The following is a 56356-nucleotide window of genomic DNA, read 5'->3' on the forward strand; positions in this document are numbered from 1 at the left end:
CCCCCCGACACGGGCGGGAAGGACGCCATCCGCTTCTCGCGGATCCTGATTGCGCGGTGCGCGGCTTTCGACGGCCGCTCCTCCGCGCCTCTGCCGGGTCCTTCCCGCCGCGTCCAGCACATCACCCGGACCGCATGGCGCGCCAGGGCCGACCGGCCCCACTCGGGGGGAGAGCGGACGCCGTCGTACCACCAGGGGGTCTCGTTCCGCCCCTGACCTCTTCGCCCCGGCCGCGGCCGGACGGCCTCGCGGACCGGGGACCTTGCGCGTGCTCGTCCGGCCCGTTCGGCTCATGTGGCCGCGCCGGCGGTGCAGTTGGCTGGTGGCAGGAGAAGGATCCGACCAGGGAGGGCGAGCACCGTGGGTACGAGTCTCACACCGGAGTTCTGGGAGCGGTTTGCGGTACTGCTCGTGCTGGCCGTGGGCCTGACGTGTGTCCTTGCCGCGGCTCTCGACCGCGTCGCCGCCCGGCTGCTGAGGCGTCCGGCCCGCCGGTCGCCGTCGCGGTCGCCATACCGGTCGCAGCGCAGCGACCACTGCATGTCGATGCACTCCTGACGCATCCGGCGCACGACGTTCTCGAGGGCCGGGGATCCGCTCCCCGGCCCGTCGTACCGGACCGCGGCACCGGTACCTGGGCCGGTCGGCTCCCCGACCGGGACCTCTGGCCCCTCCTGCGGCACGCGCGCGGCTCGAAAACTGACGTTGCATCCCCGAAGGAGGACCGCACATGCCCGCCATCATCGTTGGTCTCGACGGCTCGCCGGAAAGCCTTGCCGCTGCGGAATGGGCCGCTCGCGAAGCGATCCAACGAGAGGAACTCCTGTGTCTCCTGCACGTCGGAGACCCGCTGGGTTCCCTTTACATCCCCTACATGGGCGTTCCGGCACCGGGTGCGGTCCAAGCGCTGCGCGACTGGTCCGCCCATCTGCTGCGCGAGGCGCAGTCCCGGCTCACCGAGCGCCACCCCGGTCTGCGGATCACCACGCGGCAGACCGAGGCGGAGGCCGTCCCGGCCCTGCTGGCCGCCGCTGAGGACACCGAACTGCTGGTCCTCGGCTCGCGGGCACTCGGCACGGTGACCGGTTTCCTGCTCGGCTCCGTCGCCCTCGCGGTCGTGGCGCGCACCGACCGGCCGGTCGTCCTCGTACGGGCCGGTGAGCACGCCGAGGACGAGCATCTCCCGGACGCCGCGGGCGCCGCGTCGGGCACCACTCCGTATCGTGAGGTGGTGCTGGGGCTGGATGTGGAGGAACCGGGCGACGCCGTCGTCGAGTTCGCCTTCGAGACCGCCCGCCGGCGCGTGACCGGCCTGAGGGTCGTCCACGGCTGGAATCCGGCGACGGCCTACGGCTACGGCGCCTTTGTCGACTCCGGTCTCACCGCCGACATGGCCGAGGAGACACGGCACGGCCTGAACGATGTCCTGCGCCCGTGGAAGGAGAAGTTCCCCGAGGTGGAGGTGCGCGCGCAGGCCGTCATCGGCAGCGCGGGCCGCCACCTGGTGCACGCTTCGCGGGACGCGTCGCTGGTAGTCGTCGGGCGCAAGAGGCGCCACGCGCTGGTCGGCAGCCATATCGGCCCGGTGGCGCACGCGGTGCTGCACCATGCGACCGCGCCGGTGGCGGTGGTGCCGCACGACTGATCCGGGCCGGGAGGCGGAGGCGTCCGCGCAGTTCCGGGACGTTGCTCGGAGTGCCACGGTCCTGGTCCCCGGGGGGAGAAGGCGGGGACCAGGATCATCCAGGTGCGGCGCGGCTGACAGGGCCCGCCGGGCCGCATCAGGTGTGCGCGGCCGGTGTTCCGTCGGTCGCCGCACACCGCTGCCCTGCACGGCGGTCCTCGCAGTCCCCGGGGGTCGGCTCGGGCAGTGGGGAGTCGAGGCCGGGGAGGCGGAGCGGCAGTCTTCGGACTTCGGACCCGGGGAGGACACCGTCCTACGGCCGGCGGGCGACACAGGACCAGGCGTGGATCGCTTTCCGCGCTACCGGACACCGCTGCCGCCGGCCAGGTGGCAGCGGACGTCCACGATTCCCTCGACGGCCCTCGCCAGGCGTTCGGCCACCGATACGAGCTCCGCGCTGTCCACCCATCCCGTGAGTGTCACGACCCCTTCGGACACCTCGACTCGGATGTGGTCCGCGGACAGGGGGAACAGGCGGTCGACGACCTCGTGACGCACCTCCTCGGTGAGCTCCTCGTCGTCACGCAGAAACACCTTGAGCAGATCCGAGCGGCTGACAACGCCCTCGAGCTTCCCTTCGCCGTCGATGACGGGTAGCCGCTTGACATTACGCCTGGCCATGATGCGCGCCGCCTCGGCCAGCGTAGTGGTGCCGTGGACGGTGACCGCCGGACTGCTCATCGCCTCCTCGGCGGTCAGCGCACCGGCCCTTGCCAGGTCGGACAGACGCTGCCGCTGGGTGAACCGGTCGGGAACGCCTTCCCGGAATTCCTCCTTGGGCAACAGGTCGGCCTCCGAGACGACGCCGATCACCCGTCCTTCACCCTCCAGTACCGGCAGCGCGCTGACCTCCCACCGCTCCATGAGCCGGACGATGTCCTTGAACGGCGCATCGCGGCCTACGGCGACGACGGCGCGTGTCATCACGTCACTCACCACGTGCGGGCTGATCTGCATGACTTCCTCCTCAGAGCAATCGGTCGAGGACAGTGGGCGGGCGGGGGGGTTTGGGACTTCACATGGCGCGGCGACGGCCCGCCCTGCCGTCGCGTCGCGCGTCCGACGGCAGGGCGGGTCGGAGGGCTCCGGTTCCGATCGCGGCCAGAGATGCCGCCCGTGACAGCCGGGGAGCGGCGGCGATCACTTCCGGAACTCCCGGTGGTCGTCGTTCTTGCCGAAGTAGTGCCGTTCCTCGATGAACTCCCGCTCGCCGGGGCGCAGGACCGTTCCCGGTGTCGACAGGAAGGCGATGAGCCCCAGCACGCCGACGGCCATCAGCGCGAAGCCGACGACGGAGGAGCTGTAGCCGAACACCAGACAGGCGCCCAGTACGGCGGCCGCGATCAGAAGGATGGGGATCATGACCGATGTCCTTTCTCCCCGCTGTGAACGTGCGAGGTGACCGGCGCGGCGGAGCACTGGCTCAGAGCTTGCGCAGCCAGTCGTCGGCGACGCCGTGCACGGCCAGACCGGCCGGTTGCTGGTGCTTGTCGTCGAGACGGTAGGAGAGGTGGTCGACGACATCCACGACGCCGTCGAGCCGCCGCGTCATACCGACGGCGATGGGGATCTCGCTGCGTCGTTCCAGCTGCCCGGTGAGGGTGACCACACCGTCCCGGACGGTCGCCTCGACGGCGTGCGGGGCCAGCCAAAGCGTGTTGACGAAGACCTCCTGCTGCACGTCCCGCCGGATCTCGTCGTCGGAGCGCAGGAAGACCCGGAGGAGGTTGCCGCGCGTGACGATGCCCACGAGCGAGCCCTTCTCGTCCACCACAGGCAGTCGCTCGACACGGTGTTCCGTCATGAGCCGGGCCGCCTCCGTGACCGTGGCGTCGGCGCGCGTGGTGACAGCGGGGGCCGACATCATCTCGCCGGCGGTCCTGGCCCGGCTCCCTGCGGCGGCGTGCCCTGCACGGCCGCCGAGCAGACGCCACAAGCGCGTCCGGATTCCGGTGGACCCCGGCTGCCGAGCCTGGCGCAGCACGAGGTCGGACTCGGAGATCACACCGATGACCTTCTGGTTCCCGTCGATGACCGGGAGCCCGCTGATGCGGTGCTCCTCGAGCAGACGCACCACTTCCTTGAACGGCGTGTCGCACCGTGCGGTGACGACATCGCCGACCATGAGAGCGCCTGTCCTCGTGGGCTTCATGGTTGAGCCTCGCTTTCGTGGGTGGCCGTGGTCACGCACCCCGTTGAGGGGCCTCGCCCTCAGCTTCCAGCGATGGCCGCGCGGTCCGCATGGGCCGATCGACCCCACCCGGGGCCCATCCGCCTCTCGTGCAGGCGGCCGACCGGTGCGACGGTGGAATGGACCCCTGTGCGATATGAAAGGCGGTGGGAACCATGACACTTCCCCTGGTCACGGGCATCGACGGATCCGAGGCGAGGCGCACGGCGGTCGACTGGGCGGTGGACGAGGAAGCCCGGCACGGTCGTGCGCTGCGACTGGTGCACGCCTCACGCTGGGAGAGGTACGAGCGGGCCGCGTCCCACGGCCACGACCGCCCGGCCGGGCGCGTCCTCGCGGAGAACCTCGTCGCCACCGCGGCCGAGCGCACCGGACGGCGGCGCCCGGAGGTGAAGATCACCACCGACGTCGTCCCGGACGACGCGGCGGACGCGCTTCTGCACGCACGTGACGATGCTTTCGCCCTGGTCACGGGAGCGCGCGGCCGTGGGTGAGCTGAAGGGCATGCTTCTCGGCTCCGTCGGCCTGGCCGTGGCGGCCCGCGCGCACTGCCCGGTGATCGTGGTCCGGGGTGGCCAGGAATGCCGGGCCGGCGCGCGCAAGCGGATCCTGCCGGGCGCGGGCGAGCCCGCGACCGGCGCCGAGGCCGTGCGCTTCACCTTCCGCGAGGCCGAGGCACGCGGCTGCCCTCCGGACGTCGTACGGGCTTGGCGATGCCCGGCTCACGAGAGCGCCGACGACCCCGCACTCGCGAACGAACCGGTCCGCAGGCATGAGGAGCGCGCCTCCGCCCTCCTCGATGCGCTGCTGCGGGAGGCTGCGGCGGACCATCCCGGTGTCCGGGTACGCGCGGTCACGGTCGAGGGACCGGCCCACAGCGTCCTCGTGCGACGCTCGGAAGCCGCCGACCTGGTGATCGTCGGGGCCGGGTGCAGACACGGCCGTCTCGGGCTCCAGCTCGGCCGGGTGAACCACACCCTGCTCCACCACGCGCGCTGCCCGGTGGCGGTCGTACCGCAGGCGGTGTGAACGTGGTACATGCCGGCCCCGAGGGGGAGTGATGACCGCTGCCCGGTCCCGTGAGGTGCTCGCGCCCGAACTGCCGGGCGTCGAGGCGGTCGTGTGCGACGCCGACGGAGTGATCACCGACTCGGCGAAGGTGCACGCGGCGGCGTGGAAGGCGGCCTTCGACGCCTTTCCGACCGGCTATCCGCCCGAGGACCCTGCACAGCGGCGGCCCTTCGACTCCGGCGACGACCACCTGCGGTGCGTCGACGGCAGGTTCCGCCTCGACGCCGCCGCCTTCCTGGCCGCACGCGGCCTCGCACCGGGGACGGAGACCGTGCGTGCGGCGGCGGAGGACAAGGAGCGACGGGTCACCGAGCGGATCCGCGACGGCGTCGACGCCTTTCCGGGGACCGTGCGGCTGGTCCGCGCGCTGCGGGCGGCGAGGGTGCCCGTCGCCGCCGCCTCCGCGTCCAGGTACGCCCGCGAGCTGCTCACGGCGGCGGGCGTGCCGGACCTCTTGGTCCTCGACGGCGGCGAGGCGGCCCGCCCGGCCGCCGGGAAGCCGCGGCCCGGCCTGTTCCTCGTAGCGGCACGTCGGCTCGACGTCGCGCCCGCGCGCGCCGCCGTCGTCGAGGACGCCCTGGCCGGCGTCGAAGCGGGCCGCGGCGGTGGCTTCGCCCTCGACGTCGGCGAGGACCACACCGCCGATCCGGCGACGCGCGACAGGCCCCTGCGGCACAGGGCAGAGACCGTCGTAGACGATCTCGGAGAGCTGCTCGGCGCGGGAGCACGGCGGTGACCGGCTGGACGTGGGAGTACCACGGCTACGACCCGTCGCAGGCGAGCCTGCGGGAGTCGTTGTGCACGCTCGGCAACGGCTGCTTCGCGACCCGCGGAGCGCTGCCGGAGTGCACCGCGGACGGCGTGCACTACCCCGGCACCTACGTGGCGGGCTGCTACGACCGGCTCACCACGGAGGTGGCGGGGCGCCGCGTCGAGAACGAGGACATGGTCAACCTCCCGAACTGGCTGCCCCTGCGGTTCCGCCTCGCCGGTCAGCGTTGGCTCACTCCTGACACGGCCGAGGTGCTGGAGCACCGGCAGGTGCTGCATCTGGCCTCGGGCCTGCTGGAGCGCCGCACGCGGTTCGGGCTCGGCGAGGGAAGGTCGCTGGCGGTGCGGCAGCAGCACCTCGTGCACATGGCCGACCCCCATCTGGCCGCCCTGCGAACCGAGTTCACAGCCGAGGGATTCACCGGCGACCTCGACGTGGAGGCGGCGCTGGACGGCGGCGTCACCAATTCCGGGGTCGCCCGCTATCGGGACCTGGACGGCCGGCACCTCACCCGGCTGCACACCGGGTCCGTCGAGCCCGACACGGTGTGGCTGCGCTGCCGTACCCGCACGTCCGACGTCCGTGTCGGCATGGCGGCCCGGCTGACGGCCGACGTGCCGGTCACCGACCGGCACGAGGAATCACGCGTCGGCCAGCGGGTCCGCCTGAGTCTGAAACCCGGCCGGACCGTCACCGTCGACAAGACCGTCGCCCTGCACACCTCCCGCGACCCCGCGATCAGCGACCCGCTGGACGCTGCGATCGACCGCGTCGGCGCCGCGCCCCCCTTCGACGAACTCCTCGAAGGGCACCTGACGGCCTGGGACCAGCTGTGGCGGCGCGCCGAACTGGACGTCCCCGGTGAGGCCGGCGACATTCTGCGGCTGCACCTCTTCCATGTGCTGCAGACCCTCTCCCCGCACACGGCGGACCTGGACGCCGGCGTACCGGCCCGCGGGCTGCACGGCGAGGCGTACCGCGGCCATGTCTTCTGGGACGAGCTGTTCGTGCTGCCGTACCTGGACCTGCACTTCCCGGAGGTCTCCCGCGCGCTGCTCCGCTACCGGCATCGCCGCCTCGACCGCGCGTGCGCCGCGGCCCGTGCGATCGGCCGCCGCGGCGCGCTGTACCCCTGGCAGAGCGGCAGCGACGGACGCGAGGAGACCCAGCAACTGCACCTCAACCCGCGGTCGGGGCGCTGGCTGCCGGACCACTCACGGCTCCAGCGGCACGTCGGATCGGCGGTCGCGTACAACGTGTGGCGGTACTGCGAGGCCAGCGGCGACGCCGAGTTCCTGCACACCAAGGGCGCCGAGATGCTCCTGCAGATCGCCCGCTTCTGGGCGGACTCGGCCACCTGGGACGAGCAGCTCGGGCGACACCGCATCCGGGGCGTGATGGGCCCCGACGAGTACCACGACGCCTATCCCGACGCACGGCAGCCCGGTCTCGACGACAACGCGTACACCAACGTCACCGCCGCCTGGGTGCTCGCACGCGCCCTGGAGGTCCTGCGGATCCTGCCCGAACCGCGGCGGCGCGAACTCGCCGAGCGCACCGGCCTGGACGACGGCGAGCTCGAACAGTGGGAGGACGTCTCCCGCACGCTCCACGTGCCCTTCCACGACGGCGTTGTGAGCCAGTTCGAGGGCTACGGCGACCTCGCCGAACTCGACTGGGAGAACTACCGCCGACGGTACGGCGACATCCGGCGCCTGGACCGGATCCTGGAGGCCGAGGGGGACACCGTCAACCGCTACAAGGCGTCCAAACAGGCCGACGTCCTGATGCTCGGCTTCCTCTTCTCGCCCGCCGAACTCCGCGGTCTCTTCGAGCGGTTGGGCCACCGGCTGGAGGACGACACCTGGCACCGGACGGTCGACCACTATCTGCTGCGCACCAGCCACGGCTCGACGCTCAGCGGGCTGGTGCACGGCTGGGTGCTGGCCCGCGCGCGCCGTGCCGAGGCATGGACGTACTGCCAGGAGGCCCTGCGCGGCGACATCGCCGACCTCCAGGGCGGCACCACGGGCGAGGGCGTCCACCTGGGAGCCATGGCCGGCACTCTGGATCTCGTCCAGCGAGGACTGACCGGGCTGGAGACCCGCGAGGGGGCGCTCTGGCTCGACCCGGTGCCGCTGCCGGAGCTGTCGTCCTACGGATTCTCCCTCCGCTACCAGGGGCACTGGGGTGTGCGGCTGCGGCTGGAGCGCGGCGGACTGGAGGTGACGGTGCCGCCGTCCGACCGCTCTCCGATCGACATGCGGCTGCCGGACCGGTCGGTCAGCGTGCAACCGGGCGAGACATGCCACCTGCTCCTTCCGGACTGACACAGGGGGCCACTGGCAGGGGCCGGACGGCCCCCGGAGGGGACCTGGCAGCCTCTGCCCCCGGGCCGGCCACGGAGAGAGGCTGGTACCGGACGACAGACCGAGCGCTGGAGGTGCCGACATGCTTTCGCCCGTTGTCGCAGGAATCGACGGCTCCGCCGAGAGCCTGGCAGCCGCTGCATGGGCGGCCCGCGAGGCCGAGCGGCGGAACCGGCCGCTGCACCTGGTACACGCCTGGGACTGGCACCCTCGCCGCCAAGAAGGCGAGATCGCGGGCGCTGCCCAGCGCCATCTGGCCCGGCGTTCACTGCACCAGGCGGAACAGCGCGCTCGAGCCGAGTGCCCCGGCGTCCCCCTGAGTGACGAGCAGACGGAAGGCCCGGCCACGGCCGCCCTGCTGAAGGCAGCGGACGAGGCCGAGCTGATGGTGCTGGGCTCCCGCGGGCTGAGCGGCTTCACGGGATTCCTCGTGGGTTCCGTGGCGCTCGGCGTGGTCGCGAAGGCAACCCGTCCCGTCGTCCTCGTCCGGGCGGACGAGGAGGCGGCCGACGAGCACCTGCCCGCGGCCGACGGGGGCGGCTCGACGGACTCGGGCTACCGGGACGTCGTGCTCGCCGTCGACCTCGACGAGGCCTGCGACGAGGTCATCGAGTTCGCGTTCGAGACGGCCCGGCTCCGGCACGCACGCCTGCGGGCCGTGCACGCCTGGCACACGGCCCCGCCCGTGGGCCTGGGCCCCGGCGACATCGGACTGGTCAGGGAAACCTGGCAGGGCGAGGAGTGGCTGGGGTTCCTCAAGGCCGTACTCCAGGTGTGGCGCGACAAGTACCCCGACGTGGAGGTCCTCGAGACGGTGGTGGACGACCGGCCCACGACCGCACTCGTGCGGGCCTCGACCGGGGCGGGTCTCCTCGTCGTCGGCCACCGCCTCGCCGAACGCCCGGTCGGCCCGCGCACCGGACCCGTCACCCATGCCGCCATCCACCACGTCGGCTGCCCCGTCGCCGTCGTTCCCCATCTCTAGCTCCCGTCCCCGGACAAGGGGGTGAAGGTCATGACAAGGTCAGTCGTGGCCGGTCCGGACGGCCTGCAAGGTGTCGGCCGCCACTCCCATCCGTGACGTCGCGGTCGCCGTCGACACCGGCCGGCCGTGCGACGACGTCCTCGACTTCGCGTTCCACGCGGCCGAACTCCGCAAGACGCCGCTGCGTGTCGTGCACGCCTGGCACGTGCCGCTCACCAAGGGCCTCCCGGGCGTCGAGGAGCGCACGCAGATCCGGACGGCGACGGAGCGCGAACGCACCGAACTGCTCGCACCCTGGCAGGAGAAGTACCCCGGCGTCGTCATCCGCGAGAACCTGCACGAGGGCCGCGCCGCCCACGTCCTGGTCCACGCGGCGGGCGGGGCCGGACTGCTGGTAGCGGGATCAGCATCGCCATGGTCGGGCCGGCAGGCTGCTCTTCCAGGTACGGCCCGGTGACCGGGAGCCGTGCGGGCGCCGCGCGCCGTCTCCTCGCAGCTGAGGATTTGTCTGCGGCGTTCGACGGCCACGCGTCGGCCGATGGACTCGGGTCCTCCGCCACCTCGGTCCTTGGGTCGGACGGGGCTCTTCAGGGTCCGACCGGCCCCTGTCCGCGCGTGTCGTGCGCGGGCACCGTGGAGCGAGGCAGAACGGCAGCAATGAGCTGCCCGCCGTCACCGGGGAGCAGCAGCTCCCTGGTCGCCGGATACCCGAGGGGAAGGGGGAGCCGTCATGAGCGGCCCTGTGCTGGTGGGAGTGGACGGCTCGACTACGAGTATGGCCGCGGTGGAAGTCGCGGCACGCGAGGCCGACCGTATGGGGGTGGCGCTTCGGCTGGCGCACGCCTGCGCATGGCCGTCCGCCTCGGTGGCGCCTGGTGTGGCTCCGTGGGATCCGGGTGGTATCCGTGGGCACGGCGCTGCGGACCGTGTGCTGGCGGAGGCCGATCGCCGGGCTCGTCGCGTCGTACCGGGCCTGTGTGTCACCCACACCGTTCTCATGGGTGAACCCGCGGCGGTACTGGAGACCGAATCCCGGCGGGCGTCGCTCACCGTCGTCGGCAGTCGGCTCGGGGGTCGGACCGGTGGCGGGCGGCGCGGCTCTGTCGCCACCCGGCTGGTCGGCCACGGAGGTTCTCCGGTGCTGATGGTCCGGGGCGGTGCGGACCCGAACGGTCCCGTGGTGCTCGTCGGCGACGGCGCGCACCTCCGTCGGCACGCTGCCGAGTTCGCCTTCGGTCAGGCAGCGGCCCGCGGGGCGGACGTGCTGGTGCTGGACGGGTTCGCGGCGCGGAGCGGACGGATCCAGGACCGGCTCCACGATCCGCTGGCCGCGTTGCGGGAGCAGTACCCTGACATCACGGTGCTGCGCCCCCGGGTCCGGGGCGGGATGCGCCGGGCGGTCATCGATGCGAGCGGGTTTGCCCAACTCGTCGTGATCGGCGCGCGGTGCCGGGGCGGCTGGAGCGCCGCCCTGCCGCCCACGGTCAGCCGAGCGGCATTGAAGCATGCGGGCTGCCCCGTCGCGGTGATTCCCGAGGAGGGGGAATCCCGGTGACCGGCGGGTGCCGATGAGACGGACAGGACTGGCAACAGCGTTGATTATTGCGGCTGTTCGGGCTGTTCAACGCAGAGTGGCCCGCGGGGAGGCAGGTTGCGGCGCTCCGGTCGGATGCCTCAGTCAATGCGCATTACGGGCAGGAGAGTTGGGCCGGCTGTGTCCGGTACGCATGGCCGGGGCGACAGGAGGAGAGGACTCACGCGATGTCGAGCACCTCTTCTACGGGGCGGCGCGGTGTGTCTGGGCCCGCGGGGCCGTACCCGAGCCGGAGCACCATCTGGACGAACCCCATCGCCGACCGCGGGTCGCGCACGACCCAACGGAGTTCGGGCCATTCCAGGGCCTGTGAGGTGAGTGACGTGGCCAGCCCGTCGAGCGTGGCCTGGAGCAGGACGCGTTCCATCGCCTGACCCGCCATCAGCCAGTCCCTGGGCCTGTCGCTCATGGTGCCCAGGATGGCGAGCTGAGGCGCGTTCTCGAACGCGGCGACCTCCCGGCCGGAGCCCATGTCCCTGCCGGCGAAGTCACGCACGGGCGCCCTGCCGTAGAGCTTGCGCGGGCCGAACGCGTACTCCGGCACTCCGTCGTTCGCCCTGTCCGAGGATTCTGCGCCCACCCGGGTCCAGCGTCGCAGCTCCTCGGACGCCGCGGCGTCCAGCGCGTCACGGCCCTCGGAGTCCTGCACCAGGTCCAGCAGCGTGTGCACATGCCATGCGTCGGGGAATTGCAGCCGCACTCCTTCCAGCAGAGCAGCTGCGCTCAGAGCGTCCTTGATGGCCTGGGGTATCGCCTCGTCGGTGAACGGCCGGCGGCTGGTGTGGCGTCGGCGGATCACGGGATACAGCGGGGCGAGATCCTCCTCGACGCCGTTCTCGATTCCGCTGGACGCCGGGTCGGTCAGCCGGACCCTCGCGAGCAGGCGCGGTTCCGTGGCGTCGGGCAGCAGCTCGGTGGCCGCGGCCCAACCTGTGTGGGCGACGGCGACACGCAGATTGAACACAGCGGCGGCGCAGCCCAGGTGCAGACCGCGGGTGGTGGGGTCGGCGCGTGGCATGGCGCGCTCGAGATCCGAGTACACCTGGAACGTGCTCTCTTCCCGCAAGAACCGGAATCTCCACGGCTGCGCGTTATGCATGGACGGAGCCGCCGTGGCGTCTTCGACCAGGCCTGTCACGGCCGTCGTCTCGAGTACGTGTACGGACACCGGACCTGTCTCCCTTCAGGGCGGACCGGCCTCTGACGGAAGGGTGACTCCCGTCTCCTCGCCTATTCTACGGCGGCGGCCGGTGCGTGCGGTGACGGCCGGCGAAGGGTTTGACTCGGCCGCGTGGCCCTTCGGAGAGGGGTGCCGGACCCATGACGAGGGCCTCTGCCGGAGCGATCGCCACCCGCTCGTACCAAGCTGGAGGGGAGGGGAGCATCGGCAGCGGCCCCATGGCGACGCCGACGCGGGGGACGAATCCCAACGACGGAGGTGGCGGCGGTGACGCTTCCCCTGGTGGTTGGCATCGACGGTTCCGAGGCGAGCCCGGAGGCGGTGGACTGGGCCGCCGATGAATCCCTCCGGCGCCACGTGCGCCTCCATGTCGTGCACGCGGCCCTTTCGGGCCACGAAGAGCCCGCCCTCGTCGCCGTTGCCTCGGAGCGGGCCCGGCGCGGCGCACCGGCCGTCCGGCTGTCCGACGAGGTGGTGCACGAGGAGGCCGCGTCCGCCCTGGTCAGGAAGGGGCGAAATGCCTTCGCTCTCGTCCTCGGGTCACGGGGCCTCGGTGATCCGGCCGGGCTGCTCCGCGTCCTGCGCGACCTCGACCGCGGGCCAGGGCCGGCCGTATGGCTGGACAGCGGCGACCGGGAGCGCTCGCGATCCGGGCGCGGACCCTGCTCGACGCGGCGGGCTCGGCGGACGTGCGATCGCCGCCAGCGGCGGTCTCGACGAGTACGCCGTGGACGAGCTGGTCCGCTCCGGAGCGCCGATCGACTTCTACGCCGTCGGCACCCGCGTGGGGGTGTCGGCCCACGCCCTGTTCCTGGACTCCGCCTACAAGCTGCACGAGTACGAGGGGCTGCCGGTGATGAAGCTCTCCTCGGGAAAGGTGACAGCCCCGGGGCAGAAACAGGTCTTCCGCCGCCCGGGACGGCCCGACGTGATCGCCCTGCGGGACGAGCGTCCTCCGCAGGCGGGCGTGCCGCTCCTGGAGACGGTGATGCGCGCAGGCCGGCGCACCGCGCAGCGTCCCGCCCTGGCGACGAGCGCGGAGCGACTCCTTGTGGATCTGGCCCGGCTCCCGCCGGAGGCCCGCCGGATCCGAGGCCCCCCGCGCCGCAGGCGGTGGCCTCCGAGCAACTGGCCACTCCTGCCGAAAAGATCCGCCACCGAATAGACGAGTCGGTCCTGGCTTCGATCCACAGCCATGCCGAGCCATGAGCCAAGACCCGCGCACCCCAGTACCCCCGGACCCCAGCGATCCGTCTCGACGTGAGGAGCAGAACGATGCCGCATACCGAGGAGTGGAAGGTCCGGCTCTACCTCTTCGAGGAAGAAGACACCACCGAGGCACGCGTGGTGCTGGACACCGGCACCACGGAGCTCACCGGCCACGGAGCCGCCCACCGCAACCCCGCTGACCCGGCCGTACCCGAAATCGGCGACGAGATGGCGGCGGGCCGCGCCCTGTACGACCTCGGTCGGCAGCTCGTGGAAGTGGCAGACCGCGACCTCGAGGGGATGAAGCTGCCAGAGGGCGGGCGCAGAGCCGGCCCCTAGCCCGGTTGGACGGCCCCGACGACGCCGGAGCATGTACGACGCGGATGACGCGGAGCACCCGAGTGGGACGGCGCCTCGACGAGGGCGGGCGGCCGCACGGGGCAAGCGGTGCCTCGGAGTCTCCGCGCCCGAGATCCGCAGGACCCGTCGGATCCCGGTGAGCTGCGGCTCACCATCGAGCCCGGACCTCACGGGAGTCGCCCGGCCCAACAGGCAGGCTTCTGAGGACCGACCGGCCCATGCGTCACGTGGCCACCGGGCGGAGAGTTGAAGTAGGTACGTACCCGACATGATGAGGAGGCGGGAGCCATGTGGCACCGAATGGTGAGCGACCTCATGACCACGTCGGTCGCGCGGGTGAACCGGGACACCGGCTTCAAGGAGATCGCCAAGCTGCTTGCCGAGCGCGATATCACGGCCGTGCCGGTCGTGGACGACGACGAACGTCCCGTGGGCGTGGTCTCCGAAGCGGACCTGTTGCGTAAGGAGGCTGCGCAACTGGATTCGGCGGGCCTGCTGCCGGTCCTGCACGCCGGGCCCGCATCCCGGGCGAAAGCTGAGGCCACGACTGCCGAGGGACTGATGAACAGCCCGGCCGTCACCGCAAGGCCGCAGTGGACGGCGGTGGAGGCTGCCCGGGCCATGGAGCGACACCATGTCAAACGGCTGCTGGTGGTCGACGAAGCCGACCGGCTGGTCGGAGTGATCAGAGCCGACCTGCTCCTCGTCTTCCTGCGCAGCGACAGTGCCATCCGCGAGGAGATCACCGGGGAGGTTCTTCTGCGCACCCTCGGGATCGCCCCCGACGCGGTCGATGTACGGGTTGTCGGTGGACAGGTGTCGCTGAAGGGCACCGTCGAGCGCAGGTCGGTCATGGCGGTCGTCGTGCGCCTGTGTCAGGGAGTGGACGGCGTGGTCGACGTGTCCGCTGCATTGCAGTACCGGGTCGACGACACCCCCACGACCCCGGAGGCCACATCACGCCGCGCCGGGCTGGCCACCTGACCGGCAACAGCGTCGTCGCGAACGTGCTCGGCGCGCTCCTGGACGGGTACACACTGCTCGGGACCGGACACGACGCCTACCGCCCGGTCCGTCTCCGGGCTGGCGGGCCTCTATGCGTGTGTATCACCCGAACCGACTCGGCATCGTTGTCCTCTTCGCCGACGGAATTGAGTGCGCGACACGAACAGCCTTGGATCAGACTCCCATCGAGGCTCTCGCATCAAGGGCTCTCGTCAGTACGGCGGTTGAGGATCAAACGGATGGCCGGAACGAGGTCGTACGCCTCGGCAAGCAGGTCCTCACTCGTCTCGCCATCGTCCCGGGCGGCGTGTGCCTGGGCCTCGCCGAAGATCTGCCGGGCCTGCTCGATGTCCGAGATTCGGCAGGTGGAGAAGTCCTCCAGGACGAACCTCGTGTCTTCCTCACCGAAGATGCGGCCCGCACCATCGGCGACGCGTTCGGGATGGAACTTCCCCGCAAGGAGGACCAGTAACGACCGGCCGGCCGACGCCGCGAGCCCCGCACGCTGCCGTAAAGCGGCTCGCCTGCCGACCGCGTACTCACACATATCCGCGACCGCAACGGACGACACCGATAAGAGAAGCGATGGGCAGCCACTGGTGGACGGACTACGCATTCCAGGCCCTCATGCGGGGACTGTACTTCTGTGCCTGTCGATGTCGGCACCCGACGTTGTCCTACCGCGCCGCGGAGGAGCGCCCGGCCTTTCCGTCCTCGGGTGGGCCCTCGCGCAGATGCGGTCTCCGTTCGGCGGCCTTCCGGTGCCAGGCGCCGTACCGCCTCGCGAGGACCACGGCTGATATGCCGTGCAGGAGGATGCTGAGTGCGACGGTGGCCGCGATCACCCGGCCGAGGAGCTGGACGCCCGGGACATGTTCCTCCACCAGGAGAAGCCCGAAGACGACGGAGGCGAGTCCCCGCGGACCGAACCACCCGATGTAGGCGACCGTGGGAAGGGCCAGGCCGCTTCGGGCCAGGGAGAGCGCGACGGGCAGCATCCGGATCACCGTGAGGCTCAGCACGGCGTAGGTGATGATCCGCCAGTCGAGGTCTTCCAGTGTCGGTCCGAGCAGGACTGCGCCGAAGACCAGGAAGCTCAAGGAGGCGAGGAGTTCGGCGAGATGCTCGGCGAGGTCGGCGGTGCCGTCGGCGGCGGCCGGTGCGTCCGCCGGCGCTTTCGGCGACCGGCTCCCCGGCGCGTCCGCCGGTGCGCTGCGCGGCAGGGAGACACCGAAGGCGAAGCCGGCCACCCAGGCGGCGATGAAGCCGCTCCCCTCGAAGACGACGGCCAGTGTGTACGCGCCCGCGGCCACGGCCAGGACGAAGGTCTGCCGCCAGTCACCATTCATCCAGCCCCTTGCGTTCGACCAGCGCAACAGCCACCCGCCGAGCCCTCCCGCGGCCAGGCCCCATGCGGTGCTGAGCACGAGCGCCCGCCAGAAGACCCCGTCGGCTTCTTCCTCCGAGGCCATGGTTCCGGGCAGAGCGGAGAGGAACAGCACGAAGAAGGGGAGCACCATGCCGTCGTTCAGGCCGGATTCGACATTCAGGCCGCCGCGCACGACTGGCGGGACACGGGGATCGGAGACCGCGGTCTTGCCGAGAGCGGCATCGGTCGGCGCGAGAACGGCGCCGAGCAGTGCCAGCTCCCACACGGTCAGGCCGGGCAGCAGGGGCCACGCCAGGAGCCAGCCCGCGCCGATCGTCAGCGGCAGACCGATCCCCAGCAGACGGCCGGGCAGGAACCCGTCGAGGCGGAGATCACGTCGGCGTACGGACATCGCGTCGGTGAACAGGACCAGAGTCAGGGTGGCCTCGACCAGGGTGAGTACAGGGCCCACGTCGTGCGTCAGGCTGAGCAGGTCGAGTCCGATCGGGCCGATGGCCACCCCGACGGCGGTGAACACCATCGGCGCCGACACGGCGGTCATGGCCAGCCGCCGGGAGAAGAGGGCGTAACCCGCCGTCACGGCGGCCACCGCCGCCCCGGTCCATGCGCTGTCAGTCACCCTGCCCTCGCCGCCGTTTCGTCCGTCTTCGTGGCCGCAGCGATGGAAGCCGTCGTTGCCGGTACGGCTTTCGGCGACCCGCACTTCCGCACCAACGACTTCCGCACCAACGACCGTCGTGGTGCGCCTGGAGCTAGGACTGCGAACTGACCTGCGAACTCGTCCAATGGAGTGCTCTACGCCTCATAACAGGTGCAGAGTCACAGCGCGTCGCCGACGGCTTGGGGACGCCATGGCCGATGGTTCTGTACGCCGGGTCGGCGAGGGAGTCCGCCGCCGTCACAGCTGAGTGGGCCGTCGTCGCCCCTGGGCTCTGCCGCCGACCCGGTCCCCGCCAGAGGCGATGCCCTGTCACGTCGGGCTCGGACCCGCTGGGCGCGCCTCGCAGGAAGCACCGCCAAGGGCGCCGTCGGCGGCAGGGCTACGCCGGGCTGCTGTCTTCCCGCCGTGGCGCGCGTCGCGTGCGGTTACGAGTGGAGGACCTTCTCCTTGGCCCGGCGGAACTCCTCGTCGGAGATGTCGCCGCGGGCCCGGACCTCCGAGAGCTTGGCGAGCTGGTCCGCCTCGCTGGGCGGGCCGGTGGCGCCGACCGTCTCGCGGATGTAGCGGTCCGTCTCCTCCAACTTGGCCCTGGCGTGCTCCTGTTCACGCCTGCCCATGTCCTTGCCCCGGGCGATGAGGTAGACGAAGACGCCCAGGAAGGGAAGGACGATCGTGAAGACCAGCCATCCCGTCTTGCCCCATCCGCTCATGGAGTCGTCGCGGAAGATGTCGACGATGACGCGGAAGAGCAGGAAGATCCAGATGACCCACAGGAAGATCCACATGATCGTCCAGAAGGCTCCCAGGACCGGGTAGTCGTAGGCCAGGTACACATTGCTGCCCATCGCTTCTCCTGTGGTGTCGTCCGTGTCGAGGTTCGCGGCGTGTGCGGGAGGGCGGCCTCAGGGCCGTTGCCGAGTCCGGTCGGGGCTCGTCGCCCCGCCCCGGCCGGTCGTCACTGCTCCTTATCTCCGGGGAGTTCCAGCCCGAAGGCGTCGCCGATGGCGCGGGCGGCGGACACGACCCGGGCGCTGCCCACCACTGGAGCGATCGCCACGAGCGTTCCCTGGATCTTCTCCAGCGACACGCCGGCTTCCGCGGCGGTGCCGATGTTGAGCAGGTACGAGGGAGCGGAGGCATCCATGGCCACCAGAGCGGCGATGCGTGCCAGCAGATACGTCTCCTGATCCAGCCCGGACCGCTCGAACGTGTCGAGCGTCATCTGGACGAGCGTCTCGAACACAGGCGCGTCGGCTTCGGCGAGGGCGGCGACGCCGCTTGCCCCTGTCGCTTGCTCAGCCATCTCAAACTCCTTCTCTGTTCTGGCGGTTTGGGGTGCCTTACGTATTCAGGATTGGCCCGGTGTGCGCCGGACCGCATCACCCGGTGCAGATGACCGGCCGACCGTCGGCGGCCGGGTGATCGTGGCTGTGCCGGAGGCCGCGGCGAGGATGCCGAGAAGGGCCAGCACGAGGACGACGATGGCGAGGACCAGCGCCACGGCCCCGGGGGTGGGGTAGTTCCACAGGGTCAGGGCGAGCGCGCCGCCGACGATGGCGGTGCCGGTCGTCCACTCGCTGTGCGCGCCCAGCCAGCGGCCGGTGGCGCCGGTGCGCAGACCGCGTCGCGCCATGTACTTGCCCGTCGCCCCGGTTCCGCTCGATGCTCCCCGTCTGACCCACCGGGCACCGCGTCCGGGCCCGTACAGATAGGCGGCCAGTGCGGTGATCACCGCGATGACCAGGACCGTGACCGTGCTGTTCTTCAGGAAGCGGAGGAAGATGTCGTAGATGTCGGCCGCGGTGTCCCGGGGCAGAGCGGTCGTGGGGACGGAGTCCAGATAGACCTGACGTATCACGGCGAGACCAATGAGCAGCACGATCATCATGACCCCGACGCCGATGGCCGCGGCCATCAGGGCGACGCGGTGCGCGGGCGCGCTCCAGACGGCGAGCGCCGCCAGGACCAGCACCACGACCGGGAGCCAGACGCCGACCACGTTGAGCAGACGCATGGCGTCCTGGGCCTCGTTCAGTTTGTCGGTTTCGAACAGGGTGATCGTCTTGTCGACGTCGGGGATCTTCGCGGCCTGCGCGAAGCCATCGTCCACCAGCTTCTGCTTGACGTTGTCGATGACGGTGCCGAGGTTCAGGTCGATGCTGCCGTCGCCGGCCTGGACGGCGCTGTCGTCCTCGCCGGTGAGGACCTTGACCACGGCGGCGTGGGCCTGCCGGTTGGCGTCGTCCCACGCGTTGGCGAACTGGTCGCTGGTCACCACCCTGTTCACGATGTCGTGGAGACCGAGTCGAGCGCATTCGTCAGTGGGCCGGTCAGCGCCTCGGCGCCGTGGACCACCTGAGGGCGCGCCCCGTCCTGTTGCAGTGTCTGGGCGACGGCCGCGGTGAATGCGGCGACGTCGACATTGTCGACCGCGCGTTTGGTGAGCCGGTCGGTCAGGGTGTTCTGCACGGAGGGCTCCGTGGCGATCGGGGCGACGGTCTGGACGTACCGGTCGGTGTCGGAGACCTCGGAGTCGACCCAGGCCGCCACCATGGCCAGCGGCGCTAGAAGGAAGGCCAGCAGCATCAGTACGGAGGCCGCCGCATAACGCAGGCGCCGGTGACGTACCCCGGCCGCCTTGCGCAGCCGTTCGTACTCGTCCCGTTCCCCGACGCTCAGAGGGGGGCCGCCGGCGACCGGACGGCCAGGACCTTCGGAAGCGGACGACGAACCACCAGAGGAATCCATGAGGGTGTTCCTTCGGCTTGGAGGGTGACGATGTGCGGAACGAAACAGACCAGCCCCACCGAGTTCGCCAGGTCTGGCGCCTACGTCGACGCTTCCTCGACCTGCTCCAGCTCCCGTGACGCCCAAGACCCCGGCGCCGGGCCGGAACGCCGGTCGCTCGACCATGCCGACGGCTGGTGTCCACGAAGCTGCGCATACTGGCGCGAGCGGTACGGCTTGCCGTCCAGCACAGCTCGTCGCCGCGCAGGAACATGGCGATGTGGCTGCCGCGTTCATATCAAGGCTGTTGCCGCCGAAGATCTCTGGCCCCGCTATGGCGACACACGCCTTATGGCCTGCGCTGTACCAAAGTGCCCACTACTTCGCTGATTCTGCGGCTCCGGCCGCTGAAGCTACTTGGCATCAGTGCAGGTCGTGAACGTGGCCTGGTGCCAACTGGCGAGCCCGGTCACAGCCGATGCCGATGCAGTCGAGGACCTTGTCGAACTGGTTGCGGCAGGCGAGCGGGCGGTGGCGCCCCGGCGGGCGGCGTCGAGCGCCAGGGCGCGCCCGAGACCGATGCGTCCGCCCGTGACGACAGCGACGCTGTCGGTCAGCGCTGACCTGGCCGTGCCCTTCACAGATCCCTTCCGGGATCAGATGGGTTCCGATGGCGCCGATGGTTCGGATGGGGGTCAGATGCCGAAGGCGCGGCGGATGACGAAGTCGAAGGCGCGGTCCGGGAGCAGCCAGCGCAGGAACATCGTGGGGGCGGCGCCGAAGCCGACCCGGTAACGGGTGCGCGGGCGGCGGGCGCCTGCGGCCTTGACGATGGTCTTGCCGATGACCGACGGAGCGGAGGTCATCTTCGCGTCGGGCTGCGAGCTGGCGGCGAGGGCCGTGGCGACGCCTTCGGCCAGGTGGGAGTACGCGCCCTTGCCGGAGGTCTCCTTGAGCGTCTCGGCGGCGATGGCGCCCCATTCGGTGCGGATCGATCCGGGCTCGACGACCACGACGTTGATCCCGAACTGCTTGGTCTCCATGCGCAGGGCGTCGCTGAGCGCCTCGACGGCGTACTTGCTGGCGTGGTACCAGCCGCCCAGCGGCGTGACCAGCTTGCCGCCCATGGAGCTGATGTTGATGATCGTGCCGCTGCGCCGGGCCCGCATGTGGGGCAGCACGAGCTGGGTCAGGTGGGCCAGGCCGAAGACGTTGACCTCGATCTGGGCGCGGGCTTCGGCCAGGGGGACGTCTTCGAGGGACCCGTAGGAGCCGTAGCCGGCGTTGTTGACCAGGACGTCGATGCGGCCCGACTCGTGGATGATGCGGTCGATCGCCTTGCGGATGGAGTCCTCGTCGGTGACGTCGAGGCTGAGGATGCGCACGCCCGCGTCGCGCAGTGCGGTCATCCGCTCGATACGCCGTGCGGCGCCGTAGACGGTGTGACCCGCTTCCCGCAGGCGGAGCGCGGTGTCGGCGCCGATGCCGGACGAGGCACCGGTGACGAGTGCGACCTTGGTGGTGCCGGACATGTCGTTGCCTGTCTTTCGCTTGTTCTCGGTGTCTTGGCGTTCTGGTGTCTTGGGTGTTTTCGGCAGGTGCGGTGCCGTGGGGTTCTGAGGCTGGGATCAGCAGCCCTCGGCCAGAGCGGAGATGGCCGCGTTGTCGCTCCAGGTCTCAAGGCGCGAGGCGTAGACCTGCTCGGAGATCGCGAGGGGCGCACTGCCGAAGAAGACCCGCAGCGGCGGCTCGGCGGCGTCCGTGACCGCGAGGATCGCGGCGCCCACGTGGGCGGGGTCGTACTGCGGCATGTCCGCCGCGGCCGCGGCCATGGCCTCCCGCACCGGCTGGTACTGCGGCTGTCCCTCGGCCCAGACGGCGCTCGCGCCGCCCCAGTCCGTGCCGTAGGCGCCGGGCTCGACGAGGGTCACCTTGACGCCGAGGCCGGCGACCTCCTGGGCGAGTGACTCGCTGAACGCCTCCAGTCCCCACTTGGAGGCGTGGTAGGCGCCCAGCAGCGGGAAGGCGGCCACACCGCCGATCGAGGAGATCTGGATGATGTGCCCGCGGCCCTGCTCGCGCAGGACGGGCAGCACCGCCTGGGTCACGTGGAACGGCCCGAGGACGTTCACCTCCAGCTGCTCGCGGAACTGCTCCGCGCTGACCTCCTCGACCGCGCCGAACAGGCCGTAACCGGCGTTGTTGACGACGACGTCGAGCCCGCCGAACCGCTCCTTCGCCGAGGCGACGGCGGCGAACACCGCCTCGCGGTCGGTCACGTCCAGCGCCAGCGGAAGTACGGCATCCCCGTACGCGTCGACCAGATCGGCCAGCGACTCCGTCTTCCGCGCCGTCGCCGCGACCCGGTCGCCCGACCGAGGGCCGCCTTCGCGAACTCCTTGCCGAAGCCCCGCCCGGCGCCCGTTATGAACCACGTCCTGCTCATGTCGATCGAGTCCTTTAGCCCTGGCCGGGGCGATTCCCGGCCGCCATCACACGATGACAAACATGTCATCGAGTGTCAACTCTGGCTACGAGTGATACGCTGGGACGATGATGGAGAAGACCAAGTCCGGACTGAGGGAGCGCACGCGACAGGCGGTACGGCGCGAGATCACGGAGGCCGCCAACGCGCTGTTCATCGAGCGCGGCTACGAGGCGACGACGATCGACGACATCGCCGAGGCGGTGGGAATGTCGAAACGGAGCGTGTTCCGGTACTTCCCCACCAAGGAGGACCTGGTGGTCGGCAAGGTCGACTACCTGGCCGAGGAAATGCTCCAGGGGCTGCGTGCCCGCCCGGCCGGTGAGCCCGTCTGGCAGTCGCTGCGCGCGATCTTCGATCTGTTGGTGCCGCACGTCGACGACCTCGACAAGGACTCCGTCGCCGCACCGATCCAGCGGGTCATCTTCAATACGCCGAACCTGCTCGGCAGCTACCTGGAGAAGCAGCAGCAGATGCAGGAGGTGGTGGTCGTCGCGCTGAGCGAACGCGCCGAAGCGGCCGGAACCCCCTGCCCGCCCGAGGACCCGACCCTGCGGGCGGTCACCGCGGCCGCCTTCGGCTGCCTCGTCGCCGCGCAGCAGGCCTGGCTCGAAAGCGGCTCCAGCGGCACCTTCGCCGACGCCGTCGACAAGGCCATGGCAGCCGTGGCCCCCCAGGCCCGACCGTAACCCGGCTGATCCTGTGAGCCTGCGCCGGTCGCCAACGCGGTCACCCGGCTGTGCGCCGATCTGGACGGGCTGCCCCTCGCCATCGAGCCGATCGCGTCCCGGCTGCGTACGTCGACGGACACGGCATGGACGCCGCATCGGGGTCGCTCGTGTACGCCGGTTCGCCGCCGCGATGACGGTGGGCCGCTTCTCCGGCGCCTTCTTTCCGAGCCGCTTCGGCCGCACCGCCGTCGTACGAGCGAGCGCCGCCGCCGGGGCGCTCGGCCTGCTCCTCGTGATCGTCTCGGACAGTCCGGTCCCCGCCGGCGCCGCCGTACTGCTGTGGGGGCTGGGCGCCTCGCTCGGCTTCCCCCTCGCGCTTTCGGCCGCGGGTGAACCCGGCCCCGACGAGACGGCCCGGGTCAGTCTCGTCGCCGTGATCGGCTACGTGGCCTTCCTCGTCGGACCGCCCGGACTCGGCTTCCTCGGCGGCCAGGTCGGTCTGCGCCCCGCCATGCCGGTGGTCCTCGCCTGCGTCGCCTGCGCTGCCTTCCTGGCCCCCGCGGTCGAGACCCGCCCCCGCCCCCGCGCCGGCGCCGCGGAGGCCGCCCCCGACACGGCCACCGCCGAGGACGTCGGGCGGGGGTAGGGCCGGAGGCTGGGGGATCGGGGCGGTGCCGCGCTCCGCCGTGGCGGTGTGACGGGACCATGGCCGTCGCCGCGGCGTCAGGCAGGCTGCGGGACGGGCGTCGCCGGAGCGGCCGCGACCTTGCGGGTCTCGCGCAGCATCAGCAGTCCGTTGACGACCATCAGCGTCCCGGTCAGGCCGTGGACGCCGAGCGCGGTGGCGACGGAGCCGTGGTGGCTCAGCACGGTGGCCATGTCGCCGTACGCGGCGAGGGCTTCCACCAGCAGAACCCAGCCCAGTGCCCGGCGGTGGCCCGTCACCAGCAGGACGCCCAGGACCAGGGCCAGGACGACGTCGCGGATTCCCTTGACGACGAGGAAGCCGTCGCCGTCGCCGGACGGCCGGCTCGGCAGGCCGAAGCCCGTGGCCGTCGTCTCCGGGCTCAGGATGAACTCCGTCCCGAACCAGAGGATGAAGAGGACGAAGGCGGCGGTCAGAACGGTGTTGATCTTCTTCAGTGGCACGGTTCTCCCTGCGAGTCTCGTCAGTCGGCTGAGCTTCGTGGTGAGCGTCGTGGGGCCTGTCGCGTTGCGGGTGTGTCCGCGGGATCAGGTGAGGGCGGCGACGAGCAGGCCGAAGGCGGCGATGAGGACGGCGACGCGGACGTAGTGGTAGCGGTTCCAGCGGTCCGTCTGCTCTTTCCAGTCGGCGGGCCGGTTCTCCGGGGTCCACGTCTTGTTCCGGTTGTTGATCGGGACGAGCAGCAGCAGCGACATGACCACGCTGAGGATCAGCAGCGCGCCGGCGGTGACGACGAGGCCGGCGCCGGGGTGGTGCCGTCCGGCGAGGGCCCAGACCGCGACGAGGGCGAGCGAAGTGAGGTACCAGACCGGCATCACGGCGCCGAGCATCCGGCCCCCGTGGGCGCGGCCGAGTTGGCCGCTGTCCTCCGGGAGGGCGTTGAAGATCGGGTTCATGACGAAGGCGACGGAGAACTCCACCCCCACCATCACGCCGAAGGACACGGTCGTGACCACCTCGAGTGCGTTGAGCATGATGACCCTCTCCGGATCTAGTGGTGCTAGCGGATGAGGCAACGCTAGCGCTAATGCCGCTCGACTGTCTAGCGGTGCTAGGATCGGAGCATGTCGGTACAGGAACGCAAGCAGCGCGAACGGGCGGAGCGCGAGCGCCTCATCGTGGCGACGGCCCGCGAACTCGCCGAGCAGCAGGGCTGGGACGCGGTCACCACGCGCCGGCTCGCCGAGCGCATCGAGTACAGCCAGCCCGTGCTCTACAGCCACTTTCGAGGCAAGCGCGAGATCATCGGCGCCGTCGCCCTGGAGGGCGCTGCCGAACTGGCCGCGGCGGTGCGTGCCGCGACCCGTGCCGCGGACGGCCCGCGCGAACGGGTCCTCGCGCTCGCCCGCGCCTACCTCGACTTCGCCGCAGGCAACCTGGCGGTCTACGACGCCCTGTTCCAGCTCGACGGCGGCCTGGCGTACGCACGGGAGGACACCCCGGAACCTCTCAAGGACGCCTTCGCCGCGCTGCTGGAGAGCCTGGGCGAGGTCGCCGGGGACGGCGTCGCCCCGGGGCTGTTCACCGAGGTGTTCTGGGCGTCCCTGCACGGCCTCGCGACCCTGACCCGGGCGGGACGGCTGCTGCCGGAGGACGCCGCGCAGCGGGTGGAGCTGCTGGTGGACCGGCTCGCCGTGGTCTGACGCACCGTCCCCTCGGGCGCGCAGCCGGGGGCCCGGGGTCCTTCTGCGACTGCACCGGAGCCGCCCTCACCGTCCGCAGCCGGTCCGCCGTCACGACCTGGCCGGGGTCGGCGCGCACGGACCGGCGGCGCCCACCCGAGATCGCGGGGAACGCACGGCGCCCGGCGCTCCACGCCGCGCTCGAGCGGGCAGGGACGGAGCGACGGCGCCGTCCCCGGCTCGCGTCCGGGCTGCCGGGGGACGCGCCGGACCGTGTTCTCGGGCGGACCGCGAAGACCCCGCTCGGCGCGCGGCGGTCCAGGGCGGCCGGGTGTCGGCGCCCGCGTGCTCCGCCACGCGCCGTGTCGGCGTGCGGGTCTCGCACCCCTCCGCGCGCGGCGGCCGCACACCGACCGGGCGGCTCTCAGTCGTGGGGGACGACGGCGACGGGGCAGCGGCCGTGATGGATGGCGGCCTGGGCGATCGGTCCCAGGTGGTGTCCCGTACCGCGCCGGTGCGCGCGTCTGCCCACGACCAGCAGGTCCGCGCCCTCGGCGGCCCGCACGACGGCCTTGGCCGGACTCGCAAGCCGGATGCTCTCGACGACCTCCACCTGCGGGTACTTCTCCTGCCAGGGGCGAAGCGCATCGCCCAGTGCCTTGCGCGCGTCCTTCGTCATCTCCTCGGTGACGGCGTGGTCGGCGCCCCACGGCATGCGCGCGTGAAGCGGCACGCTGCGGCCGTGGACGGCCAGGAGGGGAGCACCCCGGGCCGCGGCGGTGTGGAAGGCGAAGTCGAGCAGCCCGTCCCCGGGCGTGTGCAGTTTCAGCGCCACGACCACGCGGGCCGGCGGGGCGGGGGCGCGGTCCTCGTCCGCCGGCTCCGCGCGGACGAGGACCACCGGCCGCTCCGCCCGTGCCACCACCGGCAGGCTGACCTCGCCCATGAAGTAGCTCTCGACGGCCTCCATCCCCCGCGAACCGAGCACCAGCATCTCGGCCTCCGAGGCCGCTTTCAGCAGGGCCTCGTGGGCGTCCTCGGCGACCAGGCTCCCGACCACGGTCAGGCCCGGGTGGCGTGACTGCAGCTCCGCCTGCGCGGTGTGGACCAGACGCTTCGCCCAGTAGTTCTGGTCGACCTCGGAGGGCAGCCGCGCGGGTTCCGGCGCCAGCAGGGGCCAGGCATGCAGCAGCCGCAGGGTCAGCTTGCGCTTCTCGGCCTCGTCGGCGGCCCAGCGGGCGGCGGCGAGGCTGGCGGGTGAGCCGTCGAGGCCCACGGTGACGACCGGTTGCATGGCAGCGGCCTCCGTCTCGTACGAAGCCGGATGCGACGGTGAGCGAGTGCGGTCGTAGGGCCTGGTGCGACATCGTCGGCATGCCGGGCGTGGGGCGTTCTCTCCCTTCGAGGAGACCCCAGTTCCCTCCGCGGCGCATGTGGACCGCAGGGACGGACCGGTCCCCGCGGCGACCGGTGGGCTTCGGAAACAGGGGAGCGGAAGCCCTCGGTGCCGTCCGGCCATCCCTTTCACACTGCCGCTATGACGGGCGACCCGGGCTTGTTCACTCCGCGCAGCGTGACCTGGCAGATGCACGACGACCCGATGATGTGGGTCGCCGGAATCCGCGCGCTCTACCTCCAGGCCCTGCATCCGCGAGCCGTACGCGGCGTCACGCAGAACTCCGACTTCCGGCGTGACGCCTGGGGCCGGCTGATGCGGACCGCCGACTTCGTCGGCACCACGGCGTACGGCACGGCCGAAGCGGCCGAGAAGGCGGGCGCCCGCGTCCGCAGAATCCACCGCAGGCTGTCCGCGACCGACCCGGAGACGGGGGAGCGGTACGGCGTCGACGAGCCCGCACTGCTGCTGTGGGTGCACTGCGCCGAGATCGACTCCTATCTGCACGTGCTGCGCCGCTCCGGCTACCCGCTCACCGACGCGGCCGCCGACCGCTACCTCGCCGAACACCGCGTCAGCGCCCGTCTGGTCGGTCTCGACCCGGAGGCGGTGCCCGCCGACCGCGCGCAGATGGCGGCGTACTTCGACCGGATCCTCCCCGAGCTCGCCGCGGGACCTGAGGCCCGCGAGGTCGATGACTTCCTGCGCCGTCCGCCCGTCCACCCGCTGCTGGTCCCGGCGCGCGCGGTGCTGTGGCGGCGCGTCGCGAATCTGGCGTACGCCTCGCTGCCGCCGTACGCCCACGCGCTGTACGGCAGACCGGCCCCCGAACCCGACGTCGTCACCCGCCGGCTGCGCGCCACGGGCGCCGCGCTGCGCTGTGTTCCCGCACGTCTGCGATGGCAGCTCCCGCCCAAACACGTTCTGCGGGCGATGGCGAGACTGGGCCCCGAAAGCCGTCCGGCACCGTACAAGGTGCGACGATAGGCCGCCATACTGAACCCTCTGGGGGAGGGCTGGAAGGCGACGGGGGCGGCACACCATGGCGGAGAGCAGACTGATCCAGGGCCGGTACCGGCTGCTGGACCGGATCGGACGCGGTGGCATGGGCGAGGTGTGGCGGGCCCGCGACGAGTCCCTCGGCCGGCAGGTCGCCGTGAAGTGCCTCAAACCGGCCGGGCCGCACCACGACCCGTCCTCGGGACGCGTCCTGCGTGAGCGGTTCCGGCGCGAGGGCCGGGTGGCCGCCGCGCTCCAGCACCGCGGGGTGACGGTCGTCCACGACTTCGGCGACCACGAAGGCGTCCTCTTCCTCGTCATGGAACTCCTGGACGGCCGCAACCTGTGCCAGCTGCTGGACGACGGCGAACGCCGGCCGCTGCCGGTGCCGCAGGTCATCGACATCGCCGACCAGGTGGCCGCGGCCCTCTCCTACACCCACCGGCAGGGCGTCGTGCACCGCGACCTGAAGCCGGCGAACATCGTGCGCCTCGGCGACGGCACCGTGAAGATCTGCGACTTCGGCATCGCCCGCCTCAGCCACGACGTGGGCTTCACCTCCCGGCTCACCGGCACCGGCATCGCCATGGGCACCCCGCACTACATGTCGCCCGAGCAGATCGCGGGCGAGGAGGTCGACCGGCGCAGCGACCTGTACTCGCTGGGATGCGTGCTCTACGAGATCGCCACCGGCCGTCCGCCGTTCGACCTGGACGACCCCTGGGCGATCCTCGTCGGACACCGGGACACCCCGCCCCGGCCGCCGCGCGAGCACCGCGACGACCTGCCGGCCCACCTCGACCGGATCATCCTCGACCTGCTCGCCAAGCAGCCCGCCCAGCGCCCCCAGGACGCGCGGGAGATCGTCCAGCGCCTCGCCGACGCCCCCGGCGCACCGGGCCGCTCGACCGCGCCCGTGCCGCGGCGGCCCGGACCGCAGGCGTCCGAGCGGCACGCGGCGGACGGCGGCGGCCCCCGACTGCCGTCCTGGACCCGGGGCATGACCGTCGGCCCCCCGGCCGTCGGCGCCGGACCGCGGGGCACGCGCCCGGACACCGGGGCGGCCCTGACCGACGAGTGGATACCCCGGCAGACCCTGGTGGCGGTCCCGACCCCGGACGGCGCGCAGGCCCCGTGAACCCCGGCCGCGCGGTGTCCGCCGGCGCGCGCCGCACGACGACAGGAACGGGCCCCGGGCCGCAGGGCCCGCCGCCGGGCCGGGACGGGGGAGGAGCCCGAGTCGCGGGGGCGCGCCGGCCCGTCGGCCGGCACCCGCCGTCACACCCGTCCCGATCAGCAGCGCCCTTGCCGCTCCCAGCCCAGTTCCGAGTACGGCCGCCCGGCGCGGATCCCTGCGACTGCCGTGCGCGCGTAGGCGACCATCGGCTCCGGCAGCGCGTCCAGCGGCCACCAGTCCCAGCTCAGACACTTGTCCGGCTCCAGCACTCGCGGTTCGCCGGCCCAGCGCCGGGCCCGGAAGACGAGCTGCAGGCGCGGCCGGACGTCGGGCGAGTCGACGACGTGCACCACGTGCACGAGCTCGACGTCTTCTGGCGCGAGCTCCAGTCCGGCCTCTTCCCCGGCCTCGCGGACGAGACACGCCACCGCGGACTCCTGCTCGCAGTGGCCGGCCAGGAAGTGGTGGTTCAGGGGCGCGAACGGCGAGTCCGGGTGGCGCAGCCCGAGCAGGATCTCGCCGTCGCGTTCCAGGTAGAGGTGGACGCCGACGGCGTTGAGGACGGTCTCCCGCACGGTCGGCTGCGGCGTAGGGGCGACGGGGGCCGCCTGGTGCCGGGCGATGACCTGCGCGGCGCCCGGCGCCATCGTCAGGTGTGCGGTGGTCGCCGCGTCGAAGAAGGCGAACATGATGCCCTCGGTGACCGGCAGCCGTGAGGGATCGCCGTCCCAGCCGCCCAGGAAGATCTGGATGCCGTCGACGACCGCGTACCGGGTCAGCCCTTCGAGGACCAGGCCCGTCTCCTCCAGCAGTTCGCGGGCGACGGCCTCCTCGGGCGTCTCCTTCCCCTCGCACGCGCCGCCGGGCAGCGACCAGAGGCCGGCGTCGCAGATCGGTTTGTGCGCGTCCCGCAGATGCAGGAGGTACTGGCCGCGCCGGTTGACCAGCAGGGCGGCGCAGTCGCGGGGCTCGGCTGCGGGCATGGCGTGCATGGCGGGCGTCCGGGCGGTCATGGGCTCCCCCTGAGTCCAACGGGCGTGCGCCTCAACGCACTTGAGGTCCCGACGATCGTAGGGGAGCCCGGACCGCACCGGCCCGCGCTCCGGCTTCCGGCTCCGACGGCCCCGAGCGGCCCGGCGCTGCCCCCTCTGGCCGACCTTGATCGGCTCGTGTTACGAAGAACCATGGCTGCACACGAGGGACACCACGGACGAGAGCGGCGCCAGGGCGATCACGACCAGCGGGATCACCGGGGCCGACGCGTCTACGACGCCGTCGTCGTCGGCGGCGGGCACAACGGCCTGGTCGCCGCCGCCTACCTGGCCAGGGCAGGACGGTCCGTGCTGGTGCTGGAGCGGCTGGACCACACCGGGGGCGCCGCCGTCTCCACCCGGCCGTTCGCCGGCGTCGACGCCCGGCTCTCGCGCTACTCCTACCTGGTCAGCCTGCTGCCGCAGAAGATCGTGCGGGATCTGGGGCTCCGCTTCCGCGTCCAGGGCCGCACGATCTCCTCCTACACCCCGGTGGAACGCGACGGACGGGCCACCGGGCTGCTCGTGGGCGGCGGCGCCCGGCGCACACGGGAGGCGTTCGCGCGGCTGACCGGCGGCGAGCGCGAGTACGCGGCCTGGGAGCGCTTCTACGACATGACCGGGCGGGTCGCCCAGCGGGTGTTCCCCACGCTCACCGAGCCGCTGCCGACCCGCGAGGAGCTGCGCCGGCGCGTCGACGACGAGGAGGCCTGGCGGACCCTGTTCGAGGAGCCGATCGGCGTCGCCGTCGAGGAGCGCTTCGCGGACGACCTGGTGCGCGGCGTCGTCCTGACCGACGCCGTCATCGGCACCTTCGCCGACGCACACGACCCCTCGCTCCGGCAGAACCGCTGCTTCCTCTACCACGTGATCGGCGGCGGCACCGGCGCCTGGGACGTCCCCGTCGGCGGCATGGGCGCGCTCACCGACGCCCTGGCCGCCGCCGCCCGCGACGCGGGCGCGGTCCTCGCCACCGGCCATGAGGCCGTGCGGATCGACACGGACGGCCGTACCGCGGAGGTCGCCTACCGCACGGCCGACGGCGAGGGAGTCGCCGTGGCCCGGCACGTCCTGGTGAACGCCTCGCCGCAGGCGCTCGCGGCCCTCACCGGCGACACGCCGCCGGCCCCCGCCGAGGGAGCCCAGCTCAAGGTGAACATGCTGCTGAAGCGGCTGCCGAGGCTGCGGGACGGCTCCGTCGACCCGCGCGAGGCGTTCGCCGGCACCTTCCACATCGCCGAGGGCTACCGGCAGCTGGCCGCCGCCCACGCCCAGGCCGCCGCCGGTGAGCTGCCCGCCGCCCCGCCCTCCGAGATCTACTGCCACTCCCTGACCGACCCGAGCATTCTCGGCCCGGACCTCGTCGAGCGGGGGTACCAGACGCTGACGCTGTTCGGCCTGCACACGCCCGCCCGGCTCTTCGCACCGGACAACGACGCCGTGCGCGAGGAACTGCTGAACTCGACAATCGCCCAGCTGGACGCCCACCTCGCCGAGCCCCTGGCGGACTGCCTGGCCACGGATGCCGACGGGCGCCCCTGCATCGAGGCGAGGACCCCGCTCGACCTGGAGCGCGACCTCGGGCTGCCCGGCGGCAACATCTTCCACCGCGACCTGAGCTGGCCCCACGCCCAGGAGGGGGCAGGCCGCTGGGGCGTGTCGACCCCGCGCGCCAACGTGCTGCTGTGCGGGGCCGGCGCGGTGCGCGGCGGCGGCGTGAGCGGCGTGCCGGGACACAACGCCGCCATGGCGGTGCTCGAAGAGCACGCCTGAGTCTGACGGCGGGCATCCGGTCGGGGAACCCGATCAGGCATCCGGCCAGGCGCCCGATCACGCACCCGTTTCGCGCCTGCGGTCAGGTATGCGGTCAGGGATGTGATCACGCCCGCGGTCACGCCCGCGGTCACGCATCGGGCGGCAAGAATCTGACGGTCTATCAGAAAAGCCCTTCCGTCGTCCGCGTCGCTGCGGCATCCTGCGCCCATGCAGACGGAGCTGAGCACACAACTGGGAGTCGAGCACGCCGTCTTCGGCTTCACGCCGTTCCCCGCGGTCGCCGCGGCCATCAGCCGCGCGGGCGGCTTCGGCGTGCTCGGCGCGGTCCGCTACACCGACCCCGACGACCTCAAACGCGACCTCGACTGGATCGAGGCGCACGTCGACGGCCGGCCGTACGGGCTCGACGTCGTCATGCCCGCCAAGAAGGTCGAAGGGGTGACCGAGGCCGACGTCGAGGCGATGATCCCCGAGGGTCACCGCCAGTTCGTGCGTGAGACCCTCGCCGCCTACGGGGTGCCCGAACTGGCCGAGGGCGAGGCCTCCGGGTGGCGGATCACCGGCTGGATGGAGCAGGTCGCCCGCAGTCAGCTCGACGTCGCCTTCGACTACCCGATCCGGCTGCTGGCCAACGCCCTCGGCTCACCGCCGGCCGACATCGTCGCCCGCGCCCACGAGCGGGGCGTCCTCGTGGCCGCGCTCGCCGGCAGCGCCCGGCACGCCCGCAAGCACAAGGACGCCGGCATCGACATCGTCGTCGCCCAGGGATACGAGGCCGGCGGCCACACCGGCGAGATCGCCTCCATGGTGCTCACCCCGGAGGCCGTCGACGCCGTCGCCCCGCTGCCGGTCCTCGCCGCCGGCGGCATCGGCAGCGGGCGGCAGATCGCCGCGGCCCTCGCGCTGGGCGCCCAGGGCGTCTGGCTCGGATCGCTCTGGCTGACCACCGCCGAGGCCGACCTGCACTCGCCCGCCCTCACCCGCAAGCTCCTCACGGCGGGCTCCGGCGACACCGTCCGCTCCCGCGCGCTGACCGGCAAACCCGCCCGCCAGCTGCGCACCGAGTGGACGGACGCCTGGGACGGCCCCGACGGGCCCGGCACCCTCCCGATGCCCCTGCAGGGCCTGCTCGTCGCCGAGGCGGTCTCCCGCATCCAGAAGTACGAGGTCGACCCCCTGCTCGGTACGCCGGTCGGCCAGATCGTCGGCCGGATGAACGAAGTCCGCAGCGTGCAGGAGGTCTTCGACGACCTCACCCGCGGTTTCGAACAAGCCGTCGACCGCGTCAACCGCATCGCCGGAAGGAGCGGCCAGTGACCAGCACACCCCCCGCGGGATTCTGGGCCCAGGCGACCCAGGACCCGGACCGCGTCGTCCTGATCGCCCCGGGCGGCGAGGAGTGGACCGCCGGACGTCTGCACGCCGCCGCCAACCGGCTGGTGCACGGTCTGCGCGCCGCCGGGCTGGAACGCGGCGACGCCTTCGCCGTCGTCCTGCCCAACTCGGCCGAGTTCTTCACCGCCCATCTCGCCGCCAGCCAGGCCGGCTTCTACCTGGTCCCCGTCAACCACCATCTGATGGGCCCGGAGATCGCCTGGATCGTCTCCGACTCCGGCGCCAGGGTGCTGCTGGCCCACGAACGGTTCGCCGACCAGGCCCGCCGTGCCGCCGACGAGGCCGGCCTGCCCGCCGGCGGGCGATACGCCGTCGGTGAGATCGACGGGTTCCGGCCGTACGCCGAACTCCTCGCCGGGCAACCCGACTCGCCGCCCGCCGACCGCACCCTCGGCTGGGTCATGAACTACACCTCGGGCACGACGGGCCGCCCGCGCGGCATCCGGCGGCCGCTGCCCGGCAAAGCGCCCGAGGAGGCGTATCTCGGCGGCTTCCTCGGCATCTTCGGCATCAGGCCCTTCGACGACAACGTGCATCTCGTCTGCTCGCCGCTCTATCACACGGCGGTGCTCCAGTTCGCGGGCGCGTCCCTGCACATCGGCCACCGGCTGGTCGTGATGGACAAGTGGACGCCCGAGGAGATGCTGCGGCTCATCGACAGCGGCCGCTGCACCCACACCCACATGGTCCCCACCCAGTTCCACCGGCTGCTCGCCCTGCCGGAGGAGGTGCGGGCGCGCTACGACGTGTCGTCCATGCGGCACGCCATCCACGGTGCCGCGCCCTGCCCCGACCATGTGAAACGGGCGATGATCGACTGGTGGGGGAACTGCGTCGAGGAGTACTACGCGGCCAGTGAGGGCGGCGGCGCGTTCGCCACGGCGGAGGACTGGCTGAAGAAGCCCGGCACCGTCGGAAAGGCGTGGCCCATCAGCGAGCTGGCGGTCTTCGACGACGAGGGCCACCGGCTGCCGGCGGGTGAACTCGGCACCGTGTACATGAAGATGACGACGGGCGGCTTCGCGTACCACAAGGACGAGGACAAGACACGCAAGAACCGTATCGGCGACTTCTTCACCGTCGGCGACCTCGGCGTGCTCGACGAGGACGGCTACCTGTTCCTCCGCGACCGCAAGATCGACATGATCATCTCCGGCGGCGTCAACATCTACCCCGCCGAGATCGAGTCCGCGCTGCTCGCCCACCCGGCCGTCGCCGACGCGGCCGTCTTCGGCATCCCGCACGACGACTGGGGCGAGCAGGTGAAGGCCGTCGTCGAACCGGCGCCGGGCCACGAGCCGGGACCCGCCCTCGCCGCGGCCCTCCTCGACCACTGCGCCGACCGGCTGGCCGGCTACAAGCGGCCCAGGAGCGTCGACTTCCTCGCCGAGATGCCCCGCGATCCCAACGGCAAGCTGTACAAGCGTCGGCTGCGGGAGCCGTACTGGGAGGGCCGGACGCGCCCGGTGTGAGCGAGTCCGGCCGACGGCACGGCGGCCGCCCCTCGGCCGAGAGCCCTCCCCGGCTGTTCGGCGAGAGTCCCCCCGGCTGTTCGGCGAGGGCGCTCCCCGGCGTTCGGCGAGGGACCTGCGTCCCCGCGGGACGGCTTCGACGGCGCTGGAGGCCGGACCCGGCTGCCCGCCGTCGGACCCGGACCTGGCTGCCCGCCGTCGGGCCCGGGCTCGGCCGCCCGCCGCCGGGCCCGGCCCGGACCCGGGCCCACGGCGGGGGCGCGGACCCGCGCCGCCGGTGTCCGGACCGGGCCGGCGCCCCCTCCCCGTCACGGCGACTTGACCTGCCCCCGCCCTCGCCCGAGGATCATGGGTCATGACGCCCGGACACGGCAGCACGGTCGACGGGGTGCTGCGGCGCAGCGCCCGCCGCACCCCGGCGCGCGTCGCGATCGAATACCGCGACCGCACCTGGACCTACGAGGAACTCGACGAGGCCGTCTCGCGTGCGGCGAGCGTCCTGCTCGGCGCCGGCCTCGCCCCGGGCGACCGGGTCGGCGCCTACGGCCACAACTCCGACGCCTACGTCATCGCGTTCCTCGCCTGCGCCCGCGCCGGGCTGGTCCACGTGCCCGTGAACCAGAACCTCACCGGCGACGACCTGGCGTACGTGGTCCGCCAGTCGGGCAGCGCGCTGGTCCTCGCCGACCCCGATCTCGTGTCGCGGCTTCCCGACGGCGTGCGCACGTCGGCCCTGCGCGACGCCGACGACTCGCTGCTGGCCCTGCTGGCCGCGGCCGACCCGTACGACGGTCCCGAGCCGCGCTCCGAGGACCTGGTGCAGTTGCTGTACACCTCGGGCACGACTGCCCTGCCGAAGGGCGCGATGATGACGCACCGCGCCCTGGTGCACGAGTACCTGAGCGCCATCGCCGCCCTCGACCTCAGCGCCGGCGACCGTCCCGCGCACTCCCTGCCGCTGTACCACTCGGCGCAGATGCACGTCTTCCTGCTGCCCTGTCTCGCGGTCGGCGCGACGAACCTCGTGCTGGACGCCCCGGACGGCGACCGTCTCCTCGAACTGATCGAGGCGGACCGCGTCGACAGCCTGTTCGCCCCGCCGACCGTGTGGATGGCCCTGGCGGGTCGCCCCGACTTCGACGAGCGTGACCTGAGCGGGCTGCGCAAGGCGTACTACGGCGCGTCGGTCATGCCGGTGCCCGTGCTGGAGCGGCTGCGCGCACGCCTGCCGAAGCTCGGCTTCTACAACTGCTTCGGGCAGAGCGAGATCGGTCCGCTCGCCACCGTCCTCGCGCCCGACGAGCACAAGGGGCGCCTGGACTCCTGCGGGCGCACGGTGCTGTTCGTGGAAGCCCGGGTCGTCGACGAGGACGGCGCGGAGGTCCCCGACGGCACGCCGGGCGAGATCGTCTACCGCTCCCCGCAGCTGTGCGAGGGCTACTGGGACAAGCCCGAGGAGACCGCCGCGGCCTTCCGTGACGGCTGGTTCCGCTCCGGGGACCTCGCCGTGCGCGACGCCCACGGGTTCTTCACGATCGTCGACCGGGTGAAGGACGTCATCAACACCGGCGGCGTACTGGTCGCCTCACGCCAGGTCGAGGACGCGCTGTACGCCCACGACGCCGTCGCGGACGCCGCGGTGATCGGGCTGCCGGACGAGAAGTGGATCGAGGCGGTGACCGCGGTGGTGGTCGCGCGCGACGAGGTGAGCGAGGAGGAGCTCATCGCGCACGTCCGGGAGAGGCTCCCGTCGTTCAAGGCCCCCAAGCGGGTGTTCTTCGTCGACGGACTCCCGCGCAACGCCAGCGGGAAGATCCTCAAGCGGGAACTGCGCGAGCGGTTCGGCTCGTGACCCGCGCGGACCTCGTCACTCCCGGGGCCGCAGGTCCACGATCCGCCTGATCTTGCCCACCGACCGCTCCAGCGTCTCGGGGTCGACGATCTCCACGGCGGCGGACACGCCGATGCCGTCCTTCACCGCCGCCGCGACGGTCCGGGCGGCCGTCTCGCGGTCGGCGGGCGTGGCGTCGCGTCGGGCCTCCGCGCGGATCGTGAGGGCGTCGAGCCGGCCCTCGCGGGTCAGCCGGAGCTGGAAGTGGGGCGCCACGGCCGGAGTGCGCAGCACGATCTCCTCGATCTGGGTGGGGAAGAGGTTCACCCCGCGCAGGATGACCATGTCGTCGCTGCGGCCGGTCACCTTCGCCATGCGGCGGAAGACGCGGGCCGTCCCCGGCAGCAGCCGCGTCAGGTCCCGGGTGCGGTAGCGGACGATCGGCATCGCCTCCTTGGTGAGCGAGGTGAACACCAGCTCGCCCTCCTCGCCGTCCGGCAGGACCTCGCCGGTGACCGGGTCGACGACCTCGGGGTAGAAGTGGTCCTCCCAGATGTGGAGCCCGTCCTTCGTCTCCACGCACTCCTGCGCCACCCCCGGACCGATCACCTCCGACAGCCCGTAGATGTCGACCGCGTCGATCGCGAACCGTTCCTCGATCTCCTGCCGCATCCGCTCGGTCCAGGGCTCGGCGCCGAAGATCCCCACCCGCAGCGAGGTGGAGCGCGGATCGACGCCCTGCCGCTCGAACTCGTCCAGCAGGGTCAGCATGTAGGACGGGGTCACCATGACGACCCGGGGCTCGAGGTCCTGGATCAACTGGACCTGACGGGACGTCATGCCGCCGGACGCCGGGATCACCGTGCAGCCGAGGCGTTCGGCGCCGTAGTGCGCGCCGAGGCCGCCGGTGAACAGGCCGTAGCCGTAGGCCACATGGACCGTGTCGCCCGGCCTGCCGCCCGCCGCGCGGATCGAACGGGCCACCAGGTCCGCCCACAGCGACAGGTCGGCGTCCGTGTAGCCGACGACCGTCGGGCGGCCCGTGGTGCCGCTGGAGGCGTGGATGCGGCGGATGCGCTCCCTGGGGACGGCGAACATGCCGTACGGGTAGTGCGCGCGAAGGTCGGCCTTGCCGGTGAAGGGGAAGCGGGCCAGGTCGCCGAGGTCGCGGCAGTCGTCGGGGTGGACGCCGGCTTTGTCGAAGGCCTCGCGGTAGAAGGGCACGCCGGCGTACGCGTGACGCAGTGAGGCACGCAGACGCTCCAGCTGCCGTGCGCGCAGGGCGTCCTCGGTGAGGCGTTCGCCCTCGTCCAGCGCGTTCCTCGTGTCCGCCATCGAGGTTCTCCCTCACCCGAATCGTGCCGATGCGGCCGACCGATCATTCGGTCGATCTTCCTGGGGATCAGTAATCCAGGATGAAGGCCGTCAGGCAAGGGTTCGGCTACGGGTTTCGCCCGGAGATCGCGATCAGGAGCTCTCCGCCAGCGCCGCCTCCCGTGCCCACCGGTAGTCGGCCTTCCCGCTCGGGGAGCGGCGGATGGACTCGGTGAGCACCAGCTGGCGCGGGATCTTGTAGCCGGCCAGCCGGGTGCGGCAGTGACTCTGGATCTCCTCCAGGGAGAGCGGCGGGGCGCCCCGGCGCACCTGGACCACCGCTGCCACATGGGCGCCCCACCGCGCGTCAGGCACCCCCGCCACCAGGGCGTCGTACACGTCCGGATGCGCCTTCAGCGCCTGTTCGACCTCCTCGGGGTACACCTTCTCGCCGCCGGTGTTGATGCACTGCGAGCCGCGCCCGAGGACCACGACCACGCCGGCCTCGTCGACCGTCGCCATGTCGCCGAGCAGGACCCAGCGCTCACCGTCCTTCTCGAAGAAGGTCTCGGCGGTCTTCGCCGGGTCGTTGTAGTAGCCGAGGGGGACATGGCCGCACTGGGCGACCCGTCCGATCTCGCCCGGTGCGACCAGCTCCTTCGTGGCCGGATCGACCACCCGGGTGCGGGAGTTGACCCGGACGCGGAAGCCGCGCTCGGGGCCCGAGTCGTCCGTTGCCGTGCCGTTGAAGCCGGACTCCGAGGAGCCGAAGTTGTTGAGCAGCATCGCGTTCGGCATCAGCGCCCGGAACTGCCGGCGGACCGTGTCCGACATGACGGCCCCGGACGAGGAGACGCTGAACACGGACGAGCAGTCCGTCCCCCGCATCGGGCCCTCGAGCGCGTCGATCAGCGGCCGCAGCATCGCGTCACCGACCAGGGAGATGGCGTTGACCTTCTCCTCCGCGATGGTCCGCAACACCTCCTCGGGCACGAACTTGCTGTGCAGGACGACCCGTTGGCCGAAGTTGAAGCCGATGAACGCGGTGAGGGTCGACGTGCCGTGCATCAGCGGGGGAGTGGGGAAGAAGGTGATCCCGGAGCCGCCCGCGGCGACCCGCTCGGCGAGCTCCTCCGGCTTCTTCACCGGCTCCCCGGTCGGCGCCCCGCCCCCCAGCCCGGCGAAGAACAGGTCCTCCTGACGCCACATCACGCCCTTGGGCATACCGGTCGTGCCGCCCGTGTAGATGATGAACTGGTCGTCCCCCGAGCGTGCCGGGAAGCCGCGCTCCGGGGAGCCGCCCGCCTCGGCGTCCGCGAAGGAGACGATGTCCGCGAAGGAGGCGACGGCCTCGCCCGCCGGGCCGACCCGTATCAGGTGCCGCAGCGCCGGGACCTGCGGCAGCGCGGCCGCCACCCGGTCGGTGAACTCCGCCTCGAAGACGAGGGCGACCAGGTCGGCGTCCCGGTAGAGGTAGACCAGCTCCTCCTCCACGTACCGGTAGTTGACGTTGACCGGCACGATCCGGGCCTTGAGGCAGCCGAGGACCGTCTGCAGGTACTCGACGCCGTTGTACAGGTGCAGGCCGAGATGCTCGCCGGGGCGGATCCCGCTGTCGAGGAGGTGGTGGCCGATGCGGTTGGCCGCGGCGTCCAGCTCCGCGTACGTCAGACGGCGTTCCGCGCCCGAGCGCGGGTGGTCCACGTGGACGAGCGCCTCGCGGTCCGCCGCCACGTCGACGACCGACTCGAACAGGTCGGCAAGGTTGTACTCCACCGTTCCTCCTGACCTCACGACGGCCTGGCTCCCAGACGGTTCGCCGGTCATCAGAGCAAAGGGCACGGCAAGTGGGAAGGGCTCCGGCGAAGAAATCTGACTGTCTGTCAGAAAACCCTTGAACTGCCATCACGCCTACTGCAACCTGTTCTCGTTCTTTCCGAGGGGAGATCTGCGATGGGCGGTACCGAACACCTCACCGTGCGGCGCGAGGGCGCCACACTGGTGCTCACGCTCAACAGGCCGGAGGCCAGGAACGCACTCTCGATCGCCATGCTCGTCGGCCTGTACGACGGCTGGCTCGAGGCCGACGCGGACGACTCGGTCCGATCGGTGGTCCTCACCGGCGCCGGCGGCTCCTTCTGCGCCGGCATGGACCTCAAGGCGCTCGCCGGCCAGGGCATGGAGGGCGAGCAGCACCGCGACCGGCTCAAGGCCGACCCGGACCTGCACTGGAAGGCGATGCTGCGCCACCACCGCCCCCGCAAACCGGTGATCGCCGCCGTCGAGGGCCACTGCGTGGCGGGCGGCACCGAGATGCTCCAGGGCACCGACATCCGCGTCGCGGGGGAGTCCGCCACCTTCGGCCTCTTCGAGGTCAGGCGCGGCCTTTTCCCGATCGGCGGCTCCACGGTCCGCCTGCCACGGCAGATCCCGCGCACCCACGCCCTGGAGATGCTGCTCACCGGACGGCCCTACAGCGCCCGCGAAGCCGCCGGCATCGGCCTGATCGGTCACGTCGTGCCCGCCGGGACCGCGCTCGAGAGGGCCCTGGAGATCGCCGAACGCGTCAACGCCTGCGCTCCGCTCGCCGTGGAGGCCGTGAAGGCGTCCGTGTACGAGGCCGCCGAGCTGACCGAGGCGGACGGGCTGGCCGCCGAACTGGCACGGGGCTGGCCGGTGTTCGACACGGACGACGCGAAGGAGGGCGCCCGCGCCTTCGCGGAGAAACGGCCGCCGGTCTACCGACGCGCGTGACGCTCCGCCGGGCGAGTGGGCGGTAAGCGCAGTTCGCCATACTGCGGGTCCGTTGTGGCTGGTCGCGCAGTCCCCCGCGCCCCCTCCGGGGCGCTCCCGCTGACGTCGGCTTCCCAGGGAGGCAGCTCCGATGCCCGAAGTGCTCAAAGCTCCGCTCGTCGTCGAGTTCCCGTTCACCCGGTCCCTCGGACCCGTCCAGAGTGCCTTCCTCACCGGCCTGCGCGAACGCGTCGTCCTCGGCGTGCGCACCGGAGACGGCCGCACCCTCGTCCCGCCCGTGGAGTACGACCCCGTCACCGCCGAGGAGCTCCACGAGCTCGTCGAGGTCGCCGCCACCGGCACGGTCACCACCTGGGCCTGGAACCACGCCCCCCGGCGCGGCCAGCCCCTCGCCACCCCGTTCGCCTGGGTCCTGGTCCGCCTCGACGGTGCCGGCACCGCCCTCCTGCACGCCCTCGACGCCCCCGGCCCCGACGCCGTCCACACCGGCATGCGGGTCCGGATCCGCTGGGCGGAGAACCGCACCGGCGCCATCACGGACATCGCCTGCTTCGAGCCCCACGACGGCGAACCCGGCCGGCCGGGCGGCGAACGGCAGGAGTCCGACGGCGAACGCGTCACCGGCATCGTCGCCCCCGCCCGCCTCGACTACACCTACTCGCCCGGCCGCGCCCAGTCCGCATACATCGAGGCGCTCTCCACCCGGCGCACCGTCGGCGAACGCTGCCCGTCGTGCCGCAAGGTGTACGTCCCACCGCGCGGAGCCTGCCCCACCTGCGGAGTCCCGACCGCCGAGCAGGTCGAGGTGGGACCGCGCGGGACCGTCACCACCTTCTGCATCGTGAACATCAAGGCGAAGAACCTCGACATCGAAGTCCCCTACGTCTACGCCCACATCGCTCTCGACGGCGCGGGCCTCGCCCTGCACGGCCGCATCGGCGGCATCCCCTACGACCAGGTGCGCATGGGCCTGCGCGTCGAACCCGTGTGGACGGACGGCGCCCGCTACCCCGACCACTACCGGCCGACCGGCGAACCCGACGCGGACTACGACGCCTACAAGGAGCTGCTGTGACCCGCGAGGAAACCCCGGGCGTCCGCGACATCGCGGTCGTGGCCTTCGCGCAGACCGACGTCCTGCGCACCACCGACGAGCTCTCCGAAGTCGAGATGCTCATGCCGGTCCTGCACAGCGTCCTGGACCGGACCGGCCTGAAGACCGCCGACATCGGCTTCACCTGCTCCGGCTCCAGCGACTACCTCGCCGGCCGCGCCTTCTCCTTCACCCTCGCCCTGGACGGCGTCGGCGCCTGGCCGCCCATCTCCGAGTCGCACGTCGAGATGGACGGCGCCTGGGCGCTGTACGAGGCGTGGACCAAGCTCCTCACCGGCGACGCCGACACCGCGCTCGTCTACTCCTACGGCAAGTCCTCGCCCGGCTCCCTGCGCGACGTCCTCACCCGCCAGCTCGACCCGTACTACGTCGCCCCCCTGTGGCCCGACTCCGTCGCGCTCGCCGCGCTCCAGGCACAGGCCCTCATCGACGCGGGCGAAGCCGACGAGAGCGCTCTCGCCGCGATCGGCGCCCGCAGCCGACGGGTCGCGACCCTCAACTCCCACGCCCAGCTGCGCGGCACGGCGCCCCAGGGCGACTACGCGGTACGACCGCTGCGCACCGGCGACTGCCCGCCCGTCGGCGACGGCGCCGCCGCCGTGATCCTCGCCGCGGGGGAACGGGCCCGTGAGCTGTGCTCGCGGCCCGCGTGGATCCGGGGCATCGACCACCGCATCGAGGCCCACTCGCTCGGCGTGCGCGACCTCACCGACTCGCCCTCCACCCGACTCGCCGCCGAGCGGGCCGGCGTCTTCGAACGGCCCGTCGACACCGCCGAACTGCACGCCCCCTTCAGCGCGCAGGAGATCGTCCTGCGCAAGGCGCTGCGGCTGGACGACAGCGTGCGGGTGAACCTGTCCGGCGGCGCCCTCGCCGCCAACCCGATGATGGCCGCCGGCCTCATCCGCGTGGGCGAGGCCGCCGCCCGCATCCACCGGGGCGAGTCCGATCGGGCACTCGCCCACGCCACGTCCGGCCCGTGTCTGCAACAGAACCTGGTCGCCGTACTCGAAGGGGATGCGCGATGAGCAAGGAGCCCGTGGCCGTCGTCGGGATCGGCCAGACCAAGCACGTCGCCGCCCGGCGGGACGTCTCGATCGCCGGGCTGGTCCGGGAGGCGGCCCGGCGCGCCCTCGACGACGCCGAGCTGACCTGGGCCGACGTCGACGCCGTCGTCATCGGCAAGGCACCCGACTTCTTCGAGGGCGTCATGATGCCCGAGCTGTACCTCGCCGACGCCCTCGGCGCGGTCGGCAAGCCCATGCTGCGCGTGCACACGGCCGGCTCCGTCGGCGGTTCGACGGCGCTGGTCGCCGCCGGTCTCGTCGCCGCCCGTGTCCACGGCACCGTCCTCACCCTCGCCTTCGAGAAGCAGTCCGAGTCCAACGCCATGTGGGGGCTGTCCCTGCCGGTCCCCTTCCAGCAGCCCCTGCTCGCCGGGGCGGGCGGGTTCTTCGCCCCGCACGTACGCGCCTACATGCGCCGCAGCGGCGCGCCCGACACCGTCGGCTCCCTCGTGGCGTACAAGGACCGCCGCAACGCGCTGAAGAACCCCTACGCACACCTCCACGAGCACGACATCACCCTGGAGAAGGTCCAGGCCTCGCCGATGCTGTGGGACCCGATCCGCTACTCGGAGACCTGCCCCTCCTCCGACGGAGCCTGTGCGATGGTCCTCACCGACCGGGCCGGCGCCGCCCGCGCCCCGCGCCCGCCCGCCTGGATGCTCGGCGGGGCGATGCGCAGCGAACCGACACTCTTCGCGGGCAAGGACGCCGTCTCGCCGCAGGCCGGCAAGGACTGCGCCGCGGACGTCTACCGCCAGGCCGGGATCGGCGACCCGCGCCGGGACATCGACGCCGTCGAGATGTACGTGCCGTTCTCCTGGTACGAGCCCATGTGGCTGGAGAACCTCGGCTTCGCCGACGAGGGCGAGGGCTGGAAGCTCACCGAGGCCGGCGTCACCGAACTCGACGGGGACCTGCCGGTCAACATGTCGGGCGGCGTCCTGTCCACCAACCCGATCGGCGCCTCCGGCATGATCCGCTTCGCGGAGGCGGCGCTCCAGGTACGCGGACAGGCCGGCGAACACCAGGTGGAGCGGGCCCGCCGGGTCCTCGGGCACGCCTACGGGGGCGGCTCGCAGTTCTTCTCCATGTGGCTCGTGGGAGCGCGACCGCCGGAGTCCTGAAAGGTCCTTCCCACGTGCTCTGTCGGCGTCCGGACCCGGTCGCTAGGCTGGCCCGCGGACGACGAACCGGGAGGAGCACGGACGTGGCCGAGAGCACCATCCAGCAGCCGCCGCTCACGGGCTGGGACAAGCCGGAGCTGGACCTCAGCAACGCCGAGTGGCAGTCCAGCAGCCGGGGGCGGGGGGATGTCCAGATCGCCTTCGTCGAGGGATTCATCGCGATGCGCAACAGCGGCAGCCCCCAGAGCCCTTCTCTGATCTTCACCCCCGCGGAGTGGGGCGCGTTCGTGTCGGGGGCGCGGGAAGGGGAGTTCGACCTGACCTGAGACCGGTCGCCCTCCGGGCCGGCCGGTCCGCCGACCGCCGCTGCGGCCCCCTCGGGGACGACCGGGGCCAGGGGTGTTCCCGGCCGCCGTGATCCCGTCGGAGCCGGCGCGGGCGACGGGTCCCGGCAGGCGGACGGACCCCGCCCTCGCGCTCGGCGAGCGGGCCCGGCAGAAGGAGACTTCGGACCGGCGGGAGCGGCCGTCCCCGGGCCGCTGAGAAACGACGGGACCGGGACGCTCCCACCCGCCGCCGAACGGCCGCGGCCACGTACCATGGCCGCATGTCGTTCCTCCGCCGCCGCAGCGCCACGCCCGCCGGGCCCGAATTCGACGTTCTGGCCATGGACCCGGGCGACTGGCCCGGCAATCTGGGCGCCGGGCTGCTGCCCGCCCCCGACGGCAGCTGCCAGGGCGTCTTCCTGCGCTACGACCTCTTCGGCGGCCGCGGCCCCGCGATGATCATCGGCAATCTGCCCGAGGGCTCCCCGGCCCGCGAGGTGGAGGAGGGGGAGATCCCCTTCGAGGTGGCTCAGCTGCTGCTCGCGCTGGAGAACGACGAGGAGGTGACCGTCGTCGGCGTCGAGGACATGCCGGTGATGCAGGGCGACAACCTGCTGATCGTGCGCCGTCTGAAGCTGTCCGAGGGCCGCATCTCCTGCGTGCAGTTCGACCGCAGCGACAACGTCCTGGTGACCATCGCCGCCTGGGACCGCCCCATCACCGACGACCTGTACGCCCTGCTGAAGCCGCTCCCGGCGGAGCTGTTCCAGCAGGGCTGAGGCAGGCAGGGTCCGGTCCCGGGAACCGGCGGGCCCTAGGAACCCGACGGCATCGCCTTCACGTCCGCGGCCCTCACGAACGCCACCCGGTGGCCGTACTGGATCTCGTAGTACTGCTCGCGGCCGACGACGAGCCGGTGCGAACCGGTGGCGAAGGCGGCCGCGTAGTAGTACTCGCCCGGCACCTTGCCGCCGACCACGTACCGCTGCCCCTTGGGCAGCCTGTACGGCAGCGCGGCGACCGGCTGGACCGGGACGCCCGCCGGGTAGGCCGACGCCTCGGGGTAGGCGCGGCCGTAGAGCGGAACGCTCGCGACGCCGTCCCTGGGCGTGACCACCTGGCCCGCCGCGGGGACGGCCGTCGGCCGCGCGGCGGGGTTCTCGAACCACGCCTTCCGGCCGAGGTACCAGATCGCCGTCCAGTCGCCCCACCGGTCCGCGACCGCGTACTGCTGCCCGGTGGACACCCGTGACGAGGTGTCGTTGAGGCCCTTGGTCGGGCCCGACCCCTGGCCGGCGTCGTCGATCAGGGCGGACTTCTCGTCGTGGTCGGCGTAGAGCCGCACCGCGCTGGAGCCGTGCGCGGCACAGGTCTGACGCCGGGCGGCGCAGTCCGTGTACACCGGCCGGTTCGCGGCGTAGTCCGGCCGGATCGTCACCAGGCCGCCGCCGCCGCCGCCGTCGGCGGTCGCCGTGAAGGGGGCGTCCAGCAGCTCGAAGTAGTGTCGCCAGTCCCAGAAGGGTCCGGGGTCGGTGTGCATTCCCGAGATGCTCGCCGCCGTCGGGCCGGGCACGTTGTCATGGCCGAGGACGTGCTGCCGGTCGAGCGGGATGTCGTACCTGTCGGCCAGGTACTTCACCAGTCGGGCGGACGAGCGGTACATGGCCTCCGTGTACCAGGAGTCCGGGGCGGCGAGGAATCCCTCGTGCTCCAGGCCGATCGACTTGGAGTTGACGTACCAGTTGCCCGAGTGCCAGGCCACGTCCTTGGCCTTCACATGCTGGGCGACATGCCCGTCGGTGGCGCGCAGCGAGTAGTTCCAGGACACGTAGGACGGGTCCTGGACCATGGTCAGCACCCCCTCCCAGCCGCCCTCGGTGTCGTGGACGACGAGATAGTCGATGTCGGGCGAGGCGGGCCGGTCGGCGACGTCGTGGTTGCCGTAGTCGTCGTCGCCGAACTGCTCGTAGGGCGCCGGGATCCACTCGCAGGACACCGTGGACGGGCATTCGGCGCCCGCCGCGGAGACGTGGCGCAGGCCGGTCCCGCGCAGCTGTGCCGTCCGTGGCGCGAGACCCGGCTGCGCGGCGAGGGCCACCGTCTGGCCGGCGTCCGTGGTGCGCCGTTCGCCGGCGCGCAGCACGCCGAACACGTCGTTCGCATAGGCGGCGGCGGTCGCGGTGTCGTCCGCCCCCGAGAAACGGGCCACCGCGCCGTACCAGTCGGCCGGGTCGGCGCTCAGGGGCTCGCCCAGGCGGCGCTGGGTGTCCGCGAGCAGGGCGGCGCCGCCCGCGATGTTGGCCGCGGGGTCGGTGCGCAGGTCCTCGGCGGCGAGGCCGGCGAGCTTCGCCGCCCTCGGCAGGGTCTTCAGACGGGCCGGGATCCGCCCGCTCGACGGCGCCTTGACGTGCGGCGCGGGGGCCGGGGGCCGGGCCGTCCGGGCGGAGTCGCCGCGCGGGTTCGCCGTGCCGGCGCCGTGGCGCGGGGCTGCGGCGAGGGCCGCACGGACGTCGGTCAGATGCATCGGGCCGTAGCCGCCGGTCACACTCGGCGCCCCGGCATGCGCGTCCCAGCGGGACTGGAGGTAGGAGACGCCCAGCAGGACGCTCTGCGGCACGTGGTACTCGGCGGCCGCGGCCGCGAAGGCCCGCTGGAGGCTGTTCGCCGGCCGGGGCGCGGCGTCGGCAGGGCGGGCGGCGCCGAGGAGCGGCAGCACGAGAGCCGCCGACGCCAGGGCGCCTGCGGCTCTGCGGATACGTCTGTGCGGTCCGGGGGGAGTGGCGGGTCTGCGCAATGCGGCCTCCTGGGACGAGAGAGCGGGGCGTGCGGGCCGACCACGGTCGGCCGGCCGGGCCGACGACCCGTCAATCATGCCCATAGCGGGACGAATTCCCTCGTCAAGACACCGCATACGTCAGTCCCGGTGCGCGGCCGTTCAGGCGCACCGGGACTGACGCTCTCTCAGCGCGTGCCGACCGCCGCGCGCACGGCCCGGCGGGCCAGCTGGCAGTCGTCGTGCAGTCGTCGCAGCAGCAGACGCTGTTCTTCTCCGGACGGCGTGGCTCCCGCGTGGGTCGCCCCCGGGGTCGTCGGGTTCGTGTCGTGCATCGAGCGCTGCACGGCCGTCTCGTAGGTGCGGATCTCGCGGGTCAGGACCAGCATCAGGTTCACCAGGAAGGCGTCCCGGGAGGCCGGGCCCGCCGACTGGGCGATCTGGCTGATCTGACGGCGTGCCACCGGCGCGTCGCCCAGCGCCGACCACAGCGTCGCCAGGTCGTAGCCCGGCAGGTACCAGCCGGCGTGCTCCCAGTCCACCAGCACGGGACCGGCCGGTGAGAGCAGGATGTTCGACAGGAGGGCGTCGCCGTGACAGAACTGGCCCATGCCCTGCCGGCCCGCGCTGGCCGCGATGCCGTGCAGCAGCTTCTGCAGGTCGCCCAGGTCCCGGTCGGTGAGCAGACCCAGCTCGTGGTAGCGGGAGATGCGGGCGGCGTAGTCCAGCGGGGCGTCGAACGAGCCGGCCGGCGGCCGCCAGGCGTTGAGCCGGCAGATCGCGCCCAGCGCGGCCCTGATGTCCGCCCGCGGCGGCGCTTCGGTGGGGTGCCGCTGCAGGGCTGCCGCCCGCCCCGGCATCCGCTCGATCACCAGCGTGCAGTTGTCCGGGTCCGCCGCGATCAGTCTCGGCACCCGCACCGGGGGGCGCTGCCGGACGAACGTGCGGTATGCCGCTATTTCGTGCCGGATCCGCTCGGCCCAGACGGGGGAGTGGTCCAGTAAGCACTTGGCGACGGCCGTGCTGCGTCCCGTCGTGCCGACCAGAAGCACGGAACGTCCGCTGCGGCGCAGCACCTGGACCGGCGCGAACTCCGGACAGATGCGGTGCACCGACGCGATCGCCGTGCGCAGCTGGGCGCCCTGGGGGCCGGAGAGGTCGAGCCTCCCGCTGAGCGGTTGCGTGCCGAGCCCCGCGGGTCGGCGCACGCCGCCCGCGCCGAGCGCGGGGGCCGCCGTTCGCGCGGGGGCCAGGTAGGGGCCGCCACCGCCCGGGCGGGTGTGCAGCGACCGGGGCGGGGCGGACACGGAGGACGATGCTGCGTACATGGGGGAAACAGATCCCTTCGTGTGCCGGACGTCAGAGCGCTGCCCCGACCGGCCCTTTCGGGTGCACCCTGGGGAATGTCCCTCGGCGACCGGGTCGGGGTGGCGCATTCCTACCTGACACCCGTCGCCCAGTGGCACACCATCTGGCGAACCCTGGCGAACCCTGGCGAATAGTCGCCCGGCAACTTTCCCGGGGCTACTGTCAACTCAGCCGAGAACCTGGGGGCTTGACGTGAGCGGACAACCCAACACCCGTCTCTCGGACCTGTTCGGCCTGGCCGGCTGGTCCAAGGGCGAACTCGCGAGGCTGGTCAACCGGCAGGCGGCGGCCATGGGCCACCCCCAGCTGTCGACCGACACCTCGCGGGTGCGGCGGTGGATCGACACGGGAGAGATCCCGCGCGATCCGGTGCCGCGGGTGCTGGCGGCCCTGTTCACCGAGCGTCTCGGCCGTGTCGTGACCATAGAGGACCTCGGTCTGGTCCGGCACGGGCGTACAGGTAAACGGCCCGGCGGCGGGAGTGCTGAACACCCCGACGGCGTGCCGTGGGCGCCCGAACGGACTGCTGCGGTCCTCACCGAATTCACGGGAATGGACCTCATGCTCAACCGACGCGGTCTGGTGGGCGCGGGTGCCGCGCTCACCGCGGGATCAGCTCTCAGCAGCGCCATGCACGACTGGCTGCACACCGACCCCACCCTCTCCGCCGATGCTCCCACCGTCGACCATCCGCTCGTCCATCATGCCGATCCCGCCGGGTTCGACCGCTACGAGGCCGCTCCCATCGGGGCGGGGGAGGTCGACGAACTGGAGCGCTCCGTCGAGGTGTTCCGGGCCTGGGACGCGGCCCGCGGAGGCGGGCTGCAACGCAAGGCGGTGGTGGGACAGCTCAACGAGGTGGGCGGCATCCTGGCCTACCGTCACCCCGCCCATCTCCAGCGACGCCTGTGGGGCGTCGCGGCCAACCTCGCCGTCCTCGCCGGCTGGATGTCGCACGACGTCGGCCTCGAACCCACCGCCCAGAAGTACTTCGTCATCGCCGCCCATGCCGCGCGGGAGGGCGGCGACCGGCCGCGGGCCGGTGAGGCGCTGTCCCGGGCCGCCCGGCAGATGGTGCACCTCGGACGGCCCGACGACGCCCTCGACCTGATGAAACTGGCCCAGTCCGGCTCCGGGGAGGAGGTACTGCCGCGTACCCGGGCGATGTTCCACACCATCGAGGCCTGGGCGCAGGCGGCGATGGGCAAGGGGCAGGCGATGCGGCGCACCCTCGGCCGGGCGGAGGACCTCTTCGTCTCCGACAAGGGCGACATCGTCCCGCCGTCCTGGATGCAGACCTTCAAGGACGAGGATCTGTACGGGATGCAGGCGCTCGCCTACCGCACGCTGGCCGAGTTCGAGCCGCAGGCGGCCGCCCACGCCCAGTACTACGCGGAGAAGGCGCTGGCGCTGCGCGTCGACGGACGCGAGCGGTCGAAGATCTTCGACCATCTGTCCATGGCGTCCGCCTGCTTCATCGCGGACGACCCCGAACAGGCGGACCGGTTCGCACGGCTGGCCCTGATGTCGATGGGGTCGAACTCCTCCCGGCGCACCTGGGACCGGCTGAGCCAGATGTACCGGCTCACCGCGGAGTACGCCGGCTACCCGAGGATCAGCGAGCTGCGCGAGGAGATCAGGCTGGCGCTGCCGAAGCAGAAGGGCGCGAAAGGGGGCGGCAGCGCCCGGGCGTGAGCGAGTCGGCTTCTGCGCCGCCGTCCGTCACCGGGTCGCCCGGCCTGCTAACGGGTCACCCGGGCGACGAGCACACAGGCGTCGTCGGTGCGTTCGGCCTCGCCGCACTCCTGCACGGCCGCTTCGACGCACTCCTGGGCGCTGCGTGTTCCGTCCAGAAGCGGGGCCAGCGCGAGGAGACGGTCGGCGGGGGCGAGGCCGTCGGTGTGGAGCAGGATCAGGTCGCCCTCACGGAGGGGCTCCTCGGCCTGCTCGTACGCGGTGCGCGGGGCGGTTCCGAGCAGGAATCCCTCCGGCGCCCGCAGCCGGCGTCCCGTCCCGTCGCGGAACAGCAGCGGGGCGGGGTGACCGGCCTGCGCCCACACCAGGGTGCGGGTCCGCGGCCGGTAGCGGCAGCACAGGGCGCTGCCGAGGACCGGTCGGACGGTGGCGTCCAGTAACTGGTTCAGCCAGGACAGCAGCCGGGCCGGCTGGGCGCCCGCCATGGCCATGCCGCGCAGGGCGCCCAGCAGCATCGCCGTGTTCGAGGTGACGGCCGGGCCGTGTCCGGTGAGATCGCCGATGCTGAGCAGCGTCTCGTCGTCGGGGAGTTCGAGCGCGTCGTACCAGTCGCCGCCGATCAGGGAGGTGCTGGCGGCCGGCAGATAGCGGGCGGCGACGTCGAGCGTGCTCGGGCCCTGGTGCGGCAGGCGCAGGGGGACGCGGTGCGGGGGCAGGACCGCCTCCTGCAGTTCGACCGCCCGCCGGTGCTCGGTCTGCGCCTGCCGCCGGGCCTGCAGCGAGTCGTGGCTCTCGCGCACCGCGCGCTGGTTGCGGCGCAGTTCGCTGACGTCCCGCAGCACGGCCCACATGGAGGCGGTGGCGCCGTCGGAGTCGAGCACGGGTTCGCCCATCATGTGCACGGTGCGGGGGGCGCCCGTCGCGCGCAGGATGCGGAACTCGCCGTCGATGGGCCGGGCGTCGACCAGGCAGTCCGTGACCATGGCGGTCAGTTTGGGCCGGTCCTCCTCGAGGACGACGCAGGGGAGTTCGTCGAGGGTGAGCGGGGGAGTGGCGGGGTCGCGGCCGAGGATGCGGAAGAGCTCCTCGGACCACACGGCTTCGTCCGTCAGCAGGTTCCACTCCGCGCTGCCGACCCGGCTGACCAGGGACCCGTCGCGGGGAGCCGCGGCCGTGGGCGGGGGGCCGGCGGGCGGCGCGAGCCGGGGGCCGTCCCGTAACTGGGCCAAGTGCGCGTCGAGGTCGTCGAGTTGGTGCCGTGCCAGATCGCACAGGGCGCGCTGCCATCGTCCCTCGGGGTCCGTCGCGTCGCCCTGGGCGTCCTGCCGTACGGCGTCGATGTCGCCCTTGAGCCGTCGGGTCTGCGAGATCAGCGCGTCCACCGAGCCGCGCGCCGGCGGCTGGGCGGCGGGGTGATCCGCGGAGACGTGGGGCGGCATGAGGCTCTCCGATGCGGGACGGTACGACGAAGGCTGACGCGAGGGCCGTTACGACTGTGGCACAGCCCGCGACGCGGTGTAAGGGATTTGGCAACACACGATTCGGTGGTGCTTCCGGCATATGCCAGTGTCTTCGCGAAGGGGTGGGGGAGTGCGGCGCGGGCGCCTCGAAGAGGCTTCAAGTCGTAGACAAAGTACGTGACTTGAGGGACTCGTGAGGGAGCTGGGGTGAGTGTCATCCGGGTGTTCGACGGGCATATGTTCTACGCTTCTGACGGTGTGACGCAGGTCACATAAATTGGTGCCGAGCAAGGCGTAATGCGATCGGCCTCCGGGAGGTCCTATGTGCATGGACACCACTCTGGAACAACCCGTCCGCGCTTGGTTGATCACCGCGGAGGACCAGGCGCTGCCCGTGCCCGCCACGCTCCGCTACGACTGCGCCGACCCGTTCGCCGTGCACGTCGACTTCCCGCCCGAGGTCTCCCTCGCGGGCGAACCGGTGACCTGGACCTTCGGCCGCGTGCTGCTGGAAGAGGGCGTGGACGGTCCGGCCGGGAGCGGCGACGTGCACATCTGGCCCTGCGGGCCGGTCCGTACGGTGATGGAGTTCCACTCCCCGCTCGGGATGGCCCTGCTGCAGTTCGACACCGGGGCCCTGCGCCGCTTCCTGCTGCGCAGCTACGCGGTCGTGGCCCGTGGCGCCGAGGACGTCGACGGCGCGGTCGACCGGGGTCTGCAGGCCCTGCTCGGCAACGTCTGAGGCCGTCCCGCTCAGCGGCCGCCGCCGGCGTACAGCCCGGGGCGCGGGGCGAGTTCGACGGCGACGCGTGCCCCGCTCCCGAGGGCCCGGACTCCGGCCTCGGCGACGGCCGAGGCCGCGTAGCCGTCCCACACGGACGGTCCGACGACCCGGCCGCGCCGGGTGGCGTCGACCCAGGTCTGCACCTCGCGGTCGTAGGCGTCCGCGAACCGCACGAGGTAGTCCTGCGGCACCTCCACGCCGGCGGAGCCCGCCGCGGTGACGAGCGGGCCGTGGTCGTCGCCGATGCGCGCGCTGCCCGCCTCGCACACGGCCTCGCAGCGCACCTGGTACCCGAAGCCGCAGTTGACGAAGACCTCCACGTCGACCAGGGCGCCGCCCGAGGTCTCGAAGAGCACGAACTGAGGGTCCAGCAGGCCCTGCGGGGCGCCGGGCGAGGGGCGCGGCCGCAGCACGGAGACCGAGGTCAGCTCCTGGCCGAGCAGCCAGCGGGCCGCGTCGATCTCGTGCGACACCGAACTGTCGACCAGCATCGCGCTCGTGAAGTCCGGCGGCGAGGACACGTTGCGGTGCACGCAGTGCAGCATCAGCGGCCGTCCCAGCCGCCCGTCGTCCAGCAGCGCCTTCAGCCTGCGGTACTCGGCGTCGTACCGCCGCATGAACCCGATCTGCGCCAGCCGCCGTCCGAGCCGGGCCTCCGCCTCCAGTACCCGCAGCGCCCCCGCCGTGTCCGGCACCATGGGTTTCTCGCAGAGGACCGGAAGGCCGCGGGCGAAGGCCGCGAGCAGCGCCTCCTGGTGGACGGGACCGGGTGAGGCGATCAGCACGGCCTCGACGCCGGGCGCGTCGAGCAGGGCCTCCGCCTCCGTGTGGACCGTCACCGCCTCGATGCCGGCCACGGCCTCCTCGGCACGCGCCGCTTCGGGGTCGGCCACGGCGGCCACCCTGGCTCCGCTCACCACACGATCCAGGCGGCGTACGTGGTCGGCGCCCATGTGCCCGGTGCCCAGTACAGCCACGCCCAGCAGGTCGCCCACGCGCCCGCCCCCTCCCGTCGACGATCACGCCGTAGCGTACGCCGCCGGGGAAAGCAGCCGAACAGGGCCGTGGCGAGCCCGCGGTCAGTAGCGCAGCACGCCCGCGATGCCGTCCATGTCGCCCAGGGTGCCGTCCGGCACGAAGCGCACCGCGGCGCCCGTCTCCAGGCACTGCTCGACGATCTCGTCGACGATGTCCTCACGGGCGTCCAGATCGCCGCTCGCGGCCGGCACGAGGTGGTCCCCGTGGTCGCGGACCGTGATCCGGTAGTTCTCCTCGACGGCCAGCAGCCGGACCCGGCCCTGCCGCGCGTTCTGCCACAGCTCGTCGACCCCGGCCGCGAACATGCGGTGCCCGCGCGCCGAGTCGAAGACCCGGGTGATCGACGCCACGTCGCGGCGGGACTCCGCGTCGAGCAGCGGGCGCACCGCCTGCCACACGGCCTCGGGCGGGCCGTGCGAGAGTCCGCCGTGCGCGACGTGCACGGCCTCGCGGGTGACGCCGCCCAGCTCGTCGAGGAGCGACAGCGCCGCCTGCTCGCCCGTGACGAACAGCGGCCGCGGATGTGTGCGCAGCACTCCGCCCACAGCGGTGTCGGCGTCGCGCAGGAAGTGGCGGGCGCCCTCGTCGCGGAACGTGCTGGGCTGGTCGCCGGTCCGCTGCATGCGCTCGGCGTCGAAGTTCGGCCGGCTCCTGACCAGGGGGAAGCCGCCGGTGTGCTCCTCGGTGACCCGGTCGGCGCCGCCGTTCCACAGGGTGACGCGGTCGGCGGAGACCGAGAGCACCCAGAAGGGACGCTCGGCGGCCTGCGCGGAGACCAGGTTGCGGGTCAGGAAGGTGTCGGAGAGCACCACGCGTTCGGGCACGGGGCGGGCGAGAGACCACACCTGGTGCTCGCCCGGCGCCGCGTAGATGACCAGGCCGTCCTCGCTGTGCGTCAGGTCGACCTCGGCCAGCGCGCGATCGAGGTGTCCCGCGACGTCGGCGCGCCGCTCGCGGGTGATCGCCGGATCGTGCTCCAGCTGTCTCTTCGCCTCCGCCACGACGTTGCGGAGCCGGACCCGGTCCTGGGCGTTGCCGGGCTCGCGCCGATGGGTCGGCGTCAGCACGGACACCGCCGGATAAGGCCGTGGGCGGCGCAGTTCGGAGAGGGCGGCGGGGCTCAGTGCGTGCTCCATACGAGCACGATAGGTCCGAATCGCGTAGCGGGCATTCGGGGCAGGACGGGCACGGGGGAGGCGTGCGTGGTCACACTTCGGTCTCCCCGGTGGCCGCCGGTGACGGCGGCCCCCGCGGCCGGTTACCGTACGCGTCAGTAACCGGGACCGCACCGCAGGAGGCATCCATGCCGCAGCTCGAAGTCGACGGCGCAGCACTGACGTACGACGACGAGGGCCCGCGCGACGGTGACGGCGTGCCCCTGGTGTTCGTGCACGGCTGGACGGCCGACCGGCACCGTTGGGACCACCAGGCGGCGTACTTCGCGGGGAAGCGCCGTGTCATCCGGTTCGACCTGCGCGGGCACGGCGAGAGCAGCGGGGCGGGCGTGAAGACGGTCGAGGAGCTGGCGCGGGACCTCCTCGCTCTCCTCGACCACCTGGAGATCGAGCGGTTCGTGCTGGTCGGCCACTCGATGGGCGGGATGATCTCGCAGACCGTGGCCCTGTCCCACCCAGGGCGGGTGGAGCGCATGGTGCTGGTGAACTCCATCGGCCGCATGACCTACAGCCGGGGCCGGGGACTGCTGATGGGCCTCTCCACCCTCGTCCCCTTCAAACTGTTCGTCGCCGCCAACATCCAGCGGGCCTTCGCCCCCGGCTATCCGCGTGACGAGATCCGCCGTTACGTGAAGTCCTCGGCGGACACCCCGCGCGAGGTGGTGATGACCCTGTACGGCGCCATGCGGGCCTTCGACGTCCTCGACCGGGTCGGGGAGATCCAGGCCCCGACGCTGATGATCCACGGCTACCACGACATCCAGCTGCCGGTGCGGCAGATGCTGCGGATGGCCAAGGCCTACCCGGACGCCGTCGTGCGCATCATCGACGCCGGTCACGAACTCCCGGTGGAGAAGCCGGCCGAGCTGACCGCGGCGATCGACGCCTTCGTGACCGTCGGGTCCGTGTAGTCCTCGCGACGTCGCCCTCGCGACGTCACCCGAAGCTGTCCGGGTCCGCCGCCTTCCAGTCCGCCTCCCACGACTGGGGCGGCCCGGCGAGCAGTTCACCCGGCGCGAGCCACTCGTACAGCTCCGCGTACGAGTGGCCCGAGCCGGGCCCGGTCCGCCGGACCAGCTGGGCGGGGGTGAGACCACCCGGGTCGCGCACGCCCATCGCGGCCATGATCCGCACCGCGTCACGGACCGTCTCGCGCTGGTAGCGCCGGACCTGGCGGGCCTTGTCGGCCACATGCAGCGCGCGGGCCCGCAACGGGTCCTGCGTCGCCACGCCGGCCGGACAGGCGCCGGTGTGGCAGCGCCCGGCCCGCACGCAGCCGACGGCGAGCATCATCGCGCGGGCCGCGTTGGTGTAGTCGGCGCCCTGCACGAGCCGTCGGACGATGTCCGAGCCCGACGCGACCCGCCCGCTCGCCCCGATCCGCACCCGGTTCCGCAGGCCGACGCCGGCGAGGGCGTTGTGCACCGTGATCAGCCCCTGGGTGAGCGGCATGCCCAGCCGCCCCGCGAACTCCGCCGGCGCGGCGCCCGTGCCGCCCTCCGACCCGTCCACCACCACGAAGTCGGGCGTCACGCCCTCCGCCGCCATCGCCCGGCAGACCGCGAGGAACTCCCGCCGCGAGCCCACGCACAGCTTGAACCCGGTCGGCTTGCCGCCCGCGAGTTCCCGCAACCGGGCCACGAACAGCACCAGCTCGCGCGGCGTCGAGAACGTCCGGTGGAGGGGCGGCGACACCACGGGCTCGCCCACCGGCACCTTCCGCTCCCGCGCGATCTCGACGCCGACCTTCACGCCCGGCAGCACCGCGCCGCTGCCCGGCGCCGCGCCCTGCGAGAGCTTCAGCGACACGCACTTCACCTCGGGCAGCGCCGCCTTGTCCGCGAACTCCCGCTCGTCGAACCCGCCGTCGGCGGTACGGCAGCCGAAGTACCCCGTCCCGATCTCCCACACGAGGTCGCCCCCGCCGCGCAGATGGTGCTCCGACAGCCCGCCCTCGCCGGTGTCCTGGGCGAAACGCCCCAGTGCGGCACCCCGGTTGAGGGCGAGGACAGCGCGCGAGGACAGCGCGCCGAAGCTCATGGCGGACACGTTCAGCAGGGCCATGTCGTACGGCTGGGAGCACTCGGGTCCGCCCACCCGCACCACCGGCGGCTCCTCGGCCGCCTCGACGGGACGCAGCGAGGGCACCAGGTACTCGTGCCCGTCGGACTCGCCCGCGGCGTCGGCCGGGCGCTCCTGGCCGACGCCCTCGGGCAGCGCGCGCGCCGTCGCGTACCGCAGACGTCCGACCAGCGGGTAGTTGCGCGCGACGGAGCGGCCGCGCTGCACGAGATCCCGGACGCCGAGGCAGGCCGCCGTCAGCAGCGGTGCGGCCGCGAACCACCACCGGGCGGACAGGCCGGCCGCCGCGAGCGTCGCCGCGGCCGCGCACAGGGTGATGAGCAGCAGCGGCAGGAACCGGCGCACTCAGCCGGCGTCCTCGTCCGGCCCGCACGAACTGCCGCTGGGCGGGAGCGAACCGTACAGCAGGAAGTCGTCGACCTTGCGGTGCACGCACTTCGACGATCCGTACCCGGTATGGCCCTCGCCCTTGTTGTCGAGCACCACGGCCGGCGATCCGAGCCGCTTCGCCGTCTCCACGGTC

The 56356-nt window shown here is 72.3% G+C and carries 50 protein-coding genes and 5 pseudogenes (1 of these 55 only partly in view); 30 read left to right on the forward strand and 25 right to left on the reverse strand.

Features of this window, described 5'->3' with window-relative positions; all coding sequences use genetic code 11:
- The first annotated feature begins 360 nt into the window (after nucleotides 1-360).
- Together ACN6LD_RS10700 and ACN6LD_RS10705 are read left to right on the forward strand one after the other, a co-directional pair.
- Nucleotides 361-558, forward strand: coding sequence for a hypothetical protein (locus ACN6LD_RS10700; protein WP_319196953.1), 198 nt, complete (start codon nucleotides 361-363; stop codon nucleotides 556-558).
- 172 nt (nucleotides 559-730) lie between these two features.
- Nucleotides 731-1645, forward strand: coding sequence for a universal stress protein (locus tag ACN6LD_RS10705; protein ID WP_445042983.1), 915 nt, complete (start codon nucleotides 731-733; stop codon nucleotides 1643-1645).
- Between the two features lie 339 nt (nucleotides 1646-1984).
- Here the strand turns inward: ACN6LD_RS10705 and ACN6LD_RS10710 are convergent, their stop codons facing one another.
- The 3 genes from ACN6LD_RS10710 to ACN6LD_RS10720 form a co-directional block, all read right to left on the reverse strand.
- On the reverse strand, nucleotides 1985-2641 hold the full coding sequence (locus tag ACN6LD_RS10710; RefSeq protein ID WP_445042984.1) for a CBS domain-containing protein: 657 nt from the start codon (nucleotides 2639-2641) through the stop codon (nucleotides 1985-1987).
- Between the two features lie 183 nt (nucleotides 2642-2824).
- Nucleotides 2825-3046, reverse strand: a complete 222-nt coding sequence (locus tag ACN6LD_RS10715) for a hypothetical protein (RefSeq protein ID WP_445042985.1) — start codon at nucleotides 3044-3046, stop codon at nucleotides 2825-2827.
- Nucleotides 3047-3107: 61 nt separating this feature from the next.
- Nucleotides 3108-3836 carry a CBS domain-containing protein gene (locus ACN6LD_RS10720; RefSeq protein ID WP_319193683.1) on the reverse strand — a complete coding sequence of 243 codons (729 nt, stop codon included), beginning with the start codon at nucleotides 3834-3836 and terminating at the stop codon, nucleotides 3108-3110.
- 194 nt (nucleotides 3837-4030) lie between these two features.
- Between ACN6LD_RS10720 and ACN6LD_RS10725 the strand changes: the two are divergent.
- From ACN6LD_RS10725 to ACN6LD_RS10750, 6 genes and pseudogenes are all read left to right on the forward strand, one after another.
- Nucleotides 4031-4904 (forward strand): annotated as a pseudogene (locus tag ACN6LD_RS10725) (universal stress protein).
- 31 nt (nucleotides 4905-4935) lie between these two features.
- Nucleotides 4936-5682 carry an HAD family hydrolase gene (locus tag ACN6LD_RS10730; RefSeq protein WP_445042986.1) on the forward strand — a complete coding sequence of 249 codons (747 nt, stop codon included), beginning with the start codon at nucleotides 4936-4938 and terminating at the stop codon, nucleotides 5680-5682.
- The gene (locus ACN6LD_RS10735; RefSeq protein WP_445042987.1) at nucleotides 5679-8048 is read left to right on the forward strand and encodes a glycoside hydrolase family 65 protein; all 2370 of its coding nucleotides are present in this window, start codon (nucleotides 5679-5681) and stop codon (nucleotides 8046-8048) included. Before ACN6LD_RS10730 ends, ACN6LD_RS10735 begins: the two co-directional genes overlap by 4 nt.
- Before the next feature lie 121 nt (nucleotides 8049-8169).
- A complete protein-coding gene (locus ACN6LD_RS10740) occupies nucleotides 8170-9072 on the forward strand; it encodes a universal stress protein (RefSeq protein ID WP_319193678.1) in 903 nt (300 codons plus the stop codon).
- 70 nt (nucleotides 9073-9142) lie between these two features.
- Nucleotides 9143-9529 (forward strand): universal stress protein, encoded by a 387-nt coding sequence (locus tag ACN6LD_RS10745; RefSeq protein ID WP_445042988.1) that lies wholly within the window; start codon nucleotides 9143-9145, stop codon nucleotides 9527-9529.
- Between the two features lie 273 nt (nucleotides 9530-9802).
- The gene (locus tag ACN6LD_RS10750) at nucleotides 9803-10627 is read left to right on the forward strand and encodes a universal stress protein (RefSeq protein ID WP_445042989.1); all 825 of its coding nucleotides are present in this window, start codon (nucleotides 9803-9805) and stop codon (nucleotides 10625-10627) included.
- A gap of 199 nt (nucleotides 10628-10826) precedes the next feature.
- Here ACN6LD_RS10750 and ACN6LD_RS10755 read toward each other — a convergent pair whose 3' ends face one another.
- Nucleotides 10827-11834, reverse strand: coding sequence for an Acg family FMN-binding oxidoreductase (locus ACN6LD_RS10755; RefSeq protein ID WP_319193675.1), 1008 nt, complete (start codon nucleotides 11832-11834; stop codon nucleotides 10827-10829).
- Between the two features lie 333 nt (nucleotides 11835-12167).
- On the opposite strand from ACN6LD_RS10755, the pseudogene ACN6LD_RS10760 reads away from it, so the two are divergent.
- The 4 genes and pseudogenes from ACN6LD_RS10760 to ACN6LD_RS10775 all read left to right on the forward strand — a co-directional run.
- Nucleotides 12168-12359, forward strand: a pseudogene (locus tag ACN6LD_RS10760) (universal stress protein); the annotation flags it as partial.
- Nucleotides 12360-12363: 4 nt separating this feature from the next.
- The gene (locus ACN6LD_RS10765; protein ID WP_445043021.1) at nucleotides 12364-13011 is read left to right on the forward strand and encodes a hypothetical protein; all 648 of its coding nucleotides are present in this window, start codon (nucleotides 12364-12366) and stop codon (nucleotides 13009-13011) included.
- Nucleotides 13012-13121: 110 nt separating this feature from the next.
- The gene (locus ACN6LD_RS10770; RefSeq protein ID WP_319193673.1) at nucleotides 13122-13394 is read left to right on the forward strand and encodes a DUF1876 domain-containing protein; all 273 of its coding nucleotides are present in this window, start codon (nucleotides 13122-13124) and stop codon (nucleotides 13392-13394) included.
- 309 nt (nucleotides 13395-13703) lie between these two features.
- On the forward strand, nucleotides 13704-14399 hold the full coding sequence (locus ACN6LD_RS10775; protein WP_445042990.1) for a CBS domain-containing protein: 696 nt from the start codon (nucleotides 13704-13706) through the stop codon (nucleotides 14397-14399).
- 220 nt (nucleotides 14400-14619) lie between these two features.
- On the opposite strand, the gene ACN6LD_RS10780 is transcribed toward ACN6LD_RS10775, so the two are convergent.
- The 8 genes and pseudogenes from ACN6LD_RS10780 to ACN6LD_RS10815 form a co-directional block, all read right to left on the reverse strand.
- Complete coding sequence (locus ACN6LD_RS10780; RefSeq protein ID WP_445042991.1) at nucleotides 14620-14991, reverse strand: hypothetical protein; 372 nt, start codon at nucleotides 14989-14991, stop codon at nucleotides 14620-14622.
- Between the two features lie 106 nt (nucleotides 14992-15097).
- Nucleotides 15098-16429, reverse strand: coding sequence for a cation:proton antiporter (locus tag ACN6LD_RS10785; RefSeq protein ID WP_445042992.1), 1332 nt, complete (start codon nucleotides 16427-16429; stop codon nucleotides 15098-15100).
- Nucleotides 16430-16896: 467 nt separating this feature from the next.
- The gene (locus ACN6LD_RS10790) at nucleotides 16897-17316 is read right to left on the reverse strand and encodes an SHOCT domain-containing protein (RefSeq protein ID WP_445042993.1); all 420 of its coding nucleotides are present in this window, start codon (nucleotides 17314-17316) and stop codon (nucleotides 16897-16899) included.
- A gap of 110 nt (nucleotides 17317-17426) precedes the next feature.
- Entirely contained in the window at nucleotides 17427-17774 is a 348-nt protein-coding gene (locus ACN6LD_RS10795; protein WP_319193667.1) for a carboxymuconolactone decarboxylase family protein, read from the reverse strand.
- A 45-nt stretch (nucleotides 17775-17819) separates the two neighbouring features.
- A complete protein-coding gene (locus ACN6LD_RS10800; protein ID WP_445042994.1) occupies nucleotides 17820-18749 on the reverse strand; it encodes a hypothetical protein in 930 nt (309 codons plus the stop codon).
- Nucleotides 18750-18754: 5 nt separating this feature from the next.
- Nucleotides 18755-19219 carry a hypothetical protein gene (locus ACN6LD_RS10805; protein WP_319193664.1) on the reverse strand — a complete coding sequence of 155 codons (465 nt, stop codon included), beginning with the start codon at nucleotides 19217-19219 and terminating at the stop codon, nucleotides 18755-18757.
- 674 nt (nucleotides 19220-19893) lie between these two features.
- Nucleotides 19894-20730: an oxidoreductase gene (locus tag ACN6LD_RS10810; RefSeq protein WP_445042995.1), complete on the reverse strand. Its 837-nt coding sequence runs from the start codon at nucleotides 20728-20730 to the stop codon at nucleotides 19894-19896.
- Nucleotides 20731-20826: 96 nt separating this feature from the next.
- Nucleotides 20827-21644: pseudogene (locus tag ACN6LD_RS10815) on the reverse strand (SDR family NAD(P)-dependent oxidoreductase).
- A gap of 107 nt (nucleotides 21645-21751) precedes the next feature.
- On the opposite strand from ACN6LD_RS10815, the gene ACN6LD_RS10820 reads away from it, so the two are divergent.
- Nucleotides 21752-22372 (forward strand): TetR/AcrR family transcriptional regulator, encoded by a 621-nt coding sequence (locus ACN6LD_RS10820; protein WP_319193659.1) that lies wholly within the window; start codon nucleotides 21752-21754, stop codon nucleotides 22370-22372.
- Between the two features lie 104 nt (nucleotides 22373-22476).
- Nucleotides 22477-23000: pseudogene (locus ACN6LD_RS10825) on the forward strand (MFS transporter); the annotation flags it as partial.
- Nucleotides 23001-23077: 77 nt separating this feature from the next.
- On the opposite strand, the gene ACN6LD_RS10830 reads toward ACN6LD_RS10825, so the two are convergent.
- Together ACN6LD_RS10830 and ACN6LD_RS10835 are read right to left on the reverse strand one after the other, a co-directional pair.
- On the reverse strand, nucleotides 23078-23503 hold the full coding sequence (locus ACN6LD_RS10830; RefSeq protein ID WP_319196139.1) for a DUF4267 domain-containing protein: 426 nt from the start codon (nucleotides 23501-23503) through the stop codon (nucleotides 23078-23080).
- 84 nt (nucleotides 23504-23587) lie between these two features.
- A complete protein-coding gene (locus tag ACN6LD_RS10835; protein WP_319196140.1) occupies nucleotides 23588-24034 on the reverse strand; it encodes a DUF1772 domain-containing protein in 447 nt (148 codons plus the stop codon).
- 90 nt (nucleotides 24035-24124) lie between these two features.
- Between ACN6LD_RS10835 and ACN6LD_RS10840 the strand changes: the two genes are divergently transcribed.
- Nucleotides 24125-24703, forward strand: coding sequence for a TetR/AcrR family transcriptional regulator (locus ACN6LD_RS10840; RefSeq protein ID WP_319196142.1), 579 nt, complete (start codon nucleotides 24125-24127; stop codon nucleotides 24701-24703).
- A gap of 403 nt (nucleotides 24704-25106) precedes the next feature.
- Here ACN6LD_RS10840 and ACN6LD_RS10845 read toward each other — a convergent pair whose 3' ends face one another.
- Nucleotides 25107-25976: a universal stress protein gene (locus tag ACN6LD_RS10845; RefSeq protein ID WP_319196144.1), complete on the reverse strand. Its 870-nt coding sequence runs from the start codon at nucleotides 25974-25976 to the stop codon at nucleotides 25107-25109.
- 243 nt (nucleotides 25977-26219) lie between these two features.
- Here ACN6LD_RS10845 and ACN6LD_RS10850 point away from each other — a divergent pair, with 243 nt between their 5' ends.
- Nucleotides 26220-27065, forward strand: coding sequence for an oxygenase MpaB family protein (locus tag ACN6LD_RS10850; protein WP_445042996.1), 846 nt, complete (start codon nucleotides 26220-26222; stop codon nucleotides 27063-27065).
- A 55-nt stretch (nucleotides 27066-27120) separates the two neighbouring features.
- Nucleotides 27121-28167 (forward strand): annotated as a pseudogene (locus ACN6LD_RS10855) (serine/threonine-protein kinase); the annotation flags it as partial.
- Between the two features lie 203 nt (nucleotides 28168-28370).
- Here ACN6LD_RS10855 and ACN6LD_RS10860 read toward each other — a convergent pair.
- Entirely contained in the window at nucleotides 28371-29267 is an 897-nt protein-coding gene (locus tag ACN6LD_RS10860) for an NUDIX hydrolase (RefSeq protein WP_445042997.1), read from the reverse strand.
- A 171-nt stretch (nucleotides 29268-29438) separates the two neighbouring features.
- Between ACN6LD_RS10860 and ACN6LD_RS10865 the strand changes: the two genes are divergently transcribed.
- The 4 genes from ACN6LD_RS10865 to ACN6LD_RS10880 all read left to right on the forward strand — a co-directional run bounded on the left by ACN6LD_RS10865 (nucleotide 29439) and on the right by ACN6LD_RS10880 (nucleotide 35780).
- Nucleotides 29439-31058, forward strand: a complete 1620-nt coding sequence (locus tag ACN6LD_RS10865; protein ID WP_319196150.1) for a phytoene desaturase family protein — start codon at nucleotides 29439-29441, stop codon at nucleotides 31056-31058.
- A gap of 210 nt (nucleotides 31059-31268) precedes the next feature.
- On the forward strand, nucleotides 31269-32378 hold the full coding sequence (locus ACN6LD_RS10870; protein WP_445042998.1) for an NAD(P)H-dependent flavin oxidoreductase: 1110 nt from the start codon (nucleotides 31269-31271) through the stop codon (nucleotides 32376-32378).
- Nucleotides 32375-33928, forward strand: coding sequence for an acyl-CoA synthetase (locus tag ACN6LD_RS10875; protein ID WP_445042999.1), 1554 nt, complete (start codon nucleotides 32375-32377; stop codon nucleotides 33926-33928). The genes ACN6LD_RS10870 and ACN6LD_RS10875 overlap by 4 nt, the downstream gene beginning before the upstream one ends.
- Before the next feature lie 355 nt (nucleotides 33929-34283).
- Complete coding sequence (locus tag ACN6LD_RS10880; protein ID WP_445043000.1) at nucleotides 34284-35780, forward strand: fatty acyl-CoA synthetase; 1497 nt, start codon at nucleotides 34284-34286, stop codon at nucleotides 35778-35780.
- A 15-nt stretch (nucleotides 35781-35795) separates the two neighbouring features.
- Here the strand turns inward: ACN6LD_RS10880 and paaK are convergent, their stop codons facing one another.
- Both paaK and ACN6LD_RS10890 read right to left on the reverse strand, forming a co-directional pair.
- Nucleotides 35796-37094: a phenylacetate--CoA ligase PaaK gene (gene paaK / locus ACN6LD_RS10885; protein ID WP_319194733.1), complete on the reverse strand. Its 1299-nt coding sequence runs from the start codon at nucleotides 37092-37094 to the stop codon at nucleotides 35796-35798.
- 132 nt (nucleotides 37095-37226) lie between these two features.
- The gene (locus tag ACN6LD_RS10890; protein WP_319194731.1) at nucleotides 37227-38849 is read right to left on the reverse strand and encodes an acyl-CoA synthetase; all 1623 of its coding nucleotides are present in this window, start codon (nucleotides 38847-38849) and stop codon (nucleotides 37227-37229) included.
- 177 nt (nucleotides 38850-39026) lie between these two features.
- Here ACN6LD_RS10890 and ACN6LD_RS10895 point away from each other — a divergent pair, with 177 nt between their 5' ends.
- The 6 genes from ACN6LD_RS10895 to ACN6LD_RS10920 all read left to right on the forward strand — a co-directional run bounded on the left by ACN6LD_RS10895 (nucleotide 39027) and on the right by ACN6LD_RS10920 (nucleotide 44237).
- Nucleotides 39027-39827 carry a crotonase/enoyl-CoA hydratase family protein gene (locus ACN6LD_RS10895; RefSeq protein ID WP_319194729.1) on the forward strand — a complete coding sequence of 267 codons (801 nt, stop codon included), beginning with the start codon at nucleotides 39027-39029 and terminating at the stop codon, nucleotides 39825-39827.
- 130 nt (nucleotides 39828-39957) lie between these two features.
- Nucleotides 39958-40902, forward strand: a complete 945-nt coding sequence (locus ACN6LD_RS10900; protein ID WP_445043001.1) for a Zn-ribbon domain-containing OB-fold protein — start codon at nucleotides 39958-39960, stop codon at nucleotides 40900-40902.
- Nucleotides 40899-41969: a thiolase domain-containing protein gene (locus ACN6LD_RS10905; protein ID WP_319194725.1), complete on the forward strand. Its 1071-nt coding sequence runs from the start codon at nucleotides 40899-40901 to the stop codon at nucleotides 41967-41969. Before ACN6LD_RS10900 ends, ACN6LD_RS10905 begins: the two co-directional genes overlap by 4 nt.
- Nucleotides 41966-43132 (forward strand): thiolase domain-containing protein, encoded by a 1167-nt coding sequence (locus ACN6LD_RS10910; RefSeq protein WP_057581674.1) that lies wholly within the window; start codon nucleotides 41966-41968, stop codon nucleotides 43130-43132. Before ACN6LD_RS10905 ends, ACN6LD_RS10910 begins: the two co-directional genes overlap by 4 nt.
- Nucleotides 43133-43215: 83 nt before the next feature.
- Nucleotides 43216-43458: a DUF397 domain-containing protein gene (locus ACN6LD_RS10915; RefSeq protein WP_057581675.1), complete on the forward strand. Its 243-nt coding sequence runs from the start codon at nucleotides 43216-43218 to the stop codon at nucleotides 43456-43458.
- A 281-nt stretch (nucleotides 43459-43739) separates the two neighbouring features.
- Complete coding sequence (locus tag ACN6LD_RS10920) at nucleotides 43740-44237, forward strand: hypothetical protein (protein ID WP_266718634.1); 498 nt, start codon at nucleotides 43740-43742, stop codon at nucleotides 44235-44237.
- A 35-nt stretch (nucleotides 44238-44272) separates the two neighbouring features.
- Here the strand turns inward: ACN6LD_RS10920 and ACN6LD_RS10925 are convergent, their stop codons facing one another.
- Nucleotides 44273-46252 carry an N-acetylmuramoyl-L-alanine amidase gene (locus tag ACN6LD_RS10925; protein ID WP_445043002.1) on the reverse strand — a complete coding sequence of 660 codons (1980 nt, stop codon included), beginning with the start codon at nucleotides 46250-46252 and terminating at the stop codon, nucleotides 44273-44275.
- A 167-nt stretch (nucleotides 46253-46419) separates the two neighbouring features.
- The gene (locus ACN6LD_RS10930; protein WP_319194721.1) at nucleotides 46420-47559 is read right to left on the reverse strand and encodes an aminoglycoside phosphotransferase family protein; all 1140 of its coding nucleotides are present in this window, start codon (nucleotides 47557-47559) and stop codon (nucleotides 46420-46422) included.
- Nucleotides 47560-47791: 232 nt separating this feature from the next.
- Between ACN6LD_RS10930 and ACN6LD_RS10935 the strand changes: the two genes are divergently transcribed.
- On the forward strand, nucleotides 47792-49294 hold the full coding sequence (locus tag ACN6LD_RS10935; RefSeq protein WP_445043003.1) for a DNA-binding protein NsdB: 1503 nt from the start codon (nucleotides 47792-47794) through the stop codon (nucleotides 49292-49294).
- 47 nt (nucleotides 49295-49341) lie between these two features.
- On the opposite strand, the gene ACN6LD_RS10940 is transcribed toward ACN6LD_RS10935, so the two are convergent.
- Nucleotides 49342-50733, reverse strand: coding sequence for a PP2C family protein-serine/threonine phosphatase (locus ACN6LD_RS10940; protein WP_445043004.1), 1392 nt, complete (start codon nucleotides 50731-50733; stop codon nucleotides 49342-49344).
- A 349-nt stretch (nucleotides 50734-51082) separates the two neighbouring features.
- Here ACN6LD_RS10940 and ACN6LD_RS10945 point away from each other — a divergent pair, with 349 nt between their 5' ends.
- A complete protein-coding gene (locus ACN6LD_RS10945; RefSeq protein ID WP_319197109.1) occupies nucleotides 51083-51496 on the forward strand; it encodes an SsgA family sporulation/cell division regulator in 414 nt (137 codons plus the stop codon).
- Between the two features lie 11 nt (nucleotides 51497-51507).
- On the opposite strand, the gene ACN6LD_RS10950 is transcribed toward ACN6LD_RS10945, so the two are convergent.
- A complete protein-coding gene (locus tag ACN6LD_RS10950; RefSeq protein WP_445043005.1) occupies nucleotides 51508-52533 on the reverse strand; it encodes a Gfo/Idh/MocA family protein in 1026 nt (341 codons plus the stop codon).
- Nucleotides 52534-52617: 84 nt separating this feature from the next.
- The gene (locus ACN6LD_RS10955; protein ID WP_445043006.1) at nucleotides 52618-53712 is read right to left on the reverse strand and encodes a baeRF3 domain-containing protein; all 1095 of its coding nucleotides are present in this window, start codon (nucleotides 53710-53712) and stop codon (nucleotides 52618-52620) included.
- Between the two features lie 167 nt (nucleotides 53713-53879).
- On the opposite strand from ACN6LD_RS10955, the gene ACN6LD_RS10960 reads away from it, so the two are divergent.
- Nucleotides 53880-54662, forward strand: coding sequence for an alpha/beta fold hydrolase (locus tag ACN6LD_RS10960; protein WP_445043007.1), 783 nt, complete (start codon nucleotides 53880-53882; stop codon nucleotides 54660-54662).
- 25 nt (nucleotides 54663-54687) lie between these two features.
- Here ACN6LD_RS10960 and ACN6LD_RS10965 read toward each other — a convergent pair whose 3' ends face one another.
- Both ACN6LD_RS10965 and ACN6LD_RS10970 read right to left on the reverse strand, forming a co-directional pair.
- A complete protein-coding gene (locus ACN6LD_RS10965; RefSeq protein WP_445043008.1) occupies nucleotides 54688-56178 on the reverse strand; it encodes a glutamate synthase-related protein in 1491 nt (496 codons plus the stop codon).
- Nucleotides 56179-56356 carry the end of an alpha/beta hydrolase gene (locus ACN6LD_RS10970; protein ID WP_319197099.1) on the reverse strand. Its footprint extends 1457 nt past the window's final position, so the window shows 178 of its 1635 coding nt (coding positions 1458-1635); its start codon lies beyond the right edge, outside the window; its stop codon occupies nucleotides 56179-56181. It abuts the gene before it with no gap.

Source organism: Streptomyces sp. SAS_272 (assembly GCF_052543235.1).

Coding starts and splice junctions, on each gene's coding strand:
- ACN6LD_RS10895 (WP_319194729.1), top strand. CDS start 39,027: ATGGGCGGTACCGAACACCTCACCGTGCGGCGCGAGGGCGCCACACTG.
- ACN6LD_RS10730 (WP_445042986.1), top strand. CDS start 4,936: ATGACCGCTGCCCGGTCCCGTGAGGTGCTCGCGCCCGAACTGCCGGGC.
- ACN6LD_RS10705 (WP_445042983.1), top strand. CDS start 731: ATGCCCGCCATCATCGTTGGTCTCGACGGCTCGCCGGAAAGCCTTGCC.
- ACN6LD_RS10930 (WP_319194721.1), bottom strand. CDS start 47,559: ATGTACGCAGCATCGTCCTCCGTGTCCGCCCCGCCCCGGTCGCTGCAC.
- ACN6LD_RS10820 (WP_319193659.1), top strand. CDS start 21,752: ATGATGGAGAAGACCAAGTCCGGACTGAGGGAGCGCACGCGACAGGCG.
- ACN6LD_RS10740 (WP_319193678.1), top strand. CDS start 8,170: ATGCTTTCGCCCGTTGTCGCAGGAATCGACGGCTCCGCCGAGAGCCTG.
- ACN6LD_RS10845 (WP_319196144.1), bottom strand. CDS start 25,976: ATGCAACCGGTCGTCACCGTGGGCCTCGACGGCTCACCCGCCAGCCTC.
- ACN6LD_RS10805 (WP_319193664.1), bottom strand. CDS start 19,219: ATGGATTCCTCTGGTGGTTCGTCGTCCGCTTCCGAAGGTCCTGGCCGT.
- ACN6LD_RS10960 (WP_445043007.1), top strand. CDS start 53,880: ATGCCGCAGCTCGAAGTCGACGGCGCAGCACTGACGTACGACGACGAG.
- ACN6LD_RS10850 (WP_445042996.1), top strand. CDS start 26,220: ATGACGGGCGACCCGGGCTTGTTCACTCCGCGCAGCGTGACCTGGCAG.
- ACN6LD_RS10790 (WP_445042993.1), bottom strand. CDS start 17,316: ATGGGCAGCAATGTGTACCTGGCCTACGACTACCCGGTCCTGGGAGCC.
- ACN6LD_RS10775 (WP_445042990.1), top strand. CDS start 13,704: ATGTGGCACCGAATGGTGAGCGACCTCATGACCACGTCGGTCGCGCGG.
- ACN6LD_RS10715 (WP_445042985.1), bottom strand. CDS start 3,046: ATGATCCCCATCCTTCTGATCGCGGCCGCCGTACTGGGCGCCTGTCTG.
- ACN6LD_RS10940 (WP_445043004.1), bottom strand. CDS start 50,733: ATGCCGCCCCACGTCTCCGCGGATCACCCCGCCGCCCAGCCGCCGGCG.
- ACN6LD_RS10750 (WP_445042989.1), top strand. CDS start 9,803: ATGAGCGGCCCTGTGCTGGTGGGAGTGGACGGCTCGACTACGAGTATG.
- ACN6LD_RS10765 (WP_445043021.1), top strand. CDS start 12,364: ATGCCTTCGCTCTCGTCCTCGGGTCACGGGGCCTCGGTGATCCGGCCG.
- ACN6LD_RS10720 (WP_319193683.1), bottom strand. CDS start 3,836: ATGAAGCCCACGAGGACAGGCGCTCTCATGGTCGGCGATGTCGTCACC.
- ACN6LD_RS10870 (WP_445042998.1), top strand. CDS start 31,269: ATGCAGACGGAGCTGAGCACACAACTGGGAGTCGAGCACGCCGTCTTC.
- ACN6LD_RS10810 (WP_445042995.1), bottom strand. CDS start 20,730: ATGTCCGGCACCACCAAGGTCGCACTCGTCACCGGTGCCTCGTCCGGC.
- ACN6LD_RS10945 (WP_319197109.1), top strand. CDS start 51,083: ATGGACACCACTCTGGAACAACCCGTCCGCGCTTGGTTGATCACCGCG.
- ACN6LD_RS10795 (WP_319193667.1), bottom strand. CDS start 17,774: ATGGCTGAGCAAGCGACAGGGGCAAGCGGCGTCGCCGCCCTCGCCGAA.
- ACN6LD_RS10880 (WP_445043000.1), top strand. CDS start 34,284: ATGACGCCCGGACACGGCAGCACGGTCGACGGGGTGCTGCGGCGCAGC.
- ACN6LD_RS10955 (WP_445043006.1), bottom strand. CDS start 53,712: ATGGAGCACGCACTGAGCCCCGCCGCCCTCTCCGAACTGCGCCGCCCA.
- ACN6LD_RS10910 (WP_057581674.1), top strand. CDS start 41,966: ATGAGCAAGGAGCCCGTGGCCGTCGTCGGGATCGGCCAGACCAAGCAC.
- ACN6LD_RS10860 (WP_445042997.1), bottom strand. CDS start 29,267: ATGACCGCCCGGACGCCCGCCATGCACGCCATGCCCGCAGCCGAGCCC.
- ACN6LD_RS10835 (WP_319196140.1), bottom strand. CDS start 24,034: ATGCTCAACGCACTCGAGGTGGTCACGACCGTGTCCTTCGGCGTGATG.
- ACN6LD_RS10840 (WP_319196142.1), top strand. CDS start 24,125: ATGTCGGTACAGGAACGCAAGCAGCGCGAACGGGCGGAGCGCGAGCGC.
- ACN6LD_RS10865 (WP_319196150.1), top strand. CDS start 29,439: ATGGCTGCACACGAGGGACACCACGGACGAGAGCGGCGCCAGGGCGAT.
- ACN6LD_RS10900 (WP_445043001.1), top strand. CDS start 39,958: ATGCCCGAAGTGCTCAAAGCTCCGCTCGTCGTCGAGTTCCCGTTCACC.
- ACN6LD_RS10770 (WP_319193673.1), top strand. CDS start 13,122: ATGCCGCATACCGAGGAGTGGAAGGTCCGGCTCTACCTCTTCGAGGAA.
- ACN6LD_RS10710 (WP_445042984.1), bottom strand. CDS start 2,641: ATGCAGATCAGCCCGCACGTGGTGAGTGACGTGATGACACGCGCCGTC.
- paaK (WP_319194733.1), bottom strand. CDS start 37,094: ATGGCGGACACGAGGAACGCGCTGGACGAGGGCGAACGCCTCACCGAG.
- ACN6LD_RS10920 (WP_266718634.1), top strand. CDS start 43,740: ATGTCGTTCCTCCGCCGCCGCAGCGCCACGCCCGCCGGGCCCGAATTC.